This window comes from Kosakonia sp. 1610 (assembly GCF_050435845.1).
Classification (GTDB): Bacteria; Pseudomonadota; Gammaproteobacteria; order Enterobacterales; family Enterobacteriaceae; genus Kosakonia; species Kosakonia cowanii.
This window is the reverse complement of record NZ_JBNDKZ010000007.1, coordinates 169,652-221,180: the sequence shown is the minus strand read 5'-3', so window position 1 is coordinate 221,180 and position 51,529 is coordinate 169,652. Positions and strand designations below refer to the sequence as shown.

Here is a 51,529-nt window from a genome sequence, read left to right as displayed (position 1 = left end):
CTTCGCTTTTCGCAGCGGCGCGGGGTGTGCATATTACGCTTTCCCGCTGTGAAGTCAACTGATTATTTTCAGAATTCTTCACCTGACAGGCCGGTTTGTTTGCCGTTGTGCCGTGTCAGTGGAGGCGCATTATAGGGAGTTAATTCCTGCTGACAACCCTTAATTTGAAAAAAGTTACCGTTCGCTCACTTTCCAGGCAGAAACTGTGAAAAGCGTCTATTTCTGCTGTTTTATTAAACAAAAACGGGCCTCAAGAGGCCCGTTTTTCAGTTTTTTATCTTTTATTGAACGGCAACAATGCGGTCATCTTTCACCACAAGCTGCACTGGCTTGCCCGGAATCAGGGTGCCAGAGAGGATCTGCTGCGCCAGCGGGTTCTCTATCTGTTGCTGGATCGCACGTTTCAACGGCCGCGCACCGTAAACCGGGTCGTACCCATTGGCGCTAAGCAGTTTCAGCGCCTCGTCGGAAAGCGTCACGCTGTAGCCACGCTCCTCGAGACGTTTATACAACCGCTGCAGCTGGATCTGCGCAATAGAAGCAATGTGTTTTTCACCTAACGGATGGAACACAACCACTTCATCTATACGGTTGATGAATTCAGGACGGAAGCTCTGACTCACCACGCCCATCACCAGCTCTTTCATATGGCCGTAATCGAGATCGCCAAAACGCTCCTGAATCAGGTCGGACCCAAGGTTAGAGGTCATGATGACCACCGTATTACGGAAGTCCACCGTTCTGCCCTGCCCGTCCGTCAATCGACCGTCGTCAAGCACCTGCAACAGAATGTTGAAGACATCCGGATGCGCTTTCTCTACTTCATCAAGCAGAATGACAGAATAGGGACGGCGACGAACCGCTTCCGTCAGATAACCGCCCTCCTCATATCCGACATAGCCCGGAGGCGCGCCGACCAGCCGCGACACGGAGTGTTTCTCCATAAACTCGGACATGTCGATACGCACCATGGCGTCGTCGCTATCAAACATAAAGTTTGCCAGCGCCTTGCACAGCTCGGTTTTCCCGACCCCGGTCGGCCCAAGGAAGAGGAAGGAGCCAATCGGGCGGTTCGGGTCGGACAGCCCTGCGCGGCTGCGGCGAATGGCGTTAGAGACCGCATCGACAGCCTCATCCTGACCAATCACGCGGTGGTGAAGATCGTGTTCCATGCGCAGCAGTTTCTCACGCTCACCTTCCATCATTCGCGAGACGGGAATACCGGTCCAGCGCGCCAGCACTTCGGCGATCTCCGCATCGGTTACACGGTTACGCAGCAGGCGCATGGTTTTGCCTTCGCTCTGCGTAGCCGCCGCCAGCTGTTTCTCCAGCTCGGGGATTTTACCGTACTGCAACTCAGACATTCTGCCCAGGTCGCCATTACGACGTGCCTGCTCCATGGCGATTTTCGCCTGTTCAAGCTCAGCCTTAATCGTCTGCGTACCGGAAAGAGAGGCTTTTTCGGCCTTCCACTCCTCTTCAAGGGAGGAGTATTGACGCTCTTTCTCTTCCAGCTCCTCGTTCAGCATGTCGAGGCGTTTTTTACTCGCCTCATCAGACTCTTTCATCAACGCGCGCTGTTCCAGCTTGAGCTGGATAATGCGTCGGTCAAGCCGGTCGAGTTCTTCCGGTTTAGAGTCAATCTGCATACGGATGCTGGATGCCGCTTCATCGATCAGGTCGATGGCTTTATCCGGCAACTGACGATCGGAGATGTAGCGATGCGAGAGCGATGCCGCCGCAACAATCGCCGGGTCAGTAATTTGCACATGATGGTGCAACTCATAGCGCTCTTTCAGACCGCGCAGAATAGCGATGGTGTCTTCAACAGAGGGTTCAGCCACCAGCACTTTCTGGAAACGGCGCTCCAGCGCGGCATCTTTTTCGATGTACTGGCGATATTCATCGAGCGTCGTTGCGCCGACGCAGTGCAGTTCACCGCGCGCCAGCGCCGGTTTCAGCATGTTCCCCGCATCCATAGCGCCATCGGCTTTACCGGCACCGACCATGGTATGCAATTCGTCGATAAATAGGATGACGTTCCCTTCCTGTTTGGAGAGATCGTTGAGCACACCTTTCAGGCGCTCCTCAAACTCACCGCGATATTTTGCCCCGGCGACCAGTGAGCCCATATCCAGCGCCAGCACGCGGCGGCCTTTAAGCCCCTCCGGCACTTCGCCGTTCACAATGCGCTGCGCAAGCCCTTCAACGATGGCGGTTTTACCGACACCCGGCTCACCAATTAATACCGGGTTGTTTTTGGTACGGCGCTGCAGCACCTGGATGGTGCGGCGGATCTCTTCGTCACGGCCGATGACCGGGTCAAGTTTGCCCTGCTCGGCACGCTCGGTCAGATCGACGGTAAATTTTTTCAAGGCCTGACGTTGGTCTTCAGCCCCCTGATCGTTCACGTTCTCTCCCCCACGCATTTGCTCGATAGCCTGGGTCACGTTCGCGGTCGTTGCGCCAGCGGATTTCAGCAAATCCGTCAGCGTGCCGCGTGACTCCAGCGCAGCCAGAACAAACAGCTCTGACGATATAAAGTTATCACCCCGTTTTTGCGCCAGCTTGTCGCAAAGGTTAAGCACGCGCACCAAATCTTGCGAAGGCTGCACATCACCGCCGGTACCTTCTACCTGTGGTAAGCGGCTCAGCGCCTGTTCGATAGCAATACGTAACTGGCCAGCATTGACGCCGGCAGAGGTTAATAAAGGTTGAACCGAACCGCCTTCCTGGTTCAGTAAGGCGCTCATTAAATGAAGTGGTTCGATGAATTGGTTGTCGTGCCCCAGTGCGAGCGACTGGGCATCGGCAAGAGCAAGCTGGAATTTATTAGTAAGACGATCCAGACGCATAACCCCTCCCATAACAGGTCAAATTTGCTACTGGAGATTAAATGAGGTCATCCCTCAATTATTCAAGGTGATTGACCTGATTTATGTGAAGAAAACTCACGCGTACTGGATCGTCTTGATTCGTTAGGTTATATCAGCCAAATGAAACTTGCCATACGCCCGGTCGTCTTGTCCCGGCGGTATGAGAAAAAATCACTCTGCTGGCTGAAGGTGCAGTGCTCGCCGCCGTAGATATGCTCGACGCCGACGCTTGCCAGCCGCTGACGCGCCAGCTGATAAATATCAGCAAAATATTTATGACCCTGCGGGCGAAATGCGCGTTCGGCTTCAGCATCGTGAGCCATAAATGCCTCACGCACTTCCGGGCCCACTTCAAAGGCCTCCGGACCAATCGCCGGGCCAAGCCACGCCAGCAGATTTTCAGGTTTGTCGGCAAAACAGGCTACCGTCTCTTCCAGCACGCCGCCGCACAGTCCGCGCCAGCCAGCGTGCGCTGCCGCCACTTCACTGCCATCCCGGTTACAAAACAGCACCGGCAGGCAGTCGGCGGTCATCACCGCGCACACCGTGCCCGGCGTGTTGCTGTATGAGGCATCCGCGCGTTTTGAAGCATAGGGTTCGCCGTCGAGCTTCAATACCGCCGTGCCGTGCACCTGCTCAAGCCAGACCGGTTTAGAAGGCAAGCCCGCCGCCGCAAACAGGCGCGCGCGATTCTCTTCGACATGCTCGCTGTTGTCACCGCAGTGCGCGCCGAGGTTCATGGCATCATAGGGCGGCAGGCTTACACCGCCGATACGCGTTGAGCTGCAGGCCGCCACGCCTTTCGGCAGCGGCCAGTCCGGGACGATCAGTTTGGTCATAACCAAGCGACATCATCCTTATGGGTTTCAAAATCCGCGCGCATCGCGGCGATAAGATCGACCATATCCTGTGGAATTGGCGCATGCCACTCCATTTCAATACCGGTAATGGGATGGTAGAGACGCAGCATGGTCGCGTGCAGCGCCTGGCGGTCAAACTTGCGCAGCGCATCAATGAACTCATCCGATGCGCCTTTCGGCGGACGAGGACGACCGCCGTAGAGCTGATCGCCCACCAGCGGATGGGTAATATGCGCCATATGCACACGGATCTGGTGCGTACGGCCAGTTTCAAGACGCAGACGCAGGCGCGTATGGATACGGAAATGCTCCATAATGCGGTAGTGCGTGACGGCCGGTTTGCCCATCGGGTGAACGGACATATGGGTGCGTTTGGTCGGATGGCGGCTGATAGGCTCTTCCACCGTACCACCCGCGGTCATATGACCGATGGCAACCGCTTCATATTCACGGGTGATTTCACGCAGCTGCAAGGATTCAACCAGTCGGGTTTGCGCCGGAACGGTTTTCGCCACGACCATCAGACCAGTGGTGTCTTTATCCAGACGGTGCACAATACCAGCGCGCGGTACGTCGACAATCGGCGGATAGTAGTGAAGCAGCGCATTCAGCACGGTACCGTCAGGATTACCGGCGCCGGGATGTACGACAAAGTCGCGCGGCTTATTAATGACGAGAATATCGTCATCTTCATAGACGATATTGAGAGGAATATCCTGCGGCTCAAAGCGCGCTTCTTCTTCAATTTCCGCATTGATAGCAATGCGCTCACCGCCCAACACTTTCTCTTTCGGTTTGTCGCTAACGACATCATTGACCAGCACGCGCTGATCAAGAATCCATTCTTTTATACGCGAACGTGAATAATCAGGGAACAATTCGGCCAAAGCCTGATCTAAGCGTTGACCGAGTTGATTCTCGGATACCGTTGCGGTGAGTTGTACCAGTTGTGCCATATACAGCTTCTTCGTTAACGTTGGGTTTTACGGCTTCGCCGTTTAATATAGTGTGCTATTGTAGCTGGTCTTAGTCGGGAGCAGGAGTAAAGAATCTCCCGCATGAACATTCTGAGGAAAGTCTAAACGTTATGACGCGCTTGAAATATCTGGTGGCAGCCGCCACGTTAAGTCTGGCTTTGGCAGGTTGCTCCGGTTCTAAGGAAGAGGTACCTGATAATCCACCAAACGAAATCTACGCGACCGCCCAGCAAAAGCTGCAAGACGGTAACTGGAAGGCGGCAATAACGCAACTGGAAGCTCTGGATAATCGTTATCCGTTTGGTCCTTACTCCCAGCAAGTGCAGTTAGATCTTATCTACGCCTACTACAAAAACGCCGATCTGCCGCTGGCGCAGGCCGCCATCGATCGCTTTATTCGTCTTAACCCAACGCATCCAAACATCGACTACGTGATGTATATGCGCGGGTTGACCAACATGGCGCTTGATGACAGTGCGCTGCAGGGCTTCTTCGGCGTTGACCGTAGCGATCGCGATCCGGCTCATGCGCGTGATGCGTTCAATGACTTCTCACGTCTGGTGCGCGGTTATCCGCAAAGTCAGTATGCGACCGATGCCAACAAGCGTCTGGTCTACCTGAAAGATCGTCTGGCGAAGTATGAATACTCCGTCGCGCAGTACTACACCGATCGCGGTGCGTGGGTTGCGGTGACCAATCGCGTGGAAGGCATGCTGCGTGATTTCCCGGATACCAAAGCGACGCGCGATGCGCTGCCATTGATGGAGCACGCTTACCGCGAGCTGCAGCTCAATGCGCAGGCTGACAAAGTGGCGAAAATTATCGCTGCCAATAACAGCAACGCATAACGCCTGTAAACGCAAAACGGCAGCCCTTGGGCTGCCGTTTTTTTATCCGTTGAATGCCTGGCTGTCGTGCTTTCGCGCCAATGCAACCTATCAACTATGACCGCTAACTTCTCATCCGACAAGCTATATTTCCCCTCTTCCTGCCCTGCCTCACAAACCCCTCGCCTTTGACAAAAAGTGACAAAATTACGTGATTTTAATCACACATTTTGACATTAGGCGCGCTATGCTGAAGTGACTTAGACGGAAAGACAGAGAGGTAAGATGTATGACAATGAACATTACCAGTAAACAAATGGAAATTACTCCGGCAATCCGCCAGCATGTCACCGACCGTCTCGCCAAACTGGATAAATGGCAAACTCAGCTGATTAATCCCCATATCGTCCTCTCTAAAGAGCCACAGGGCTTTACCGCCGATGCGACCATCAGTACGCCTAACGGGCAGCTTGTCGCCAGCGCTAAACACGATGATATGTATATCGCCATCAACGATTTGATCAACAAGCTGGAACGGCAGCTCAATAAAGTGCAGCACAAAGGCGAAGCGCGTCGCGCCGCAACATCGGTGAAAGATGCCAACTTCGTTGAAGAAGAAGAGTAGTCTCTACATTGAGTTTCCAACGCGCCTGCGGGCGCGTTTTTTATTGACAGAGCGAAAAGAGAGCAGTTACTTTAACTCCCTCGCTCAACAGGAAAAATAATGAAAACCACCCCGTTTCTCTTCGCACTCTTTTTTACCTTCCCCAGTTAGGGAGGCGATTCGTTTTGTGAGAAAAAGTGCGAAGACGAACAATAAAGCCTCCCAAACCGGGAGGCTTTTTTATTGATAACAATGAAAGGCAACAACATGACGGCTGAAAACCCCTTACTGGATTTACGCGTGAAGATCAGCGCGCTCGACGAGCAGTTGCTGACGCTGCTGGCCGAGCGCCGCCAGCTCTCCGTTGAAGTTGGCAAAGCGAAACTCGCCTCCCACCGCCCGGTACGCGATATCGACAGAGAGCGGGCCCTGCTGGAACATTTAATCGAGCTTGGCAAAACGCATCATTTAGATGCCCATTACATCACCCGCCTGTTTCAGCTCATCATTGAAGACTCTGTTCTCACCCAGCAAGCCCTGCTCCAGCACCACCTCAACAACATCAACCCACGCTCTGCGCGTATCGCGTTTCTTGGGCCGAAAGGCTCCTATTCGCATCTTGCAGCGCGCCAGTATGCCGCGCGCCATTTCGAGCAGTTTATCGAGAGCGGCTGCGCACGTTTTCAGGATATTTTTAGTCAGGTTGAAACCGGCCAGGCGGATTACGCCGTCGTGCCGCTGGAGAACACCAGTTCGGGCGCGATTAACGATGTCTATGATCTGTTGCAGCACACCAGCCTGTCGATTGTCGGCGAGCTAACCGTTCCTATCGATCACTGCGTGCTGGTATCAGGTACCACCACTCTTGAGCAGATCCAGACGGTCTACAGCCATCCGCAACCGTTCCAGCAGTGCAGCCAGTTCCTGAACCGCTATCCGCACTGGAAGATTGAGTATTGCGAAAGCACCTCGGCGGCGATGGAGAAAGTCGCGCAACTGAACTCACCGCACGTCGCGGCGCTGGGCAATGAACCGGGTGGCGCGCTGTATGGTTTACAGGTGCTGGAGCGCAACCTGGCGAACCAGACACAGAACATTACCCGTTTTGTGGTGCTGGCGCGAAAAGCGATTGACGTATCCGAGCAGGTACCGGCGAAAACCACGCTGCTGATGGCGACCGGGCAACAGGCGGGTGCGCTGGTAGAAGCGCTGCTGGTGCTGCGCAACCACAACCTGATCATGACCAAGCTGGAGTCGCGCCCGATCCACGGCAACCCGTGGGAAGAGATGTTCTATCTGGATATTCAGGCCAACCTGCACGCCAGCGCGATGCAAAAAGCGCTGCGCGAGCTGGGCAGCATCACCCGCTCACTGAAAGTGCTGGGCTGCTACCCCAGCGAAAACGTCGTGCCGGTCGACCCGGTTTAACGCTCGATAAAGAGCGCTTTCTTCATCCCTGCCACCGACACCGGCAGGGTGAAGATCGCCCCCGAAAGCGGATAATCAGCAATCTCCTGCTCATCCATATTTTCGCGGGTAGTGGTAATAAACAGCGTCTGCATATCCGCCCCGCCAAAGCAGACCATCGTCGGGCAGCGCACCGGCAAACGGTACTCTTCCAGCTGCTCGCCCTGCGGTGAGAAACGCGCAATTCGCCAGCCGTCATACATCGCGCTCCAGTAGCACCCTTCGACATCCATTGCCGCACCGTCCGGAATACCTTCGCCCGGGTTAAAGCGACGGAACAGCTCGCGCCGCCCCGGCTCGCCCTGCTCATCCAGCGGCGTACGGTAAATTACGCCGTGTGGTGTATCAGAGGTGAACATCCACTGTTTGTCATGGCTGAAGGCCAGCCCGTTTGCGCCGTGAATATCACACTGCACCACTTTCGGCGTCAGATCGTTATCCACGCGCAGCAGCAGCGCGCCGTTATAATCTCCCGGCGCCCAGAAGGTGCCAGCATAAAAGCGGCCATGGTGATCGGTACCGCCATCGTTAAAACGCGCCAGCTGCGGGTTAGAGGGGTTATCGCACACTTTCTGTCGCAGTAGCCCGCGCTCGTCCGTCAGCCAGATAGCCTGCCGCATGGCGACGATAAAACCGCCCTTCTCACGCAGCGCGAAGCAGCCCACCTCTTCCGGGAACGAGAGCACCGTATGCTCGCCCGTCTCCAGCCGGTAACGGTGGATTTCACCTTCCAGAATATCAGCCCAGTAGAGCGCCTGTTCGGCTTCGCTCCAGGTCGGACACTCAGGTAAATGTCCGGTGTAATCAAACAGTCTCTGCAACTCAGCCATTGCGCATCCCTTAAATAAAAAAAGCCAGCGGGTGACCACTGGCTTTTCAGTATAAACGGCTTTTGAAGTTACGCCCGGCTGTCGTTGGCCTGGCGTAACAGGGTACGGCTCTCGCTCTGGAAACGCTGGGCATAATCACCGAACCAGTGCTCCACTTTGCGGAAGCTGTCGATAAATGCCTGCTTATCGCCCTGCTCCAGCAGGCCGATCGCTTCGCCGAAGCGCTGGTAGTAACGCTTGATCAGCGCCAGATTATCGGGCGAGGACATAATAATGTCGGCATAAAGCTGCGGATCCTGGGCGAACAGCCGCCCCACCATTGCCAGCTCAAGACGATAAATCGGTGATGAGAGCGACAGCAACTGCTCAAGCTGCACATTCTCTTCTGCCAGGTGCAGACCATAAGCGAAGGTGGCAAAGTGGCGCAGCGCCTGGATAAAGGCCATGTTCTGATCGTGCTCGACGGCACTGATACGGTGCAGCCGCGCGCCCCAGACCTGAATCTGTTCCAGGAACCACTGATACGCTTCTGGTTTGCGACCATCACACCACACGACTACCTGTTTGGCGAGGCTACCGCTGTCCGGGCCAAACATTGGGTGCAGACCAAGCACCGGGCCGTTATGCGCCGACAACATCGCCTGTAACGGGCCGCTTTTCACCGACGCCAGGTCGACCAGAATGCAGTCCTCCGGCAGCGGTGGCAGCTTCGCAATTACCGCTTCGGTGACGTGGATCGGTACGCTGACAATCACCATGCCCGCATCCGCCAGCAGCGTCTCTGCCTGCGCCCAATCCTCTTTCTCCAGCGTACGCACCTGGTAGCCAGAGAGCGTCAACATCTTGCTGAACAGTTTCCCCATCTGGCCGCCGCCGCCAACAATGACCACCGGACGCAGCGCAGGACAGAGCGTTTTAAACCCTTTGTCGTTTTCGCTGGAGTAGGATTCGCGCATCACGCGGCGCAGCACATCCTCAATTAGATCCGGCGGCACGCCCAGCGCCTCGGCCTCTTTACGCCGCGAGGCCAGCATTGAAGCCTCACGCTCGGGAACATAAATCGGCAGCCCGTAGTGGCTTTTGACTTCGCCCACCTGCGCCACCAGTTCCAGCCGGCGCGCCAGCAGCCCCAGCAGCGCCTTATCCACTTCATCAATTTGATCGCGCAGCGCGGTCAGTTCAGCAACCATAACACCCTCTTATGCAAAACGCGCCGCCAGACTATTGCGCAGATCGCTGTCGATTTCACGCAGCAGCGCTTCGGTCGCCTCCCAGCTGATGCAGGCATCGGTAACAGAAACACCGTACTTCATATCACAGCGCGGCTGCTCGGATGATTGATTGCCCTCGTGAATATTGCTCTCAATCATCAGGCCGGTAATCGAACGGTTGCCATCTTTGATCTGCGCGACAACGGATTCGGCAACGGCAGGCTGGCGACGGTAATCTTTATTGGAATTCCCGTGGCTGCAATCTACCATCAGCGACGGTTTCAGTCCCGCCTGCTGCATCTCTTTTTCACACTGCGCGACATCCGCCGGGCTGTAGTTCGGCGCTTTGCCACCGCGCAGGATCACATGGCCATCCGGGTTGCCCTGGGTTTGCAGCAAGCAGACCTGTCCGGCCTGGTTAATGCCAACGAAGCGGTGCGGCATCGCAGCCGCGCGCATCGCATTGATGGCGGTAGCCAGGCTGCCGTCGGTACCGTTTTTGAAGCCGACCGGCATCGACAAACCGGAGGCCATTTCACGGTGGGTTTGTGACTCCGTGGTGCGCGCGCCAATCGCCGACCAGCTAAAGAGATCGCCGAGGAACTGCGGGCTGTTCGGATCGAGCGCTTCGGTCGCCAGCGGCAGACCCATGCTGACTAACTCCACCAGCAGACGACGCGCAATCTTCAGGCCAGCTTCCACATCAAACGAGCCATCCATATGCGGATCGTTAATCAGCCCTTTCCAGCCAACGGTGGTACGGGGTTTTTCAAAATAGACGCGCATCACCAGGTAGAGGCTATCGCTGACCTCTGCGGCAAGGGTTTTAAACCGACGGGCGTACTCGAGCGCTGCTTCCGGGTCGTGAATGGAACAAGGACCGCAGACCACCAGCAGGCGCGGATCGCGCCCGGCAATGATGTTGGAGATGGTCTGGCGGGATTGCGCGATTTGCGCCTCTTGTTCGCTGGTCAGCGGGAATGCGGTTTTCAGCTGTTCCGGGGTGATCAGAACCTGCTCGTCGGTGATGTGTACGTTGTTCAGCGCGTCTTTTTGCATGATCAAATCCTGTATGGCTCGTGTGCGATAGGTTTCCTCAAGCGAGGGAGCTGACACCATATCACATCAGGTAAAGATTTCAATCCACAAATCGTACAGATATCGTTACACAACCAACTTTAATAGCGTTTATATGGCTGCCATCTGTAATATTTACTTTACAGACAGCAGCCTCTGGCACTTTACGCCGCGCGAACCTACTGCGTTTTCCGCTGCCAGCGCAGGGCATCGACCAGCATAAACAGCAGTAAGCTGCCGCCCATGACCGGCATTGCCAACCCCAGCAGCAGGGCGATGATCGGCACCACACAGCGGCCCACAACAGGCAGTTGCAGCCAGGCATGGAGCAGCGTCTCGCTCGCCGCCGGGCGGCGGATCCACCACAAACGATAGCCGACGATAATCATCACACACAGCGCGCTGCCAAAGGCGATCAGCACCAGCTGATTTAAGATGCCGAACAGCACGCCCATATGGAAATCGACGCCCCAGCGTGTCAGCTTCGCCATTAACGGGAAATCGGCGAAGTGCACGTGATCGATCACTGCCAGCGAACTCCCCGCTATGGCGACCGCATCTACCTGCGTCGGCCAGCGGCGATCAATCTCCGTAACCGTCCATGCGTGCTCCATATCGCGCGGCGGGCGGATTTCAATTTTCTTCGCCGCGATCCCGGCCGCCTGCGCGCGGGCAAGCACCGCGTCAAGTTGCGCCGGGTTAAGCGTCATGTCGGGCATCGCCATCCCTTCGTGATTCATATGGTGCTCAGCGTGTGGATCGGCCGTTGCGGCTTCGCCCTGAAGCTGAGTATTCACCTGCGGCGTCATCCAGTTAAATGCAGCGCGCAGTTTATCGACGTTGCCGCCCGCCCACTGCGACCAGGTCAGGCCGGTGGCGGAGAAGAGCAGCATCCCGGCCAGCAGCAGCCAGCCAAGCGTGACGTGCAGGCGGCGATGGTTCTGCACGCTGTTATTGATGCGCCGCTTCGGCCGGGTAAAAAACCACAGCGCAATGCCGCCGAGCGCGGCGATCCACATCCACGACGCCGCCAGCTCACTGTAGAGCCTGCCGGTATCACCCAGCAGCAGCGAGCGGTGCAGGTAATCAATCCACTGGCGCAGCGGCAAAATACCGCTGGTGCCGTAAACGGTCATATCCCCTTTCACCTGTAGCGTCACCGGATCGACAAAAATCGCCCGGCTCTCCGAGACGCCAAGCTGCGGGTCAGCAAACATCACCCGTGTCGTCTCGCTATCGCTCAGGCCAGGCCGCACGGCCTGCAAGCGTAGATGGCCGCCCGTCACCTGTTCGGCGACGCGAAGCTGGTCAGCCAGCGGTTGCCGCTCGCCGCTCTCCACGCCATACAGCGCATCGTGATAGAGCCAGTTCTCCAGTTGCGGCGTGGCAACGTAGAGCGTGCCGCTCAGCGCAGCGATAAAGATAAACGGGCCGACAAACAGACCAATATAGAAATGCAGGCGTCGCAGCAGATTAAGCCACGCCGCGCGAGGGGTGCAGGAAGTCATACTTTTCCTCAAAAAGCGCAAAGGTGTGCCATTCCGCGCAGGCGGAACACTATTTTGGGGTCAGGAAAAGCGTGAAGATGGCGGCGCGCGGGTGTCCGGCCAAAGCCAGGGGATAAAGTGCCACAGCCGAGGGCGCGTGCGGGCAGGCGGGCAGGTCACGCGCAGCACGCGTCCCAGCAGCAGCAGAACAAGCAGGAAAATCAGGCCGGGAACATGGGCCAGCAGCACACAGTAACCACACGCTTCAGCGTGATCGAGCGGCATGGCAGGCGGCGGGCTCTCTGGCTGCGACATCTCATGGTGTGAACGATCGTGGTGGGCATGATCGCTCTGCGCGGGCATCGGCATACTTATCTCATGATGCATACCGGGCATCGCGCTCATCGGATCTTTTTGCAGCGCGGTAGAGATAAGAGGAGCAACAAGGATCAGCAGGATCGCAAACAGCGCCAGCCACAGGGCTGAGCGTTGGGCTCTCGTATGATGAAAAACGTGCTTCACCGCGTCTCCTTCAGGTCGAAGCGGCATTGTAAATTAAACATCACCAGAAGGTTAATCATTTTACCCGAAGAGGCAAAACGGCGCGGCGTAAAAGGGCCAGATAAGTTAGTTAAGCCGCTTTTGCAGGCCCCACCACGCCATCTGCCCTGCGCCCTTATTTTTCGGGCACGCCAGGCAAGTTAAGTGCAGTGAAATGCAGGGTTATGCATCTTCTGCCGCCACGTTGCCGCCATTAAACGCCGCCAGCGGGTTGAGCGTCACCGCCTCTTCGAGGTGATCGGGAGCGAAGTGGGCATAACGCATAGTTTCACGAATATTGGCATGGCCAAGGATGCGTTGCAGCACGAGGATATTGCCGCCATTCATCATAAAGTGCGAGGCGAAGGTGTGGCGCAGAACGTGGGTTTTCTGCCCCTCGGCAAGGGCCAGGGAGGTGGTGGCCAGCATGCGGGTAAAGTCGGCATAACAGGGCTGAAAGAGCGCTCCCTCGAGCGGAGCCAGCTCGTCGAACAGCCACTGCGGGATCGGCACGGTGCGGTTCCTGCCGCCTTTGGTTTTAACAAAGGTGAGCTTATTGGGTGACAGTTGCGTGCGGGTGAGGGATTCGGCTTCGCGCCAGCGCGCGCCGGTGGCGAGACAAATTTTCACCACCCGCGTTAAATCGACATTGCCGAAACGAACACAGGCCGCCAGCAGTTCGGCGATCTGCGCCTGCGTCAGCCAGCTCATCTCGCGCTCTTTTTCGCGAAACGGCCGCACGCTCTCCAGCGGATTGGGCAGCGACCACTCGCCCAGCCGCGTGAGTTCATTAAACACCGCGCTAAGGTAGTGCTGCTCGCGGTTGACGGTGATGGGCTTCACTTTCCACTTTGCCGGGTCTGGCGTGTAGCCATTGTCGATCTCACCGCTCAGGCGCTTATCACGGTAGTGCGCCCAGGCTTTCGCCGTCAGCTGCGCGGCGATGGGATCGCCCAGCCCGCGGCAGACAATCTCCAGCTTCGCCAGCCGCGATTTGCTCGCCGCCAGCGACTGACCGTGCAGCTTGTACCACAGCGCAATCAGCTCGCTTAAGCGGCGGCGGTCAGCCTTCTCGCCGAGCCAGGGTTTCTCTTCCGCTTCCCGCTTCGCCCACGCCTCAAAGGCTTCCGCTTCGCCTTTGGTGGCGAACTGTTTGCGGATGCGCCGCCCGTCGCGCCCCTGCGGATAGACTTCGCAGAGCCACTTCCCGCTCTTCTGTTTGCTGACCGTCATTGCCGCTTACACATGCTTTTCCAGCGTAAAGAGCACCACGCCGAACGGCGCGATCTCCGCTACGCCACACTCAAAATCGACCGCGTTATTGCTCAGGCGCACTTTGCCGCCGGGCAAGCGCACGACATCAAAGACATCCAGCGCATCATCAATGGCAATCACCCAGCGCCCGTTACCAATCTTCTGCGCAGCGGTATCCACCAGCCAGCCGGCATGCAGCCCGTCAATAAAGCGCAGGCTATCGGTAGCGGCAGGTGCCAGCGACGGATCCAATACCCAGACGCCCGCCTCTTTCAGCTCGCCAGACTCATGGCGGAATTTCGGAATAGTAATAACTGCATCGTTCTGCGCAGCAGCCGGTGCCGGGTACATCTCTCCCTGCCCGGTTGCCAGCCACTTCAGGGAGACGCCGGTATCCAGCGCGCAGGTGACGACCACATCACCGGGGAAGAAGTCGCGGCGCACCCAGGTGCTGATGGTGCCTGAAGAGATATCGAGCAAATCGCCCAGATCCTTTTGCATCTGGAAGCCATAGGCATCAAGGATACGCCGCAGTACCGGGCGTCCGCCCGCCGAGAGGATCTCCTCATACAATGCCTTGCCTTTTACCTGCGGCTTCTCAACCAGATTCGCATTTGCAAACTCACCGTTTACCAGCCAGTGCAGATCCGCGCCGGTATCCAGCGCGCATTTGACCACCGCTTTATAGGGCACGCTTTCCCGCTGGATCCAGCTGCTGATATTGTTCGCCGGCACATCCAGCGCCTCGGCAAGCGCTTTCTGACTGGATACGGAGTAGGACGACGCAATGCGATCCACCACATCCTGAACACTCATCTTGTTTTCACTCATGGACACCAACATCGAAAAAGTGATTTACATAATCGCATTTGCGATTTATATTGCTGTTCATCGACCAAAATGCACAGCAGTGCACTACATTTCAAACAACAGGAGATAATGCGATATGTCAGATGCAAAATCAATGCCGTCGCATCCGTTATCCGGCTCTCAAATGCAATTCAGCACCTTTTCGCATGGACAGATGGATGAGCTGATGTCCGCCCTGCTACCGGCGCTGCAAACCCTGATCCGCTCGGCGATGTCCGATGCGATGACGGTGAAGGATTTTGCCGCAATGCGCGGTATCAGCGAGCGTCTGGTGTGGCAGTGGCTGGATGAAGGGGTGCTGCTGAAAGCGCCGACCCGCGAGCATACCGACGCCGGTAAACGCAGCCGCACGCTGATTAACGTTAAAGCCTGGCGCGATAAATTAACGCAGCAGGCTATCGACTGCCGTTACATCGACCGGCGCTCCGCCACCTCATTCGGTTAATTTTGCATTTGCGAGTTCACGCTCACGCAGGAGGATCTATGGCGATCACCTCACCTGCCGCCAGCGCACCGCTGAGTGCCGGCCAGCGGCTTACCGGGTTAAACCACATCAGCGAGCTTCGCGGTCGCCACTGGGGCGACAGCTGGAACGAGGTGGCGCGCTTTATCGACGATATGCGCGACAGACGCGACGAGCAGTATGAGGCAAATGCCCGGGCGCTGGCGGCGATCTTCTTTCTCGCCCGCGTCCCCACCGCTCGCCAGGCGCTTGACCCGCATCAACTCAATCTCGAGGAGAAGCGCGCGCTGATCGCCGCCATGAACCACTTTCGCGTCGTTGTCAGCCTGTTTCCGAAACGGCTAACCATGCCGCTTTAACCCCAACTTTCAACCCAGGACGTCAACCCGTCGGGCATCCCTTTGCCCAAAATCAGGAGAGTTACCATGAGAAAGACCGCAATCCCCTCCCCCGCCCGCAGCGGCGATGAAGTCACGCTGCTGCTGGCTGAAGCCCGCAATAACGAACGCCTGCGCTGCGCCGGTGCCGTTTCTGCCCGCCTTGCTACGCTGGCGAGCTTTATTGCCTCCCAGCGCCTCGACTGGAGCGACGCCGCTGAGCTGTTGCGCCAGGAGGCGACCCATATTGATAACCAGGCGCTGGAGCTGCACTGATGGCCGATGAAATGGATGGCGTTCAACAACGCGAAATGGAGGAGCGCGAGCGGCATATCCTGCACGCCCGCCGCCGTTTACTCCTCCCTTCCCGCTTAACCTGCGAATGCTGCGACATGCCGATCCCCGAGGCGCGTCGCATGGCGCTGCCGGGCGTGACCTGCTGCGTCAGCTGCCAGCAGATCGCCGAACTGAAAGATAAGCACTTCAGGAGAACATAAGTGGCTGTTAGCCTGGCTTATCCCTGGAACGCGCCGCGCTGTGCTATCGCCAGCCCCTACCTGACCCACGCCGAACAGCACCGCCGCAATCAGCATATTGCGGCGGTGCTGCAGGCGCGTCACGCACTGGCGCTCCAACCCACCTGCGTACGCCTCTCCATCAGCCGCACAGAGCAAGCGCTGGAAAAGGCGCATGGCGCGGCGCGGGCGCACGCCTTTCTGCTGCGCTTCGCCAGGCAAACGCTGCCACGTCTGAAAGCAGTGAATGCCCGCTACCAGATCGATGGTCTGCAATCACGCGTCTCAAAGGCGGTATTCACTGGCCATTTTGATACCGCTTTCCAGCAGGCGCTGGCTGGCCGGCTGGTCGATTTGGTTAACCGCTATAACCAGCTCGCGGACTGCAACCGGGCCAGCGTTGACCGGCTGGCGGAAGATATCGCCCACTTTATCCGCGGCGAGCTGGCGGATATTGATGCCGATGAGCAGACCGAGCTGAAAACCCTGCACCGCTGGTATCACCACGCTGCTCTTATCGCCTTGCAATTTAACGTCACCCCACCGCACTGGCAGCGCGTGACGCAACACCGCGTCTGCGCGGAGGATCTCGCCCCGGCGGTGATCCGTCTTTTCAGCGAGCAGTGGTGGCGTGGCCATCTTCGCCGTGCCGCCGCCCAGTGGCGCGAACATCTGCACATCGCGCTGGGCGTGGTGAGCCGTAAAACGCAGCCCTACGCCAGCCGGGACTGCATTACCACGTGGCGGGAGCAGAAGCGCCGCCACCGGGCCTTTCTCAAAAGTATGGAGCTGGAGGATGAAGAGGGAAACCGCATCAGCCTGATTGATAAGCATGACGGGTCGATAGCCAACCCGGCGATCCGCCGCTGCGAGCTGATGACGCGCATTCGCGGCTTTGAAACTATCTGTCAATCCCTTGGCTACGTCGGCGAGTTTTACACGCTGACCGCGCCTGCCGCCTTTCATGCCACCTCCCATACCGGGCATCGCAACCTGAAATGGAACGGCGCCAGCCCGGCGCAAACCCAGGGCTACTTCACTCGTCTGTGGGCGCGCATTCGCGCCAGGCTGCACCGCGATGGCCTGCGCATTTTTGGTATTCGCGTTGCGGAGCCGCATCACGATGGCACCCCACACTGGCATCTGCTGCTGTTTATGCAGCCGCAGGAGAGAGAGAAAGTGCGCGAAATCCTGCGTGATTTTGCCCACCAGCAAGATAGCGAGGAGCTGCGCAGCGACAAGGCGCGGAAAGCCCGTTTTCATGCCGAAGCGATCGATGCGCAAAAGGGGAGCGCGACGGGGTATGTGGCGAAGTATATCGCCAAGAATATCGACGGCTACGCGCTGGAGAATGAAACCGACCACGAAACGGACGCGCCGCTGAAAGAGAGCGCCTGCGCGGTCTCCGCCTGGGCGGCGCGCTGGCATATCCGCCAGTTTCAGTTTGTCGGCGGCGCGCCGGTCACCGTCTACCGGGAGTTACGCAAGATGGCCGACAGCGCCACGGCCAAAGGGCTGAGCGTTGAGTTCGCCGAGGTGCACGATGCCGCCGATAACGGCGACTGGGCTGGCTACGTTAATGCTCAGGGCGGCCCGTTCGTGCGCCGTGACGATCTGCAGGTACGCACCCTTTATCAGGCAGAGGAGGAGTTTAACCAGTACGGCGAACCGACCGTTCGTATTCGCGGCGTGTATGACACGGTAATCGGCAGCGGTTCGCCGGTGCTGACGCGTCTGAAGAAGTGGACCATTGTGCCGAAGCGCGCGGCGGCGGTTTTTCAGGGCGCGGCTGCGCCCGCTTGGAGTTCTGTCAATAACTGTACGCCCTGCGAGCCAGGTAAACCGCTAACGAATTATGAACGGCGGCAACTCACCCGCCGGCTGCGGGAAGGGATCCTCAGTGAACGAAACGGGAGGTTAAAAACCGATCTCAACATCATTAAGAATAATGACTTTTTGGCAAGCAATAGATGGTCAGAATATTTGTCACTTCACAATACTGTTTTTTTATCAGCGACATAGTGATTAGACAAAATAATCTTCGCTTCCCATAAATATCCAGCCTATGATACTGTATATACATACAGTAAGAGAATTCATGAGAGGAATTCATGGTCTTTGAACGACTAAATAAGACTCAGCACAAATGGGCATGCGTGCAATTCATTGCCGAGGTGTCGCTTATCGCCAACTGCAAGCCTTCCGACCTGAAGCTGGCCTTAAGCCTGATCGCGGATCTGGCAGAGAGCGAGAACACGACTCCCGATGATGAGGATATTTATTACAAAGCCGAATAGCCCGCCGAACGCCATTCCGGCCACTCTCTTTACCGTACTCTTACGCACCGGCTAGCGTTTCCCTCGCCCGGTGCGTCGCTTTTTCCTCCCCGTTGTTGTACCAGCCACGCGCCAGCACCAGGCCATAGCCCTTAGCCTCTCTGTTGCGGAAACTTAACCATGGAAAAAACCTTCCGGATGGTAAGAGACGCAAAACGATGAATGCGATAACACAACAGGGCGACACCCTCGATCTGATCTGTCTGCGCTACTACGGGCGAACGGCGGGCGTCGTCGAACGCGTGCTGGCCGCCAATCCTGGTCTTGCCGAGCTGGGGGTGGTTCTCCCGCATGGCACCGCCATCACCCTGCCCGATGTCGCGGTCCAGGCCATGCAGGAGACGGTAAATCTATGGGCATAAGTATCGAGAGAATCAGCTCGTCGCTGGCCTACTGGATTAGCGTCGCCCTGACCTTTTTTGGCGCCATGACGCCACAAGACTTTGCTGCTTACTTCGGCGCGCTCGGCGTCGCCATGACCGTCGGCGTGAACTGGTATTACCGCCGTAAAAGCTATCTGTTCCTCAAATCCTGCGCGGTGAGCCAGGAGGTGGTCAATGGGCTTACCCGTTAAACGCTGTAGCGCGGCGGCCGTGCTGGCGCTGGCGCTGCTGCTGCCCGATTTTCATCTGCTGCACACCTCGCAGGCGGGGCTGGCGCTGATTACCGATCTCGAAGGCTGCCGTCTGCGCCCCTATCAGTGCAGCGCGGGAGTCTGGACCTCGGGGATTGGCCACACGGCGAAAGTGATTCCCACGCGCGATATCAGCGAAAAAGAGGCCGCCGTCAACCTGGTTGCCGACGTGCTGAACGTTGAGCGCCGCCTGGCGCACTGCGTGCCGGTGGAGATGCCGCAACCGGTCTATGACGCGGTAGTCAGTTTTACCTTTAACGTCGGCAGCGGCGCGGCGTGCGCCTCAACGCTTGCCTGGCACCTGCGCCAGAAGGCGTGGAAGCAGGCCTGCGATCAGCTGCCGCGCTGGGTCTATGTCGATGGCGTACGCAACCGCGGGCTGGAAAACCGCCGCCAGCGCGAGCGCGACCGGTGCCTGCAGGGGGTGAAATGAGTGCCCGCCTGGTGGTGGTAATAGCGCTCCTGGCGACGCTGACCGGGCTGTGGTTGTTTGAGCAAAACCACGCTCTGCGTGCCTCTTTAGCCAACGCGCAGCAGCTGACGCGGGAGCAGAACGCCACGCTGACGCGCCTTAAAACCGCCCTCAACGCCACCGCCGAACTGGCGGCAAAGAACCAGCAGGCGCAGGTCACGCTGCGCCAGCAGATCGATGCCGCCAGCGCGCAGGCGCTGCAACGAGAAAACGCGATCGCGAGGTTATTAAATGAGAACGAGGCTTTTCGCCACTGGTATCGCACTGAGTTACCTGATGCTGTGCGCCGGGTGCACCAGCGCCCCGCCTGCCCCTCCGCCGCTCATTGTCTACAACAGCTGCCCGCAGGTCAGCCTCTGCCCGATGCCGGCAAGCGCGCCGCAAACTAACGGCGATTTGAGCGCCGATATCCGCCAGCTTGAGCACGCGCTGGTGCAGTGCGCGCTGCAAGTTGAAACCCTTAAACATTGCCAGGATGAGATCAATGCTAAAACCCAACTCTCTGCGCAGCGCCCTGATTAACGCCGTTCCGGCGCTGCACGATACCCCCTCGATGCTGCGCCTGTGGGTCGATAAAGGCAGCAATATCGCCACGCTCGCCAGCTCCTTATCGTTTGAAAAACAGTTCAGCCTCAACGTCACCATCACCGGTTTTGGCGGCGATATCGACACGCTGTTTGTGCCGGTGATGGCGTGGCTGCGCGATAACCAGCCCGACATTCTCTCCGTCGAGGCGGGGCAGAAAGGCGGCTTTAGCTGGACGCTGCTGACCAACGCCGACGGTACCCAGGATGTGACGATGGTGCTGCAACTGACCGAGCGCACCCAGGTGAAAGAGCTCAACGGGACGCTTATCGCCGAGACGCTGCCGGAGCCGCTGCCGCCGGCCTTCGTCACCCGCCCGAAAGAGCTCTATATCAACGGCGAGCTGGTGAGCCGCTGGCAGGCGTGATCGCCTGCACCCTACGCCACGGGCTGCGTTGTGCCAAAAGCCGGACAGCCTTGTTCAATTTTCAAAACCGGGGACGCATAGCATCATTTCGCTTATGAACAGACAACTTTCGCTTCACGAGCTGGCCCGCCAGCTTCGCAATATGATCCGCACCGGAATTATCGTTGAGGTCGACCTGAAAGCCGGGCGCTGCCGGGTGCAGACCGGCGGTATGGTGACCGACTGGCTGCAGTGGTTAACCCACCGCGCCGGGCGTTCGCGCAGCTGGTGGGCGCCCTCCGTCGATGAGCAGGTGTTGTTGCTCGCCGTCGGCGGCGAGCTGGAGACCGCCTTTGTGATGCCGGGGATTTATGCCAACGATTATCCGGCCCCCTCCGCTTCGGCGGACGCCTGGCACGTCACCTTCCCGGATGGCGCGGTGTTTGAATATGAACCGCAGACCAGCGCGCTGAAGGTGAGCGGCATTAAAACCGCCGATATCACCGCGTCCGAGTCGATTACCGCCAGCGTGCCGCAAGTGCTGGTGAAAGCGTCTACGCGCATCACCCTCGATACGCCGGAAGTGGTCTGCACCAATAAGCTGATCACCGCCACGCTGGAGGTGCAAAAAGGCGGCACCATGAGCGGCAATGTGACGCACAGCGGCGGCTCGCTCACCTCGAACGGCAAAGTGCTGCATAGCCACCAACACCCCGGCGACAGCGGCGGCACCACAGGAGCACCTTTATGACAGCACGTTATTTCGGCCTCGATCGCACCAGCGGGCGCAGCCTCACCGACGTCGACCATATTCGCCAGAGTATCAGCGATATTCTGCGCACGCCGGTGGGCTCGCGCGTGATGCGCCGCGATTACGGTTCGCTGCTGTTCGATATGCTCGATCAGCCGCAGACCCCGGCGCTGGCGCTGCAAATTCAGGTGGCCTGCTATATGGCGCTGCTGCAATGGGAGCCGCGCATCACCCTCAGCGCGGTGACGGCCGAACGTCAGTTCGACGGCAAGATGGTGGTCAATCTGACCGGTCAGCTTGCCAGCACCGGCGAGTCCCTCTCTTTAACCCTTCCTGTGAGTTGATACCATGCCGATTATCGATCTGAGCCAACTGCCCGCGCCCGATGTTGTCGAGGCGCTGGATTATGAGCGCATCCTGGATGAGCGCAAAACGACCCTTGTTTCACTCTTTCCCGCCGATCAGCAGGAGGCCATCGCCCGTACGCTGGCGCTGGAGTCCGAGCCGCTGACCAAGTTTCTCGAAGAGAATGCTTACCGCGAAGTGATCTGGCGCCAGCGCGTCAACGAAGCGGCCCGCGCGGTGATGCTGGCGTATGCCTCCCGCAGCGATCTCGATGCCATCGCGGCGAACAGCAACACCGCGCGGCTGGTGATCGCCCCTGCTGATGAGAGCACGATACCGCCCACGCCGGCAGTAATGGAGTCCGATACGGATTTACGCCTGCGCGCACAGCAGGCTTTTGAAGGGCTAAGCGTGGCCGGGCCGGTGGGTGCGTATGAGTATCACGGCCGCAGCGCCGATGGTCGCGTAGCGGATATCTCTGCCGTCAGCCCATCCCCCGCCTGCGTCACCATCTCTGTGCTCTCCCGCGAAGGCGACGGTACCGCCAGCCCTGAACTGCTGGCGATTATCGATAAAGCGCTTAACGCGGAGGATGTGCGCCCGGTCGGCGATCGCGTGACGGTACAGAGCGCTAAAATTGTGCCCTACCAGATTGATGCCACGCTTTTTCTCTATCCCGGACCTGAATCGGAGCCGATTCGCCAGGCGGCTGAGCAGAAGCTGAAAGCCTATATCACTGCCCAGCGCCGACTGGGGCGCGATATTCGCCTGTCGGCAATCTACGCAGCGCTCCACGTTGAGGGCGTGCAGCGGGTGGTGTTGAACGCACCGCAGCAAGATATTGTGCTCGATCAGAGCCAGGCCTCCTGGTGTACGGCGTGGAAAATCACCACCGGAGGTACCGATGAGTGACGACCGTCTGTTGCCTGTTGGCTCATCGGTTCTTGAGGTGGCGACAGCACACGCGGCGGCGCAGATTGAACGCGTACCGGTGCCGCTGCGCACGCTGTGGGATCCGCTAACCTGCCCGGCCGAGCTGCTGCCCTATCTCGCCTGGGCGCTCTCCGTTGACCGCTGGGATTTTAACTGGCCGGAAGCGACCAAACGTAAGGTGATCGCCTCCTCCTTTTTCGTCCATCAACATAAAGGGACGCGCAGCGCCATTCACCGGGTGGTTGAGCCGCTTGGCTTCCTGATTGAGCTGCGCGAGTGGTGGCAGGATAACGCCGAACCCGGCACCTTCCGGCTAGTGATCGGCGTCCAGGAGAACGGCATTACCGAGGAGACGTACCAGGAGCTGGAGCGGCTGATTAACGATGCCAAACCGGCAAGCCGCCATTTGACGGAGCTGAATATCAGCCTCAGCAGCCAGGGCGAGTGCTACGTTGGCGCGGCCTGCTACCTTGGCGAGGAGCTGACGGTCTACCCTTACAGCCCGGAAGAGATTGTTGTCGGCGGCGAAAGCTATGCGGCATCGGCGATCCACCTGATTGATAGCCTCACTATCACGGTTTAATCCTCCCCCTTCGGGCTACGGCCCGTTTTTTTTATCTACCCTGTTGTGTGCCCCTCAGACCAACGCCGCCGCGTGGCCTCCGCCAGGTGCTGAACGGAAAATATCCCTACCGTTCACTGCTCAACAAACCTGAGAGAATCCCATGTCTGTAAAATATTTCGCGATTTTAACCAATCAGGGCGCGGCAAAGCTGGCGAACGCCACCGCGCTCGGCACGACGCTTAACCTGACGCAGCTGGCCATCGGCGATGGTAACGGCACGCTGCCGGTACCGGACGCGGCGCAAACCCGGCTCATTAATCAGACGCGTATCGCACCGCTCAATACGCTGTCGGTCGACCCGGAGAACCCAAGCCAGATCGTTGCGGAGCAGATTATCCCGGAGAATGAGGGCGGGTACTGGATCCGCGAGCTGGGTCTGTTCGATGACGAAGGGGTCTTGATTGCGGTGGCGAACTGCCCGGAGACCTACAAACCGCAGTTGCAGGAAGGCAGTGGACGCACGCAGACCATTCGCATGGTGGTGGTCGTCTCCTCAACGGCAGCCGTAACGTTGAAAATCGATCCGTCGGTGGTGCTGGCGACGCGTAAATATGCCGACGATCTGCTGGCCGGGCATCTGAAGGCGGCGAATCCCCATCCGCAGTATCTACAGATTGCCGATATCGCCACCTTCACGCCAGTCGGTGTGCCGCTGCCCTACCCATCCGCCACTCCTCCCGCCGGCTGGCTTAAATGCAACGGCGCGGCCTTTAATAAAGGGCAGTATCCAAAGCTGGCGGCCCTCTTTCCTTCCGGCAATTTGCCCGATCTGCGCGGCGAGTTTATTCGCGGCTGGGATGATGGGCGCGCAGTGGATAGCGGGCGTGCCCTGTTAACCAGTCAGGCTGATGAGATAAAAAAATTCACGCTTAAATATCTGGGCCCAGGAGCGGGAACAGGTTCAACGACAGTTTTTGCATTGCAAAGCGGTATGAACCCGATCTATACCAGCGGGATTAGCCAGGCGGTAAATAGTCCTTCTGCAGATGCGTTTCAGATTCCGGGTGGGAATGAAACCCGACCGCGCAACGTCGCCTTTAACTACATCGTCAGAGCAGCGTAATCCTCTCTATATCCCAACGGGCATCGCCCGTTTTTTTTGCCCACCCTGTTGTGTGAGTTCGCAACCAACGCCCCTCAATGGTGTTTGTCTGCGGCTGAACGGAAAATATCGCCATCGTTCACTTCTCAACAAACAACCTGAGAGCGTATGCATGACCGCAAAATATTTCGCTATTTTGACTAACCTGGGGGCGGCAAAGCTTGCAAATGCTGCCGCGCTGGGCACGCAAATCAACCTGACGCAGATGGCCGTCGGCGATGCCAATGGCCAGCTACCTACGCCCGATCCGGCGCAAACCCAACTGATTAACCAGAAGCGTATCGCGCCGTTAAACCGGCTCTCGATTGACCAAAAAAATAGCAGCCAAATTGTTGCTGAACAGGTGATTCCGGAAACCGAAGGTGGCTTCTGGATCCGTGAAATTGGCCTCTATGACGATGCTGGCGTACTGATTGCGGTGGCGAACTGCCCGGAAACCTATAAACCGCAGTTGCAGGAGGGTAGCGGACGCACACAGACCATTCGTATGGTGGTGGTGGTCTCCTCAACGGCGGCGGTGACGCTGAAAATTGACCCGTCGGTGGTACTGGCTACCCGCCAATACGCTGATGAGCTACTTGATAACCACCTTAAGGCCGCCAATCCACACCCGCAATATGCGCCGCTCGCCAGCCCAACCTTTACAGGCATTCCGAAGGTTCCGGATATGCCGATCGGTAACTACGGTCAGCAAATTGCCAATAGCAAATATGTGCACGACGTTGTGGCAAGTGATGTCTACATTCTGCCGGTAGGCGCGCCGATCGCCTGGCCGCTCGCGGAGCCACCGTTAGGCTGGCTCATCTGCAACGGCGCCACGTTCGACAAAACAAAGTTTCCGCGCCTGGGTGCAGCTTACCCGGCCGGTTTAGTGCCGGATCTGCGCGGGGAGTTTATTCGCGGTTGGGACGCTGGGCGCGGAGTGGATCCTGCACGTGCGTTACTAAGCTGGCAGAAAGGGACCATTAATATCAACGATCCTTCACTCAGCTCGGTAAACCTGGCAAGCCCAATTCATGCCAATGACAACGTGGCCACTGCCAGGAGTGACTTCGGATTAGACCCTGTGATGAAAAGCGATTATGCAAATGTGATGAATGCGCTTTTTGTCACCCAGGATGCCGCAATTGATATGGATGCCGGCGGGTTTGCCGGAGGCTATGGCAGCACCCGTCCACGCAACATCGCCTTTAACTACATCGTGAGAGCCGCATAATGACCACCGCAATTTTGAACGAAAACCACCTGGCCAGCCAGGCGGGCACTGTCACCGTCTATAACTTTGACGCGTTGAGCCGCGAGTACCTTGGCAGCACCGTCGAGTATCTTGCCGTCGGCGTCGGTATTCCGGCGAACTCAGCGCTTGATGAGCCTTTAGCGGCGAAAGCGGGTTTTGCGGTGCGCCGCAACGCAGCGCTGGATGGCTGGGAGTATGCCCCCGACTACCGCGGCAGCGAGGTGTATGACAAAATCACTGGCGAGAAAAAGACGCTGGCGCAGCTGGGCGATTACCCGGATGATGTCACTCCGCTTGCCCCCGCCACACCCTATGATGTCTGGAATGGCAGCGGCTGGGTAACGGATGAGGTCGCACAGCAGGCCGCGCAAATCACGCTGGCAGAGCAGACTAAGACCCATCTGCTCAACAAGGCGAAAAATACCATCAGCCTGTGGCAGACCGAACTGCAACTCGGCATCATCAGCGATGATGATAAAGCGCAACTCATCGTCTGGATGCGTTATATTCAGGCGCTGCAGAAGGTCGACACGAAGACTGCGCCCGATATCGCCTGGCCTGAACAGCCGCAATAAAAGATGACGGGCTGCGGCCCGTTTTGCCGGGTGGCACTGCGTTTACCCGGCCTACAACATCCCCAGGCCTGATAAGGCGACGTCGCCATCAGGCCTTTTCCGTTGGGTTGTCCCGCCTGGCAGCCAACCGCATTCGATAGCACCTTCCCCAAACTGACCACGACAATAGCGTTTACTCAATCGCTAACTGAGAGTGAACGCCTGACTATGAAATATTTTGCCATTCTGACTAACCAGGGTGCCGCGAAGCTTGCCAACGCCACCGCGCTCGGCACGCAGCTGAAGCTGACCCATATGGCCACCGGCGACGGTAACGGCAGCCTGCCTACCCCTGATCCTGCACAAACGAAGCTGGTTAACCAGAAACGTATTGCGCCACTGAATATGCTCTTCGTCGACCCTGGTGACGCGAATCAGATTATCGCCGAACAGGTCATCCCCGAGAACGAAGGCGGTTTCTGGATCCGCGAAATCGGCCTTTATGACGCCGATGGCACGCTGATTGCTGTTGCCAACTGCCCGGAGACGTATAAACCGCTTCTGCTGGAGGGCAGCGCCCGCACGCAAACCCTGCGTATGGCGCTGGTGGTCTCCGCAACCTCGGCGGTAAGCCTGAAAATTGATCCGGCGGTGGTGCTCGCGACGCGCAAGTATGTCGACGACAAGGTTATTGAGGTAAAAGCCTACACCGATAACCAGATGAAAGAGCATATTGATGCGGCAAACCCACACAAGCAGTACCCGCTGATTGCCAACGCTCTGAGAGAGATGACTGAGGCGGGATTGCTTGCGGACGTTCTTAAGAATCTGGGATTGACGCTGGCTAAACGTATAGAGGGAAACAGTACTTATACCGGCATCACCGCTCCCGACTTAGGTAGTGCAATTTCCATTTTTAATGACCATACATGGGGTGCTTTTGCAGGCAATAATGTTATCCCTCTGGCCATTGCTGCTGGCGGAACGGGGGGTAAAACGGCCTCCGAAGCCCGTTCAAATTTAGAGCTACAAACTGCCGCAACTAAAGATGTAGGCACGGCTTCGGGACAGATTCCGGATATGAGTAGTTTCACCGCCTACCTGAACGATTTGGGCTATCAAAAATTGCCGGGAGGTTTGATGCTGCAGTGGGGAAAAACGGTCATCTCTGATGGGCAAAAAGTAAATTTACCGCTGGCGTTCCCCAGTAAATTTTGTACGGCACTGATTTCATCCGACCCAAACGATACATCCAGCGCCGAAATTGTGCAGGCCCATCCGGCAAGCTTATCCACTTTCACTGTGGGCGCTGCAAAAGTGCTCAGCGGTGTCACATCACCAACATCAAACATTCATTCAACATGGCTGGCCATAGGATTTTGATATGAATTATTTATATAGCCCAACGACTAACGCATTTTATCTGGCTGCGGATAGCGAGCGTTATAAGCAGTGCGGAACGTTGCCTGACGATGCGACAGGCGTGGAAGATGAGGCTTTTATCCTCTTCTCAAAAGAACCTACGGGCAAGCAGCGGGTCGCAGGCACGGACGGGCTGCCAGCCTGGGCAGATACGCCTCCCCTGACGGCGGAGCAAAAAGCTGCCATCTTTTCTGCAAACAAAAACCGCTTATTGGCAGAGGCCAGCCAGAGTATCGCCCCAATGAAAGATGCACTGGACGGCGGTTACATTGATGATGCTGATAAGCTCAGGCTTGTCGCATGGCAAAAATATCGCTATGACCTGAGCAAAGTGACGCAAGAGAATCAGGACTGGCCGGCAAAGCCAGCGTAAATCAAACGGGCTGCGGCCCGTTTTTTTAATTCCCGCTGTTGTATCAGCCTCTCTCCAACCCGGACAAATAGCGCGCCGCGACGCCACACTCGAAAATAGCACTCACCCCAACACCACGGAGTTAAACGGATGAGTGATTATCATCATGGCGTTCAGGTCGTCGAAATCAACGATGGCACGCGCGTCATTTCCACAGTCTCAACGGCCATTGTCGGCATGGTTTGTACCGCCAGCGATGCAGACGCGGGGATGTTCCCCCTCAATGAACCGGTTCTGATCACCAACGTGCAGAGCGCGATTGCCAAAGCGGGCAAACAAGGCACGCTGGCGGCTTCGCTGCAGGCGATTGCTGACCAGGCGAAACCGGTGATTATTGTTGTTCGCGTTGCCGAAGGCAGCGGTGAGGATGCCAAGGCGCAGACCCTCTCCAACATCATCGGCACCACCGACGAAAATGGTAAATATACCGGCCTGAAAGCGCTGCTGACCGCCGAAGCGGTGACCGGTGTGAAACCGCGCATTCTCGGCGTACCGGGTCTTGATAGCCTCGAAGTCGCTACCGCGCTGGCACCGATCTGCCAGAAGCTGCGCGCCTTCGGTTATGTCAGCGCCTGGGGCTGCAAAACCATTTCTGAAGCGATCAAGTATCGCGAGAACTTCAGCCAGCGCGAACTGATGGTCATCTGGCCAGATTTCCTCGCCTGGGATACCGCCAGCAACAGCTCTTCTGTCGCTTACTCGACGGCTCGCGCGCTGGGTCTGCGTGCGGCGATCGACCAGTCCGCCGGCTGGCATAAAACCCTCTCCAATGTCGGCGTCAATGGCGTTACCGGCATCAGCACCCCGGTGTTCTGGGATCTGCAGGAGTCGGGCACCGATGCCGATCTGCTGAACGAAGCGGGCGTCACCACGCTGATTCGCAAAGATGGCTTCCGTTTCTGGGGCAACCGCACCTGCTCCGACGATCCGCTGTTCCTGTTTGAAAACTACACCCGTACCGCGCAGGTGATTGCCGACACCATGGCTGATGCGCATATGTGGGCGGTGGACAAACCGATCACCGCATCGCTGATTCGCGACATCATCGACGGCATCAATGCTAAATTCCGCGAACTGAAAAGCAACGGCTACATCATCGATGCCACCTGCTGGTTCGATGAAGAGGCTAACGACGCCGTATCGCTGAAGGCGGGCAAGCTCTATATCAATTACGACTATACGCCGGTGCCGCCTCTGGAAAACCTGACCCTGCGCCAGCGCATCACGGATAAGTATCTGGCGAACCTGGTCTCCTCAGTTAACAGCAAGTAAGGAACAGATAGATGGCAATGCCGCGAAAACTTAAATATATGAACGTGTTCCTCAATGGCTTTAGCTATCAGGGGATCGCCAAATCCATCACGCTGCCGAAGCTGACCCGCAAGCTGGAGAACTACCGTGGCGCAGGCATGAACGGCGTGGCACCGATTGATATGGGTCTCGATGACGAAGCCCTGTCGATGGAGTGGTCGCTGGGCGGCTTCCCGGATGCTGCCATCTGGGAACTCTATGGTGCCACCACCGCAGATGCGGTTCCGATTCGCTTTGCCGGTTCCTACCAGCGCGACGACACCGGCGAGACGGTTGCCGTTGAAGTGGTGATGCGTGGTCGTCAGAAAGAGATCGACACCGGTGAGAACAAGCCGGGCGAAGATACCGAGTCCAAAATCTCCGTGGTCTGCAGCTACTTCAAGCTGACGATGGATGGCAAGGAGCTGGTGGAAATCGACACCGTCAACATGGTGGAGAAAGTGAACGGCGTCGATCGCCTTGAGCAGCACCGCCGTAACATCGGCCTGTAACAACCGCCCGGTCAGCCTGCTGGCCGGGTACCTTTTCCCGCGAAGAAGAGAGTGAGGATGCCATGAGCAACGAAACTGACAACGTGATTACCCTGGAAACGCCGATTAAGCGCGGTGAGCAGCTGATTAACAGCGTGACGCTGATGAAACCCAACGCCGGTACGCTGCGCGGATTGAGCCTGGCGTCGGTGGCGAACGCCGATGTCGACGCACTGATCAAAGTGCTGCCGCGCATCACCTCCCCGTCGCTGACGGAGCAGGAAGTAGGCGCTCTCGACCTGGTCGATATAGTTGCGCTGGCGGGCAAGGTGGTCGGTTTTTTGTCACCGGCTTCGGCACAGTAACTTTTCCGGCCTCTCTGTCGGTTGACGATCTGATGGCGGATATCGCGGTGATCTTTCACTGGCCGCCGTCAGAACTCTACCCCCTGAGCCTGACAGAACTCATCACCTGGCGCGAGAAAGCGCTACAGCGAAGCGGAAACAGATATGAGTAACAGCGCAAAATTAGAGGAATTGCTCACGGCTGTTGATCAGGCGACGCGCCCGTTTCAATCGTTGCAGACAGAGAGTCTCTCTCTGTCTGACAGCGTGAAAGGAACGGAGAAAAACCTGCGCGGCTTGTACACCCAGCTTGCGCAGGTCGACGACATCATGCGCGCGGAAAAAGCCCTTGCCTCCGTCAATGCGCAGCTGAGCGACATCAAACAGAACAGGCAAAATGCCGCCAACGGCACAGCAGCGCCAGCGATTATCGATCCCTGGAGCGGAAAACCTAAGTCGGAGAAAGCGCTCAAAAAGGAACGTCTTACCCTGCGCAGAACGATCAAAGCTAATAAGACATCCCTGAAGACGGCCGGTATTGAGGCAAGAACGCCGTTATCCGCGCGACTCCAGCTCAATAGCCGTATCAGCGATGAGTCGGCACAGTTGATCACCCAGCGCCAGGCGCTCAAACAGGAGCAGCATCAGAAGCGCCAGCTGCGTGCGGCAAAAATCCAGGCCGTGCAGCAGCGTATTCTGGGCGCAGGCGAAAAGATTTCGACCATTGGCGAGAAAAGCAAGTCGATTGCCACAACCGGGTTCGAGCTCGGCAAAAAAATCATGCAGCCGGGCTATGAAGCGTCGCTGAAAAACAGCCCGCTTGCGCCGGCTGCGGCCTCCGATAACGCAGAGCCCGGTGCACAGAACAGTACCCCCGCTTCAGGAACAGCGGTCGCTACGCTGCAAAATGGCTCGGGAACAGCCGTTGCTACCCTGCAAAACAGTACCGGAGCTCCGGGAACGGCGGTCGCAGCACTGCAGAATAGCGCTGCCGGCCCCGCCGCGGCGATGCAGAGCAGTGTCGGCAACCTGGGTACCGATCTTGAGGCGCTGCAGGCGGCTTATCAGTCCCTGAGCGTTGATATTTTCAGCACCCAGGAGTCATCTCTGCGCTCGCTGGTGCAGACGGCGACCCGCTATGTCGGGAAGCTGCAGGAGTGGGTGCAAAATAACCAGGGACTGGTGCAGAGCTTCGGGCTTATCGCCACGGTCGTGGTGGGCATTGCAGGCGCTGTCGGCACCGTGGCGGGCGTTATCGCTCCGGTGTTCACCGGCATCAGTACGCTAATCACCATCGCGACGACGCTCGGCAGCGTATTTACCACTATTTTCGGCGGGATAGCTGCACTATTTGGCTCACTCACCCTGCCGATTATCGCGGTTGTCGCCGCCGTTGTGTTTGCGATTTACAAATACTGGGAGCCGGTTAGCGCCTTCTTTGGCGGCGTTATTGAAGGTATCAAAACGGCGTTTGCCCCGATTGCCGAGTTGTTTGCGCCGTTCCAGCCGCTTTTCGACGGCATAGGTAAAGCAATCAGTAATATTGCCGGGTGGTTCGGCGATCTGCTCACCCCCGTCAAATCCAGCCAGCAAACCCTGGAGAACTGCGGTAACGCTGGAAAAATGTTCGGCCAGGTACTGGTTATGGCACTGACGTGGCCCCTTAAATCGCTAAAGCTGCTGAACGAGGGGGTGGCATGGTTGCTGGATAAGCTTGGCGTTATTAACAAACAGTCGGCTGATGCCAGCCCGGATAAGCAAACCCAACCGACCACTGGCGGTGCAGCGTTCGGCATGGTGCAACCTCCACGCTTAGACAATTATCAGGTAGCGCGCCCTGCGGCTGGTGGCTCCTATGTCGATCAAAGCAAGAGCGAATACAACATCACTCTGCAGGGAGATATGTCACCCGGCGGCGATGGCACGCGCCAGTTAAGAGATCTGCTGGCACAGCACGAGCAGGAGAAACGCACTAACTCCCTTTCACAATTCAGCGCGGCAGGAGGATTTGCCTCATGATGCTGGCACTTGGGCTTTTTGTTTTTATGCGCCAGACCCTCCCTTACCAGAGCATGAAAAGGGAGAGCAACTTTAGCTGGGCCAGCAACGCGCGGGTCGGTAAGCGCGATGCCTATCAATTCACCGGCCCCGGGAGCGAGACTATTGATATTACTGGTGAACTCTTCCCGGAGCTCACTGGCGGCACGCTGTCGCTCTCGGCGGTACGTCTGATGGCGGAACAGGGCAAGGCCTGGCCGCTGATTGATGGCACAGGCATGATTTACGGCATGTATGTCGTTAATAACGTTAGCGAAACCGGCACCCTTTTTTACCCGGACGGATCGCCACGCAAAATCAACTTCACCTTGAAGCTGACTCGCGTCGATGAGTCGCTGAAAGTGATGTTTGGCGATATTTATGACCAGGGTAAGCAGCTGGCGACCAACATGCTGGAGAGGTTCTGATGCTTAACGCATTCACAAACGGCTTAGCACGGGTAAAAACGCCGGCATTTTCATTAAAGCTCGGGGAGAAGGATATTACGGGCAATATTCAGTCCCGATTAATTGCCCTGACGGTGACGGATAACCGGGGGTTCGAAGCGGATACGCTTACGCTGACACTTGATGATGCTGACGGGCAAATCGAGATGCCCGAGCGGAGCAATGTCATCACGCTGGCCATCGGCTGGCAGGGTGCTGCGCTGACTGAAATGGGCACCTTTATTGTCGACCAGGTCAGCCACAAAGGCACACCGGATCAGGTTAGCGTCACCGCTAAAAGCGCAGATTTTCGCGGCAGCCTGAACAGCCCCCAGGATAGCTCCTGGCATGATACGACGCTCGGCGCCATCGTTGAGGAGATTGCTAAACGTAATAAGCTGGACACCAGTCTGCCACCCTCGCTGGCGCAGATTAAGATTGCGCATATCGATCAGTCGAATGAGTCCGACGCAAACTTTCTGACGCGCCTGGCGCGGCGTAACGGTGCCGAGATCGCCGTCAAATCGGGGAAACTGTTTTTCATCGTCCCGGGCATGTGCGTAGTAGGCGGCGAAACAATGCCCTCCGCCACGATAGCCCGTAGCGATGGCGACAGCCATGATTTCTCGATCGCCGATCGCATCAACTACTCTGGCGTTACGGCACATTGGCAAGATACCGCCACGCCAAAAAACCAGAATACAGTTCAGCTGCAGAGAAAATCATCGCAACAGAAGCCCACGCCCATTTCCCATCCGCAGGCGGTCAGTAGCCAGGCAGCCTCAAATGGGAAAAGCGAGCCGACAGACTACACGGCAGGCTCAAAAGATAACGTTCTGATTCTCTCCACCACGTTCGCGAATAAAGAGGAGGCGAAGCTGGCAGCTGAAGCCCAATGGAGCGAGATCCAGCGCAACGCGGCGAAATTTTCAATTACCCTTGCGCAGGGCAGAGCAGACCTGCGTCCCGAAACGCCGGTGATAGTGACTGGGTTCAAAAATGTGATTAACGCCAGAATGTGGGTCGTCAAAAAAGTGACCCATCCCATGAACACGCAGGGTTTTGTCAGCAGTGTGGAACTGGAGGTTCGCATTAATAATGTTGAGTATGATGCAAAATAAAAATCACAAATGCATTAATTAACTTGTATTTGCAAGATTGGAGGCTATCATAGCTAGCATAAACACGAAGGAGACCCCATTATGATGCATTGTCCGGTATGCCAGCAGGCCGCGCATGCGCGCTCCAGCCGCTACCTCAGTACCGAAACCAAAGAGCGTTATCACCAGTGCCAGAACGTCGAGTGCGGATGTACATTTGTCACCCATGAATCGCTGGCACGTTATATTGTCCGGCCTGTGGCAGCGCCCACCGCTTCGCCTGCCAGCCTGCGCTAACGTCGCCACCTCATTAAGCCTGCATCCGCAGGCTTTTTTTATGCCTGTAGATCGCCCGTTTTTCTGCCGCCACTCTGCCGCCACAGACAATAAAAAAGGGGTTAGCATTACGCTAACCCCTTGTTCTATAACACGCTTTGGATGTAGCGCGTGCGCTATCTTAGTTAAGACGCTCTTTAATACGAGCAGACTTACCGGTGCGCTCACGCAGGTAGTACAGTTTAGCTTTACGTACAGCACCACGACGTTTAACAGCAATGCTGTCAACTACCGGAGAGTGAGTCTGGAAGACACGCTCAACGCCTTCGCCGTTGGAGATTTTGCGAACAGTGAATGCAGAGTGCAGACCGCGGTTACGAATAGCGATAACCACGCCCTCGAATGCCTGCAGACGTTTTTTGGAACCTTCAACAACCCATACTTTCACTTCCACGGTGTCACCCGGACGGAAGGAAGGTACGTCCTGCTTCATCTGCTCTTGTTCAATTTGCTTAATGATGTTGCTCATAATTTAATCTCTTATCCTGGGTAAACTGATATTTGGAGGGCTTAAGCCATCCCATCATGTTTCTGTTGCTGCTGTTGTGCGTGTTCGCTTTTGAACTCCGCCAGCAACCTTGCTTGCTCTTCAGTCAGAGCCAGGTTTTCCAGAAGTTCAGGTCTTCTAAGCCAGGTTCGGCCCAGCGACTGCTTCAGACGCCAGCGACGTATCTCGGCATGATTTCCCGACAGTAAAACCGCCGGTACTTCCATCCCTTCTAACACTTCAGGACGAGTATAGTGCGGGCAGTCCAGCAATCCATCAGCAAAGGAGTCTTCCGTTGCTGAAGCTTCGTGGCCCAGTACCCCCGGAATAAACCGGGAAACCGAGTCAATCAGCGTCATTGCTGGCAGCTCACCGCCGCTGAGCACGTAATCACCAATAGACCACTCTTCATCAATCTCGGTCTGGATTACCCGCTCATCTATCCCTTCGTAGCGACCGCACACCAGAATCAGTTTCTGATTGGTAGCCAGTTCGCTCACGCCCGCTTGATCAAGCTTGCGTCCCTGAGGCGAAAGATAAATCACCTTCGCGCCTTCGCCCGCCGCGGCTTTCGCTGCGTGAATGGCGTCCCGTAAAGGGTTCACCATCATTAGCATTCCCGGTCCGCCGCCGTAAGGACGTTCGTCCACGGTACGGTGCCGGTCATGAGCGAAGTCACGTGGACTCCAGCTCTCAATGCTCAGCAGGCCTTTTTTTACTGCCCGGCCAGTTACCCCGTAGTCGGTAATCGCGCGGAACATTTCAGGAAACAGGCTAATTATGCCAATCCACATAGCGCCGTCTTTTACCGTATATCCGGAGGTTTAAAAACCAGGATCCCAATCTACTTCAATGGTTTGAGTAGCGAGATCGACTTTCTTGATAACCTGCCCATCGAGGAACGGAACCAACCGCTCCTTGATACCAAATGCATCTTTCAGGTTTGCCTTGATGACGAGAACGTCATTCGACCCGGTTTCCATCATATCGATGACTTTACCGAGGCTGTAACCTTCAGTAGTCACTACCTGGCAACCCATAAGGTCTTTCCAGTAGTAGTCACCCTCTTCCAGTTGCGGCAACTGCGCGGAATCAACGAGAATTTCGCAATTCGTCAGAAGATTCGCGGCATCGCGATCGTCAACGCCTTTCAGCTTGATGACGATATCCTGATTGTGGTAGCGCCAGCTTTCCAGCTCGATGCTCTGCCACTGACCCGCCTTCTGGATAAACCAGGGCTGATAGTCAAAAATGCTTTCGGCGTCTTCGGTGGAGGAAAACACTCTGAGCCAACCACGAATTCCGTAAGAAGATCCCAGTTTGCCAACAATAATTGGCTCAGCAGGGGCCGATGCGGTTTGTTGCTTGCTCATCATGACCACCGTGACAGATTAAGCTGCTTTCTTTGCTTCTTTGATCAGCGCGGAAACGCGATCGGAAACGGTAGCGCCCTGGCCAACCCAATGTGCGATACGATCCAGATCCAGGCGGGTGCCTTCTTCTTTATCAGACGCGATCGGGTTGAAGAAACCAACGCGCTCAATGAAGCGACCGTTGCGTGCATTACGGCTGTCAGTAACAACAACCTGGTAGAACGGACGCTTTTTAGCGCCGTGACGAGCTAAACGAATAGTTACCATAACATCCTCTTGTGTGAATAAAACACCCGGCCCCATCGAGGAACGGAGCCTGGTGTCATATTAAAAGCCCGAAAATTTTACTCATTTTTTGCTAAAAAGCAATCGGAACGTGCGGTTCAGTGAGAGTCGAGGCCGTCGGCGTTGCCGTCAGTTTGGTGCCGGCGTGCGCGCAGAAAGCGGAGCGTACACGTAGTACGTGAGCATTTCGAGCACACCCCGGTATCAAAATGACAAATAAGCCAGGCCGGAATCAGCGGCCAGGGAAACCAGGCGGCATCATCCCTTTCATCCCGCGCATCATCTTCGCCATCCCGCCTTTCTTCATCTTCTTCATCATGCGTTGCATGTCGTCGAACTGTTTGAGCAGACGGTTTACATCCTGCACCTGCATACCGCAGCCTGCAGCGATGCGGCGTTTGCGCGAGCCTTTGATGATGTCCGGGTTGGCGCGCTCTTTGAAGGTCATCGAGTTGATGATCGCTTCCATACGCACCAGCACTTTGTCATCCATCTGCGCTTTTACGTTATCAGGGATCTGGCCCATGCCCGGCAGCTTGCCCATCAGGCTCGCCATACCGCCCATGTTTTTCATCTGGCGCAGCTGCTCAAGGAAGTCGGTCAGATCGAAGCCGTCGCCTTTTTTCAGCTTGTTCGCCAGCTTCTCAGCCTGCGCACGGTCAACTTTGCTTTCGATATCTTCGATCAGCGACAGCACGTCGCCCATACCGAGAATACGCGACGCGATACGATCCGGGTGGAACGGCTCCAGCGCTTCGGTTTTCTCACCGACGCCGAGGAATTTGATCGGCTTACCGGTGATATGACGGATAGAGAGCGCCGCACCGCCGCGGGCATCACCGTCCACTTTGGTCAGCACGACACCGGTCAGCGGCAGCGCTTCATTAAAGGCTTTTGCCGTGTTGGCGGCATCCTGACCGGTCATGGCGTCGACAACAAACAGCGTCTCAACGGGCTTAATCGCCGCGTGAACCTGTTTGATCTCCTCCATCATCGCTTCATCAACGTGCAGACGACCGGCGGTATCCACCAGCAGCACGTCATAAAACTTCAGCTTCGCCTCTTTCAGCGCCGCGTTAACGATGTCGACCGGCTTTTGCGCGACGTCAGAGGGGAAGAAATCGACCTCGACCTGCTGCGCCAGCGTCTCCAGCTGTTTGATCGCCGCCGGGCGGTAAACGTCCGCGGAGACGACCATCACTTTCTTCTTGTGCTTCTCGCGCAGGAACTTACCGAGCTTACCAACGCTGGTGGTTTTACCCGCACCCTGCAGGCCCGCCATCAGCACTACTGCCGGTGGCTGCGCCGCCAGGTTGAGGCTCTGGTTCTCTTCGCCCATCGCGGCAACCAGTTCGTTGCGCACAATTTTGACGAACTCCTGGCCCGGGGTCAGACTCTTGTTGACTTCGTGTCCTACCGCTTTCTCTTTCACGCGGTTGATAAAGTCACGCACTACCGGTAGCGCAACGTCAGCTTCCAGCAGCGCCATGCGCACTTCGCGCAGGGTCTCTTTGATGTTGTCTTCAGTGAGGCGTCCACGGCCACTGATATTGCGCAGTGAGCGCGACAAACGATCGGTTAAATTATCAAACATTGTCTCTCGCCTGAGGTGATACGATTGGCCGCCAGCGCGACGCATAACAGAAATTCGCCGCAGTATAGCATGAAGACATCGCGGCTGTATGTGATGGAACTGTTGGAGGCTGGGTCACGTAACGTTATACTGCTTCTCTTTCTCTCTTAGTCAACTGTCGACACGCCTATGCCCGTTTTTGCCCTGATCGCTCTTGTTGCCTACTCAACCAGCATCGCGCTGATTGTTCCCAGCCTGTTACAAAAAAACAGCGGCTGGCGCAAAATGGCCATCTTTTCAGCGGTGCTTGCGCTTATATTCCACGGCTTCGCGCTGAAAGAGCGCATCTTCCCTGACGATGGCGGTCAAAATCTCAGCCTGCTGAACGTCGGTTCCCTGGTCAGCCTGATGATCTGTACGGTGATGACCATTGTCGCCTCGAAAAACCGCGGCTGGCTGCTGCTGCCGATTGTTTATACGTTCGCGTTAATCAATCTCGCTTTCGCCATTTTCATGCCGAATGAGTTCATCACGCATCTGGAAACCACGCCCGGCATGATGGTGCATATCGGTCTGTCGCTGTTCGCCTACGCGACCTTAATTATCGCGGCCATGTATGCGCTCCAGCTGGCGTGGATCGATTATCAGCTGAAGAATAAAAAGCTGGCTTTCAGCAATGAAATGCCGCCGCTGCTGGTGATTGAACGCAAGATGTTTCATATCACCCAGGTCGGTGTGGTGCTGCTGACGCTAACGCTCTGCACCGGCCTGTTCTACATGCAAAACCTGTTCAGCATGGAAAATATCGACAAAGCGGTGCTCTCGATCATCGCCTGGTTTGTCTATATTGTCCTGCTGTGGGGCCACTATCATGAAGGCTGGCGCGGTCGCCGCGTCGTCTGGTTCAACGTCGCAGGAGCCGGTATTTTAACGCTCGCCTATTTCGGCAGCCGCGTCCTGCAACATTTCGTAAGTTAAAGCAAAGGAGTTCCCCCTGGAACACATCTCCACCACGACGCTGATTATTACGCTTATCATCATGGTCGTGGTTTCAGCCTATTTCTCCGGTTCAGAAACCGGCATGATGACCCTCAACCGCTATCGCCTGCGCCATATGGCCAAGCAGGGCAACCGTGCGGCCAAACGCGTCGAAAAGCTGCTGCGTAAGCCCGATCGCCTGATTAGCCTGGTGCTGATCGGCAACAACCTGGTCAACATTCTCGCCTCGTCGCTGGCGACCATTGTTGGTATGCGCCTGTACGGCAACGCCGGGGTTGCCATCGCTACCGGTGTGCTGACCTTCGTGGTGCTGGTCTTTTCTGAAGTGCTGCCCAAAACCATCGCTGCCCTTTATCCGGAAAAGGTCGCCTTTCCCAGCAGCCTGCTGCTCGGCCCGCTGCAAATTATCATGCTGCCGCTGGTGTGGCTGCTGAACGGCGTGACGCGCATTTTGATGCGTATGATCGGCATTAAAGCCGATGTGGTGGTCAGCGGCGCGCTCAGCAAAGAGGAGCTGCGCACCATCGTTCACGAGTCGCGCTCGAAAATTTCCCGCCGCAATCAGGATATGCTGCTGTCGATTCTCGATCTGGAGAAGGTCAACGTTGATGACATCATGGTGCCGCGCAATGAGATCGTCGGTATCGATATCAATGATGACTGGAAATCGATTGTGCGGCAGCTGACACACTCGCCGCACGGCCGCATTGTGCTCTATCGCGACTCGCTGGATGACACCATCAGCATGCTACGCGTGCGTGAAGCCTATCGCCTGATGACCGAGAAAAAGGAGTTTACCAAAGAGGTGATGCTGCGCGCCGCCGATGAAATTTACTATGTGCCGGAAGGGACGCCGCTCAGCGTTCAGCTGGTGAAGTTTCAGCGTAATAAGAAGAAAGTCGGCCTGGTAGTGGATGAGTATGGCGACATTCAGGGGCTGGTGACGGTCGAAGATATTCTTGAAGAGATTGTCGGGGATTTCACCACGTCTATGTCGCCTGCGCTGGCGGATGAAGCGACGCCGCAGAATGACGGTTCGGTGATTATTGACGGCAGCGCCAGCGTGCGCGAGCTGAACAAAGCCTTTAACTGGCGACTACCGGAAGATGAAGCGCGGACCATTAACGGCATGGTGCTTGAAGAGTTAGAAGAGATCCCGGCAGCAGGAACGCGGGTGCGCATTGAGCAGTATGATATCGATATTCTCGATGTGCAGGAGAACATGATTAAGCAGGTAAAAGTGATCCCGGTTAAAGCGCTGCGGGAGAGCGTTACAGAGTAAAAAAAACCCTCTCATCATGAGAGGGTTTTCGTTTTACGCTGTCGCTTTGGCGACGGTAACCATCGCGGCGCGAATAGTGCGACCATTCAGGGTGAACCCTTTCTGCATCACACCCAGCACGTTGCCGGCGCTGACCTCTTCCGACTCGACCATCGCAATCGCCTGATGCACATTTGGATCCAGCGGAACGTTGGTGTCGGCAATCACCTCAACACCAAATTTCTTCACCACATCCAGCATGTTTTTCAGGGTCAGTTCGATACCTTCGACCATCGGCGCCATCTCGGCGTTCTCTTTGTCAGCCACTTCCAGCGCGCGATCCAGACTATCGATGACCGGCAGGAGTTCATTGATGAACTTCTCCAGCGCAAATTTGTGCGCTTTCTCGATATCCAGTTCGGTACGGCGACGCAGGTTTTCCATCTCCGCTTTGATACGCAGCACCGTCTCGCGCTCGCGGGTTTCCGCTGCTGCTAACTGCGCTTCCAGATTCGCAATTTTCTCATCGCGCGGATCCACCTGCTCAGCCGCTTCGTCAGGCTCAACTACCGCCTCAACGTCGTCGTGCTGTTCCTTGATAATTTCTTCCGGGGACTGCCCGTCAGGCGTTTTCTGTTCTTCACTACTCATGAATTTCTCCGCGTTTTTTTGCAATCATCTCGCTAACCTGCATTATTATGGGGATCCGTTTCCTGGATTCAAGGGAACAAGTCAGATTGTCATCATTCATTCGCCACAAGGACCCGCAGAAAATGACCCAACATTTCAAGTGTATTGGTATTGTCGGGCACCCGCGCCACCCTACCGCGCTCACCACACATGAAATGCTCTACCGCTGGCTGCATGCCAAAGGCTATGACGTGATGGTTGAACAGCGCATTGCCCATGAGCTGAAACTCTCGAATGTGAGAACCGGTACGCTGGCGGACATTGGGCAGCAGGCTGATCTGGCGGTGGTGGTCGGCGGCGATGGCAATATGCTTGGCGCGGCGCGCACGCTGGCGCGTTACGACATCAAAGTGATTGGTATTAACCGCGGCAATCTGGGCTTTCTGACCGATCTTGACCCCGATAATGCGCAGCAACAGCTGGCCGATGTGCTTGAGGGGCACTACATCGCTGAGAAACGGTTTTTGCTGGAAGTACAGGTGTGCCAGCAGGATTGCCAGAAGCGCATCAGCACTGCCATTAATGAAGTGGTGCTGCACCCTGGCAAAGTGGCGCACATGATTGAGTTTGAAGTCTATATAGATGAAGTCTTTGCCTTCTCCCAGCGCTCGGATGGCCTGATTATCTCCACGCCAACTGGCTCCACGGCCTACTCGCTCTCTGCGGGCGGCCCGATCCTCACTCCTTCGCTGGACGCTATTACGCTGGTGCCGATGTTTCCGCATACCCTCTCTGCGCGCCCACTGGTGATTAACAGCAGTAGCACCATTCGCCTGCGTTTTTCCCATCGCCGTAGCGACCTTGAAGTGAGCTGTGACAGCCAGATCGCGCTACCGATTCAGGAAGGTGAAGATGTGCTCATCCGCCGCTGTGACTATCATCTGAATCTGATTCACCCGAAAGATTACAGCTATTTCAACACGTTAAGCTCCAAGCTTGGCTGGTCGAAAAAATTGTTCTGAAAAGCGGCTGCGGGGCTTTACTGTATATAATTCCAGTTTATACTGTACGAAAACACAGTTATGGTTTTTCATACAGGAAAGCAACCATGTTGGCACAACTCACCATCAGTAATTTTGCTATCGTTCGTGAGCTTGAGATCGATTTTAATAGCGGGATGACGGCTATTACCGGCGAAACCGGCGCAGGTAAATCCATCGCGATTGATGCGCTCGGGCTCTGCCTTGGCGGTCGCGCTGAAGCTGACATGGTACGCGCCGGCGCACAGCGCGCCGATCTCTGCGCTCGCTTTGCCCTGAAAGATACCCCTGCCGCGCAGCGCTGGCTCGAAGAGAATCAGCTTGAAGATGGACGTGAGTGTTTACTTCGCCGCGTCATCAGTAGCGATGGCCGCTCCCGCGGCTTTATCAACGGCACTGCCGTTCCCCTTTCCCAGTTGCGCGAACTGGGTCAGCTGCTTATCCAGATCCACGGTCAGCATGCGCATCAGTTGCTGATTAAATCCGAACACCAAAAAACCCTGCTCGATGGCTATGCCGGTGAGTATGTGCTCACTCAGCAAATGGCTGAGCGCTACCGCGCCTGGCATCAAAGCTGTCGTGAGCTGGCACAGCACCAGCAGCAGAGCCAGGAGCGCGCCGCGCGCGCCGAGCTGCTGCACTATCAGCTGAAAGAGCTTAACGAGTTCAGCCCGCAGCCGGGCGAATTTGAACAGATCGATGAAGAGTACAAGCGTCTCGCTAATAGCGGACAGCTGCTCTCCACCAGCCAGCATGCGCTGAACGTGCTTGCGGATGGAGAAGACGTTAACCTGCAGAGCCAGCTCTACAGCGCCCGCCAGCTGCTTACAGAGCTGACCGGGATGGATACACGTCTCTCCAGCGTGCTGGAGATGCTGGAAGAGGCGGCAATCCAGATCAGTGAAGCCAGCGACGAGCTGCGCCACTACTGCGACCGTTTAGATCTCGATCCTAATCGCCTTTACGAACTGGAGCAGCGTATCTCCCGACAGATCTCGCTGGCGCGCAAGCACCATATCGCGCCGGAAGAGCTGCCGCAGTTCCACCAGTCTCTGCTGGATGAGCAGCAGCTGCTTGAAGATCAGGCGGATTCGCAGGAGACGCTGGCGCTGGCCGTTAGCCATCATCACCAGCTGGCGCTGGAGAGCGCGCAGCAGCTGCATGCGCAGCGCGTCAAGTATGCGCAGGAGCTCAGCCAGCTGATCACCGAAAGTATGCACTTACTCTCCATGCCGCACGGCGTGTTTGAGATCGATGTGGCGTTCAATGACCATAGCCTGACGGCAGACGGCGCGGATCGCATTGAGTTTCGTGTCACCACCAACCCAGGACAGCCGCTGCAGGCGATTGCCAAAGTCGCATCCGGCGGTGAGCTGTCGCGTATTGCGCTGGCGATTCAGGTGATTACCGCCCGTAAGATGGAAACCCCGGCGCTGATCTTCGATGAAGTAGACGTGGGTATCAGCGGCCCGACTGCCGCCGTTGTCGGTAAGATGCTGCGCCAGCTGGGCGAATCAACGCAGGTTATGTGCGTGACGCACCTGCCGCAGGTGGCCGGTTGCGGGCATCACCACTTCTATGTCAGCAAAGAGACCGATGGCGCCATGACAGAAACCCATATGCAGCCGCTGGATAAACGTGCGCGTCTGCAGGAGCTGGCTCGTCTGCTGGGCGGCAGCGAAGTGACGCGTAACGCGCTGGCGAATGCCAAAGAGCTGCTGGCAGCGTAAACTTTTCGGTAATATGACGGTCTGACTTCTCGACAAAACGACAACAGACCCGGCCACAAAGGTTTTAAACTGGCGAAAGGTCTATTATTATCGGCATATTACATATGAGCCACGTACTGTTCGGGCCCGAAAAGGAATCAAATCACTATGCGCTGTAAAATGCTGACTGCTGCCGCAGCGGTTCTTCTGATGTTGACCGCTGGTTGCTCCACTCTGGAACGCGTGGTTTACCGTCCGGATATCAACCAGGGGAACTACCTGACGCCCACCGACGTTGCCAAAATCCGTGTGGGTATGACGCAACAGCAGGTTGCGTATGCACTGGGAACCCCGATGATGAGCGATCCGTTTGGCACCAATACCTGGTTCTATATCTTCCGTCAGCAGCCAGGCCATGAAGATGTGACTCAGCAGACGCTGACTCTGACCTTCAACAGCAACGGCGTGTTAACCAATATCGACAACAAACCGGCACTGACCAACCAGCGCTAAGTTTGAAAAACGCGGTTAAACACCAGCTGGTTTAACCGCCTGTAAAAGAAAAAGGTGCTCAGTGAGCACCTTTTTTGTATGTCGCGCCAGGCTAAGCAGCTATGACTTGTTTGCCGCTTTCTCGTTCGCCGCTTTTTCAGCACGCTGGCGACGCAGCTCTTTCGGATCGGCAATCAGCGGGCGGTAGATCTCCACGCGATCGCCGTCATTGACGTTGTCGTGCAGCTTCACCGTCCGGCTGTAGATACCAACCTTGTTCACCTTTAGGTCGATATCTTCGCGCAGCTCCAGCAGCCCGGACGCGCGAATCGCCTCTTCGACGGTCGCGCCCACCTCCAGCTTCACCCGCAGCAGATATTGCTTCTCCGGCAATGCATAGGCCACTTCAACGGCGATTTTACCCGGCACGGTAAACCTCTTTCGCGCGATGGGTAAACGCCTGCACCATGTTCGCGGCCAGCTCTTTAAAGATGCGGCCGAAAGCCAGCTCAATCAGCTTATTGGTAAACTCGAAATTGAGCTGAAATTCCACACGGCAGGCATTCGAGCTAAGCGGGGAAAAGGTCCAGCCGCCGCTCAGCGACTTAAACGGGCCATCCACCAGGTGCATCAAAATGCTTTTGTTAGCTTCCAGCGTGTTGCGCGTGGTAAAGGTCTTGCTGATCCCCGCTTTCGACACGTCCACGGCCGCCGTCATCTCCGTCGGGCTGGAGTCGAGAATTCGGCTGCCGGTACACCCCGGCAGAAACTGCGGGTAGGAGTCCACATCGTTCACTAACTGATACATCTGCTCAGCGCTATAGGGCACCAGCGCAGTACGGCTAATCTGAGGCATAAGGTTTTCCGCGTTCACACAATCGTTAAATAATAACATCTCCCCCGGTTGAAAGGAAAACGCGTTGCCCTAACTCATGCTAAGATAACCCGTTCAGCCTCACAGGACGCAATGAGGTCAGTTTCAGATATCAGATTACCGGATGGCTCCACGATACTATGACGAAGAAAAAAGCATATAAACCAGGTTCAGCCACCATTGCGCTGAACAAGCGCGCCCGCCATGAATACTTCATTGAAGAGGAGTTTGAGGCCGGGCTTTCACTGCAGGGCTGGGAAGTAAAATCCTTACGTGCCGGTAAAGCCAACATTGGTGATAGCTACGTGATTCTTAAAGATGGCGAAGCCTATCTCTTTGGCGCTAACTTCACGCCGCTGACCGTCGCCTCTAGCCACTATGTTTGTGACCCGACGCGCACGCGCAAACTGCTGCTGAACCAGCGCGAACTCGATTCCCTCTACGGCCGCATCAACCGCGAAGGTTACACCGTGGTTGCGCTCTCTCTCTACTGGAAGAACGCCTGGTGTAAAGTGAAGATCGGCGTGGCGAAAGGTAAGAAACAGCACGACAAACGTACCGATGTGAAAGAGCGCGAATGGCAGCTCGATAAAGCACGCATCATGAAAAACGCGGGCCGCTAAGTGCTCGCCCGCGCTGCCCTCTCACCCCGGGAGAGGGCATCAACTCCCCGCCCTACCGCTCCCGCAGCGCTTCATTAAGTTTATTCAACGGTTTAATCAGATAATCCATCACCGATTTTTGCCCGGTTTTAATCTCAACGTTGGCGATCATCCCCGGCAGGATAGGGAAACTTTTGCCGCTGCGGTTCTTCAGCTCCGCGCTCTGCGTGCGGACATAAACACGGTAGTAAAACTGATCGCGCCGTACCTCATCCTGCAACGTATCCGGCGACACCACCTCTACTGTCCCTTTCAAATCGCCATAGATGGAAGAGTCATAGGCCGTCACCTTCACCGTCGCCGGTAAACCGGGGCGAATATAGGCGATATCGCGCGGGTTGATGCGCGTCTCCACCAGCAGTTGATCCTCCAGTGGTACAATCTCCATCAGCTTGCCACCCGGCTGCACCACACCGCCAACGGTATTGATCTGCACATCTTTCACGATCCCGCGCACTGGGGAGTTAAGCACCGCGCGATCCAGTTGATCCGCTTTGCCCGCCATCACCTGTAGCTGCGCATCGAGATCGGCATTATTTTTCACCTGCTCTTCGCGGGCGCGCACCGCAAACTGGTTACGCGCCTCGTCGATTTTTCCCTTCAGCTCCGTCGCCTGGCGTTGCAGGCGGATCACCTCGACATCGCTTGCTGCGCCCTTTGCCACCAGCGGCTGCGTCATGCGCAGCTCCGACATTACCAGCTGATGCGTTTTTTGCAGATTGGCCACCGTCTCGTTGAGGTTGCGCCGCCGCGACTCATACAACTGCCGCTCGCGGGCGACCAGATCCGGTTCACGCATCGACTCGGCGCTAAAACGCAGCGGCTCGCCGGTCAACTCCGAGCGCAGACGCTCGCTGGAGGCGCGCAGTGCCCGCACCCGCGCCGCCGCTTCGCCATAATTAGACTGAAAACGGGTCGGATCGAGCCGCGCCAGCATCTGCCCGCGCTCCACAATATCGCCCTCTTTCACCATCAGCGCGCTGACAATCCCGCCATCAAGGCTTTCAATCACCTGTGCATGAGTTGAGGGGGTGATTTTGCCGGTGCCGACCGTTACCTCATCAAGAATGGCAAACGTCGCCCACGCAATAAACACCACCAGGCCAAGCAGCGTCAGCCAGATCACCGACGAGTAGAAGCGCCCCTGACGCGCCAGCTCATCCTGCATTGAGAGTTGACTCATTTCCCGCTCCTCAGACGATGGACGCCACGTTACTGTTGCGCGCCGCCTGTTTCAGCAGCGTATCGCGCGGCCCATCGGCCACCACTTTGCCGTTCTCCATCACCACAATCCGATCCACCAGGTTGAGCAGCGCCGGGCGATGGGTTACCAGCACCAGCGTGCGCCCGGTGAGCCACTGTTGTAGCTGGCGGATCACCCACGCTTCCAGTTGCTCATCCATTGAGGCCGTTGGTTCATCCAGCAGCACAATTTGCGGATTGCGCACAATCAAACGGCTCAGCAGCACCATCTGCCGCTGCCCGCCGGAAAGCCCGCGTCCGCCCTCATTAATCAGCCGATCGAGGCTGGCGGCATCCTGCTGCACAAGGTTGATCGCCCCGCTGATGCGCAGCGCCTGAATAAGCTCCGCCTCGGTAGCATGCGGATGCCCAAGCATCAGGTTCTGGCGCAGCGTACCGAAGAAGAGGCGCGAATCCTGCGACAGATAACCCACCTGACGGCGCACGTCGGTCGGATCGATATGCGCCATATCGACGCCATCAATAATCACTTTCCCTTTGCTGGCCTGCGCCTGGCCGGAGAGCAGTTTTAACAGCGTTGATTTCCCGGCACCGGTCTTGCCGAGGATCGCCACCCGTTCGCCCGGTTTGATCTCCAGTTCGTTAATATTGATCGCCACATCGCCCTTCTCTTCGTCATAGGTGTACTGCATCTGCTGCAACTGAAAATGGCCGGCCAGCACCGGGCAGTGCGCCATCTTCTTATCTGCCTCTTTATCGAGCGGCTTTTTCAGCAAATCGTTGAGGCCGCTCATCGCCGATTTGGCATGCTGCCAGCGGGAGAAGACCATGGTGAGCTGCATCAGCGGCGCAATGGTGCGTGACGAGAGCAAACTACAGGCCACCAGCGTCCCGGTAGTAATGTCGCCATCGATCACCAGAAAGCAGCCAAACACCAGCATCCCGGCATAGGTGATCTGCTGCACCGTTGAGGCCCAGCCGCTCAGCCGTGCGCCCCACACGCGCTGCTTCATGCCAACATTGGCCCCCACGGCGTGAGTGTTCTCCCACTGCCGCTGGAAGTAGGGCTCTGCCTGTAATGCTTTAATGTCCTCCACCCCTTCGATGGACTCCACCAGCACCGCGTTGCGAATTGCACTTTCGCGCATCCCCGCTTTCGCCAGCTTGGCCATCGGCCACTGCACCAGCAGCCCTGGGATGATAATCAGCGGAATGGCAACCAGCGGGATGATCACCAGCGGACCGCCGACCAGCGCCATAATGCCGAGGAACAGCAGAACAAACGGGATATCCATCGCCGCGCCGACGGTGGTGGAGGTAAGCAGTTCGCGCACCTGATCAAGCTCGCGCAGTTGGGAGATAAACGATCCGGTCGATTTGGGCCGCGCATCGTTTTTGATCGCCATCGCGCGGGCGAAAAAGAGCGACGAGACATTGAGGTCGATATGTTTGCCCATAATGTCAGAGACATGGGTACGCGCGAGGCGGATAAAGAACTCCAGCGCTGCCGCCAGCAGGACGCCGAAAAACAGCACCCACAGTGTCGGCAGGGACTGTGCCGGGATCACCCGGTCATAAACCTGCATCGAGAAAAGAATACCTGCCAGCGCCAGCACGTTACCCACCACCGAGGCGAGCGCGATCTCAGTAAGCTTGCGTCCGCTATGGCGAAAGTGCTTCCAGAACCAGTGCGCCTCCCACGGGCGGGTAAAATCATCGATACGCGAATCGCGCCCGCGCGCGGCGATGCCCAGCATCACCACCTCAGGCTTCACGCGGGTGAGCAGCGTTTCCAGCGGCTCTTCGCGCACCAGATCGCCGCCGTTATCGAGCCAGTAGGTCGCCAGCCCGTCGGCATCCAGCGACTCAAGCAGCAGCAATTCCCCGCTCTCCAGTTGCACAATCACCGGCAGGTTTTGCCCATTCCAGCGCATGCGGGCGAGCGGCACACTGCGCACCTGCAACCCCATTAATCCACTCAGGCGCTCCAGCTTTGCGCTAAGCGGCAGCGCTTCAAACCAGCGCATCTGTTGGCGCACCGCGGGCGCATCGGCGGGCAGGCCAAAGCGCCCTGCCGCGCGCACCATCACATTAATCCAGCTTTCGGTATCCGGCTCTTGCATTACCACTCCTGTGTTGTGCGCTTACAGCGCGGGCAGGTCATCGCCCACGGTACGACTACGTTCAACCCCCAACATATCGAGCAGGTTGTCTGCCGCAGCGGCATAGCGCACGGCGGCATCCCAGGCGTCATAGCGCGCGGTAATCGACGCGGTATCTGCCTGGAAGACATCCTGTTCAATACTGAGCAGGTCGTTCAGGCTGCGCTTGCTCAGCCGGTACTCATCGCGGTAGACGCCGCGCGCCCGCCCGGCGCTGTTGGCCTGCGCCTCGCCCGCCTGCTGGCGCAGCTGCGCGCCGGTCAAATCGGCCCACGCCGTGGCCGCCCGCTGGTTAACATCCAGCTTGCTGGCCTCCACCGCCGCCTGCGCATTGGCGCGATCGCCCTGCGCGGCATCGACGCGGGCGCTCACCGCCCCGCCCTGATAGAGCGGGGCATCAACCACCAGCTGTACCTGGTCATCCCAGTAACTGCTTTGATCGTTCTGGTAACGCGTGCGCCCCGCCTGCACCGAGAGCGTCGGCCAGTGCTGCGCCTGCGCCTGGCGAATACGCTGCTCTGCTGCCTGCTGTTTTGCCTGCGCGCTGCGCACGCTGTTGTTGCGCTCATAAGGCAGCGCATCGAGGGTGATATTTTGTTTGAGGAGATCTTCAGGCAGGTCGGGCAGGTTATCGGCAACCACGCCGGTCAGCACGCTGAGCGCCGCCTGGGCGGATCGCATCTGCGCTTCATATTGCGCCAGCGTAGCGTTCATCCCGGCGATGCGCGACTGCGCCTGCAGGCCATCGGAAGCCGAGCTTAATCCAGCTTCGGAGCGCAGCGTCGCCATCTCCAGCACGCTCTCCAGCGAGTGGATATTGTTGCGTGCCGCGTCAGCCAGCGCCTGGTAGCGCTTGACCTGCAAATAGGCTTGCAGGGTCTGCATCCCTACCTCATTGAGCGTGCTGTAGAGATCGTAGCGCCAGGCATCAGAGAGATTGTGCTGCTCATCGATGCTGCCGCCGGTTTTGCCAAAATCGTAGAGCAACTGGCGTAAGGTGACGCCGCCGGAACCGTTGTTATTTAATGACCCCGACGAGTCGGTACGGCGCGAGCGCCCAAGGTTGCCCTGCAAAGAGAGCTGCGGGAACCAGGCGCTCTCCGCTTCGGTTAAATTGGCGTTGCCCACGCGGATCTGTGCGGCCGCCTGGGCAATTTTTGGATTACGGGCAAAGGCGCGCAAAATCGCGTCTTTGATCGTCAGCTGCGCCGCGCGCTGTTCGCTCGGCGCCCTCTGCCAGCGAAAATCCTGCTCTTCGCCGGGTGCTGCTAATAAACTCGTAACGGGCATAACCAATAACAACAACCCTACCGCTCTTTTCATTCATCCACCCCTGATGTGCCCGTAATGACCTCTTCCTTAATGCGCCTCATCCCTGAGGCGGCAGAACGTCAGACCATATTGACGTGCAGGCCATGCTGGATCAGCACATCGCTGAGGGTATTGGCCTGCGAACTGTTGTGATAAACGTCGAACTGAATGCCATCCACATCGCGCTGCCCGCTGATAGCCCAGGTATCGCTGGCGCCATGCTTGAGGTTGATCTCATCCCCGATGCTGCCTTTGATCAGCAGATCATCTTCCGGTTTATCGGTGATGCTCAGCGCTTCGTTGACATCCAGCGTGACGCTGTTGCTGCCCGATTTACCGAGATCAATTATCTCGATATTGCTGACTTTGCTCCCCAGTTCGATCAGGTTCAGCAACAGGTTGGCACCGTCAAGCATTAGCGTATCCGTCCCCGCGCCGCCGTCGATCTGCACAAAGCCGAGCGAAGAGAGGTGAATGGTGTCGTTGCCGCTGCTCCCCTCGACACTTTCGCCGCTTTCACTGGTGCCATCGGCAAGATCGATACTCAGCCCGCCAATGGTGTAGCTCTCGTCACTTGCCGTGGCGGCAGCCGCCGTCTCCGTCTCTGGCTGACGCGCCGTCTCCACCGTGGCCGTATGCTGCGCATTCAGGCTGTCACTGCTGGTGGAGTCCGACTCTTCGCTCGCACTCGCCGCCAGCAGTGAGAAGCTGTTGGCTTCTGCCATCAGCGACGCGCTGGTGCCCGCCGGTGGTGTGGTAGTCGGGTTGCTGCCGTTAAGGCCAACGTTGAGGTAGGCCAGGTTACCCGCCATATCCGCGGTGTAGAGGTTCACCACCGTATTGAGCGAGAGGATTTTCGCCAGATCGAGGCCGACATCAAGCTGCGTCGACCACTTGCCGTCCGCGCCAACAATCGCCGTCGCCATGGCGGCGTTGAGTAAATTAACGTGAACAATCGCCCCTTGATTGAGATTAGTTGACGCACCGCTGATCGTCAGTTTTGCCGACCCTACCAACCCTAGCAGGACGTTGCCGAGGACACTGGTCAGGTTGGTAATTGGGTTAGTGCTGAGCGTCGGCTGGGTCAGTTTCACCTGCACATCGGCTTCCGTGGCGGTGGTGTTGCCCACCCGGTCAGTCACCGAAATGCCCACTTTCGCCGCGCCGCTGCTCAGCCCCTGCAACAGGGTTTTATTCACCGTCGCCGTCCAGTTGCCGTTCGCATCGACGGTGGCGTTGATTGCCGTGCCGCCAACGGTCACCACCACTTTCGAGCCGCTGACCACCCCGCCAATTTTGCCGCCGATTACCTGACCGTTCGCCGCTTCACTGATGTTCAGATAGCCATCATTACCGAAGAGCGAAGAGAGAGAAATCGTCGGCAGATTATGGGTGATGACATCCAGCGGGCTGGTAATGTTCGCCACTTTACCGG

61 protein-coding genes and 1 other annotated feature (1 of these 62 only partly in view) are annotated in these 51,529 nt (G+C 57.0%); of the genes, 39 read left to right on the top strand and 22 right to left on the bottom strand.

Annotated features, from left to right (window positions below; all coding sequences use genetic code 11):
* Positions 1-281 precede the first annotated feature (281 nt).
* The 3 genes from clpB to rluD form a co-directional block, all read right to left on the bottom strand.
* Entirely contained in the window at positions 282-2,855 is a 2,574-nt protein-coding gene (gene clpB / locus ABIC80_RS18620) for an ATP-dependent chaperone ClpB (protein ID WP_429178147.1), read from the bottom strand.
* A gap of 128 nt (positions 2,856-2,983) precedes the next feature.
* Complete coding sequence (yfiH, locus tag ABIC80_RS18615) at positions 2,984-3,715, bottom strand: purine nucleoside phosphorylase YfiH (RefSeq protein WP_312606585.1); 732 nt, start codon at positions 3,713-3,715, stop codon at positions 2,984-2,986.
* Positions 3,712-4,692 carry a 23S rRNA pseudouridine(1911/1915/1917) synthase RluD gene (gene rluD / locus ABIC80_RS18610; protein ID WP_054804222.1) on the bottom strand — a complete coding sequence of 327 codons (981 nt, stop codon included), beginning with the start codon at positions 4,690-4,692 and terminating at the stop codon, positions 3,712-3,714. Before rluD ends, yfiH begins: the two co-directional genes overlap by 4 nt.
* A 131-nt stretch (positions 4,693-4,823) precedes the next feature.
* On the opposite strand from rluD, the gene bamD reads away from it, so the two are divergent.
* The 4 genes from bamD to pheA all read left to right on the top strand — a co-directional run bounded on the left by bamD (position 4,824) and on the right by pheA (position 7,572).
* Positions 4,824-5,561, top strand: coding sequence for an outer membrane protein assembly factor BamD (gene bamD / locus ABIC80_RS18605; RefSeq protein ID WP_023480633.1), 738 nt, complete (start codon positions 4,824-4,826; stop codon positions 5,559-5,561).
* 268 nt (positions 5,562-5,829) lie between these two features.
* Entirely contained in the window at positions 5,830-6,165 is a 336-nt protein-coding gene (gene raiA, locus ABIC80_RS18600; RefSeq protein WP_288883712.1) for a ribosome-associated translation inhibitor RaiA, read from the top strand.
* 98 nt (positions 6,166-6,263) lie between these two features.
* Positions 6,264-6,389: a sequence feature (Phe leader region), on the top strand.
* The gene (gene pheL, locus ABIC80_RS18595) at positions 6,265-6,315 is read left to right on the top strand and encodes a pheA operon leader peptide PheL (protein WP_200134660.1); all 51 of its coding nucleotides are present in this window, start codon (positions 6,265-6,267) and stop codon (positions 6,313-6,315) included. Its footprint overlaps the feature before it by 51 nt.
* Positions 6,390-6,411: 22 nt before the next feature.
* Positions 6,412-7,572, top strand: coding sequence for a bifunctional chorismate mutase/prephenate dehydratase (pheA, locus tag ABIC80_RS18590; protein ID WP_042718544.1), 1,161 nt, complete (start codon positions 6,412-6,414; stop codon positions 7,570-7,572).
* On the opposite strand, the gene ABIC80_RS18585 is transcribed toward pheA, so the two are convergent.
* The 7 genes from ABIC80_RS18585 to ABIC80_RS18555 form a co-directional block, all read right to left on the bottom strand.
* Positions 7,569-8,441, bottom strand: a complete 873-nt coding sequence (locus ABIC80_RS18585; protein ID WP_094421636.1) for an SMP-30/gluconolactonase/LRE family protein — start codon at positions 8,439-8,441, stop codon at positions 7,569-7,571. The genes pheA and ABIC80_RS18585 overlap by 4 nt on opposite strands.
* Positions 8,442-8,509: 68 nt before the next feature.
* Positions 8,510-9,631, bottom strand: a complete 1,122-nt coding sequence (tyrA, locus tag ABIC80_RS18580) for a bifunctional chorismate mutase/prephenate dehydrogenase (RefSeq protein WP_076769061.1) — start codon at positions 9,629-9,631, stop codon at positions 8,510-8,512.
* Positions 9,632-9,640: 9 nt separating this feature from the next.
* On the bottom strand, positions 9,641-10,711 hold the full coding sequence (gene aroF / locus ABIC80_RS18575) for a 3-deoxy-7-phosphoheptulonate synthase AroF (protein WP_023480662.1): 1,071 nt from the start codon (positions 10,709-10,711) through the stop codon (positions 9,641-9,643).
* A gap of 197 nt (positions 10,712-10,908) precedes the next feature.
* Positions 10,909-12,237: a PepSY-associated TM helix domain-containing protein gene (locus ABIC80_RS18570; protein WP_429178145.1), complete on the bottom strand. Its 1,329-nt coding sequence runs from the start codon at positions 12,235-12,237 to the stop codon at positions 10,909-10,911.
* Positions 12,238-12,297: 60 nt separating this feature from the next.
* The gene (locus ABIC80_RS18565) at positions 12,298-12,765 is read right to left on the bottom strand and encodes a DUF2946 domain-containing protein (RefSeq protein WP_429178144.1); all 468 of its coding nucleotides are present in this window, start codon (positions 12,763-12,765) and stop codon (positions 12,298-12,300) included.
* A gap of 174 nt (positions 12,766-12,939) precedes the next feature.
* A complete protein-coding gene (locus ABIC80_RS18560; RefSeq protein ID WP_346441328.1) occupies positions 12,940-13,989 on the bottom strand; it encodes a site-specific integrase in 1,050 nt (349 codons plus the stop codon).
* A gap of 6 nt (positions 13,990-13,995) precedes the next feature.
* On the bottom strand, positions 13,996-14,841 hold the full coding sequence (locus ABIC80_RS18555; protein ID WP_094421647.1) for a helix-turn-helix domain-containing protein: 846 nt from the start codon (positions 14,839-14,841) through the stop codon (positions 13,996-13,998).
* Positions 14,842-14,956: 115 nt separating this feature from the next.
* Here ABIC80_RS18555 and ABIC80_RS18550 point away from each other — a divergent pair, with 115 nt between their 5' ends.
* The 29 genes from ABIC80_RS18550 (at position 14,957) to ABIC80_RS18410 (ending at position 33,994) form a co-directional block, all read left to right on the top strand.
* On the top strand, positions 14,957-15,325 hold the full coding sequence (locus ABIC80_RS18550) for a hypothetical protein (protein ID WP_042713132.1): 369 nt from the start codon (positions 14,957-14,959) through the stop codon (positions 15,323-15,325).
* Between the two features lie 38 nt (positions 15,326-15,363).
* Positions 15,364-15,702 (top strand): DUF5347 domain-containing protein, encoded by a 339-nt coding sequence (locus ABIC80_RS18545; RefSeq protein WP_094421649.1) that lies wholly within the window; start codon positions 15,364-15,366, stop codon positions 15,700-15,702.
* Between the two features lie 66 nt (positions 15,703-15,768).
* Positions 15,769-15,996, top strand: coding sequence for a DUF2732 family protein (locus tag ABIC80_RS18540; RefSeq protein WP_042713134.1), 228 nt, complete (start codon positions 15,769-15,771; stop codon positions 15,994-15,996).
* On the top strand, positions 15,996-16,217 hold the full coding sequence (locus ABIC80_RS18535) for a TraR/DksA C4-type zinc finger protein (protein WP_023480592.1): 222 nt from the start codon (positions 15,996-15,998) through the stop codon (positions 16,215-16,217). The genes ABIC80_RS18540 and ABIC80_RS18535 overlap by 1 nt, the downstream gene beginning before the upstream one ends.
* On the top strand, positions 16,218-18,257 hold the full coding sequence (locus ABIC80_RS18530) for a replication endonuclease (RefSeq protein WP_429178143.1): 2,040 nt from the start codon (positions 16,218-16,220) through the stop codon (positions 18,255-18,257). It begins immediately after the preceding gene.
* Between the two features lie 89 nt (positions 18,258-18,346).
* The gene (locus ABIC80_RS18525; protein ID WP_023480627.1) at positions 18,347-18,532 is read left to right on the top strand and encodes a hypothetical protein; all 186 of its coding nucleotides are present in this window, start codon (positions 18,347-18,349) and stop codon (positions 18,530-18,532) included.
* Between the two features lie 197 nt (positions 18,533-18,729).
* Complete coding sequence (locus ABIC80_RS18520; protein WP_042713143.1) at positions 18,730-18,933, top strand: tail protein X; 204 nt, start codon at positions 18,730-18,732, stop codon at positions 18,931-18,933.
* Positions 18,924-19,145 carry an HP1 family phage holin gene (locus ABIC80_RS18515; protein WP_429178141.1) on the top strand — a complete coding sequence of 74 codons (222 nt, stop codon included), beginning with the start codon at positions 18,924-18,926 and terminating at the stop codon, positions 19,143-19,145. Before ABIC80_RS18520 ends, ABIC80_RS18515 begins: the two co-directional genes overlap by 10 nt.
* Positions 19,129-19,638, top strand: a complete 510-nt coding sequence (locus tag ABIC80_RS18510; protein WP_042713136.1) for a lysozyme — start codon at positions 19,129-19,131, stop codon at positions 19,636-19,638. The genes ABIC80_RS18515 and ABIC80_RS18510 overlap by 17 nt, the downstream gene beginning before the upstream one ends.
* Entirely contained in the window at positions 19,635-20,066 is a 432-nt protein-coding gene (gene lysB / locus ABIC80_RS18505; protein WP_429178139.1) for an Rz-like lysis system protein LysB, read from the top strand. Before ABIC80_RS18510 ends, lysB begins: the two co-directional genes overlap by 4 nt.
* Complete coding sequence (lysC, locus tag ABIC80_RS18500) at positions 19,954-20,199, top strand: Rz1-like lysis system protein LysC (protein WP_232045289.1); 246 nt, start codon at positions 19,954-19,956, stop codon at positions 20,197-20,199. Before lysB ends, lysC begins: the two co-directional genes overlap by 113 nt.
* Positions 20,162-20,629, top strand: a complete 468-nt coding sequence (locus ABIC80_RS18495; protein WP_288876933.1) for a phage tail protein — start codon at positions 20,162-20,164, stop codon at positions 20,627-20,629. The genes lysC and ABIC80_RS18495 overlap by 38 nt, the downstream gene beginning before the upstream one ends.
* Before the next feature lie 94 nt (positions 20,630-20,723).
* The gene (locus tag ABIC80_RS18490) at positions 20,724-21,359 is read left to right on the top strand and encodes a phage baseplate assembly protein V (protein ID WP_312605035.1); all 636 of its coding nucleotides are present in this window, start codon (positions 20,724-20,726) and stop codon (positions 21,357-21,359) included.
* A complete protein-coding gene (locus ABIC80_RS18485) occupies positions 21,356-21,703 on the top strand; it encodes a GPW/gp25 family protein (protein WP_023480652.1) in 348 nt (115 codons plus the stop codon). Before ABIC80_RS18490 ends, ABIC80_RS18485 begins: the two co-directional genes overlap by 4 nt.
* A gap of 4 nt (positions 21,704-21,707) precedes the next feature.
* Entirely contained in the window at positions 21,708-22,616 is a 909-nt protein-coding gene (locus ABIC80_RS18480; RefSeq protein WP_076769064.1) for a baseplate assembly protein, read from the top strand.
* A complete protein-coding gene (locus ABIC80_RS18475; protein WP_042713141.1) occupies positions 22,609-23,220 on the top strand; it encodes a phage tail protein I in 612 nt (203 codons plus the stop codon). The genes ABIC80_RS18480 and ABIC80_RS18475 overlap by 8 nt, the downstream gene beginning before the upstream one ends.
* Before the next feature lie 142 nt (positions 23,221-23,362).
* On the top strand, positions 23,363-24,325 hold the full coding sequence (locus tag ABIC80_RS18470) for a phage tail protein (RefSeq protein ID WP_429178137.1): 963 nt from the start codon (positions 23,363-23,365) through the stop codon (positions 24,323-24,325).
* A 151-nt stretch (positions 24,326-24,476) separates the two neighbouring features.
* Positions 24,477-25,580, top strand: a complete 1,104-nt coding sequence (locus ABIC80_RS18465) for a phage tail protein (RefSeq protein ID WP_429178135.1) — start codon at positions 24,477-24,479, stop codon at positions 25,578-25,580.
* Positions 25,580-26,176, top strand: a complete 597-nt coding sequence (locus ABIC80_RS18460) for a tail fiber assembly protein (protein WP_429178133.1) — start codon at positions 25,580-25,582, stop codon at positions 26,174-26,176. The genes ABIC80_RS18465 and ABIC80_RS18460 overlap by 1 nt, the downstream gene beginning before the upstream one ends.
* Positions 26,177-26,377: 201 nt before the next feature.
* Positions 26,378-27,538: a phage tail protein gene (locus tag ABIC80_RS18455; RefSeq protein WP_429178160.1), complete on the top strand. Its 1,161-nt coding sequence runs from the start codon at positions 26,378-26,380 to the stop codon at positions 27,536-27,538.
* 1 nt (position 27,539) lies between these two features.
* Positions 27,540-27,950, top strand: a complete 411-nt coding sequence (locus ABIC80_RS18450; protein WP_429178131.1) for a tail fiber assembly protein — start codon at positions 27,540-27,542, stop codon at positions 27,948-27,950.
* Between the two features lie 129 nt (positions 27,951-28,079).
* On the top strand, positions 28,080-29,261 hold the full coding sequence (locus ABIC80_RS18445) for a phage tail sheath protein (protein ID WP_429178129.1): 1,182 nt from the start codon (positions 28,080-28,082) through the stop codon (positions 29,259-29,261).
* 11 nt (positions 29,262-29,272) lie between these two features.
* Positions 29,273-29,791 carry a phage major tail tube protein gene (locus ABIC80_RS18440; RefSeq protein ID WP_023480575.1) on the top strand — a complete coding sequence of 173 codons (519 nt, stop codon included), beginning with the start codon at positions 29,273-29,275 and terminating at the stop codon, positions 29,789-29,791.
* Positions 29,792-29,853: 62 nt separating this feature from the next.
* Positions 29,854-30,135: a phage tail assembly protein gene (locus tag ABIC80_RS18435; RefSeq protein WP_429178128.1), complete on the top strand. Its 282-nt coding sequence runs from the start codon at positions 29,854-29,856 to the stop codon at positions 30,133-30,135.
* A 32-nt stretch (positions 30,136-30,167) separates the two neighbouring features.
* Entirely contained in the window at positions 30,168-30,287 is a 120-nt protein-coding gene (locus ABIC80_RS18430; protein ID WP_034813568.1) for a GpE family phage tail protein, read from the top strand.
* Positions 30,280-32,133: a phage tail tape measure protein gene (locus ABIC80_RS18425; protein ID WP_429178127.1), complete on the top strand. Its 1,854-nt coding sequence runs from the start codon at positions 30,280-30,282 to the stop codon at positions 32,131-32,133. Before ABIC80_RS18430 ends, ABIC80_RS18425 begins: the two co-directional genes overlap by 8 nt.
* Positions 32,130-32,579 carry a phage tail protein gene (locus ABIC80_RS18420; RefSeq protein WP_139568123.1) on the top strand — a complete coding sequence of 150 codons (450 nt, stop codon included), beginning with the start codon at positions 32,130-32,132 and terminating at the stop codon, positions 32,577-32,579. The genes ABIC80_RS18425 and ABIC80_RS18420 overlap by 4 nt, the downstream gene beginning before the upstream one ends.
* Complete coding sequence (locus ABIC80_RS18415; RefSeq protein WP_429178126.1) at positions 32,579-33,718, top strand: phage late control D family protein; 1,140 nt, start codon at positions 32,579-32,581, stop codon at positions 33,716-33,718. Before ABIC80_RS18420 ends, ABIC80_RS18415 begins: the two co-directional genes overlap by 1 nt.
* An 81-nt stretch (positions 33,719-33,799) precedes the next feature.
* Positions 33,800-33,994, top strand: a complete 195-nt coding sequence (locus ABIC80_RS18410; RefSeq protein ID WP_054804241.1) for an ogr/Delta-like zinc finger family protein — start codon at positions 33,800-33,802, stop codon at positions 33,992-33,994.
* A gap of 160 nt (positions 33,995-34,154) precedes the next feature.
* Here the strand turns inward: ABIC80_RS18410 and rplS are convergent, their stop codons facing one another.
* The 5 genes from rplS to ffh all read right to left on the bottom strand — a co-directional run bounded on the left by rplS (position 34,155) and on the right by ffh (position 37,772).
* Positions 34,155-34,502, bottom strand: a complete 348-nt coding sequence (gene rplS, locus ABIC80_RS18405; protein ID WP_006178051.1) for a 50S ribosomal protein L19 — start codon at positions 34,500-34,502, stop codon at positions 34,155-34,157.
* 41 nt (positions 34,503-34,543) lie between these two features.
* Positions 34,544-35,314 carry a tRNA (guanosine(37)-N1)-methyltransferase TrmD gene (gene trmD / locus ABIC80_RS18400; protein WP_023480607.1) on the bottom strand — a complete coding sequence of 257 codons (771 nt, stop codon included), beginning with the start codon at positions 35,312-35,314 and terminating at the stop codon, positions 34,544-34,546.
* Between the two features lie 30 nt (positions 35,315-35,344).
* Positions 35,345-35,893 carry a ribosome maturation factor RimM gene (rimM, locus tag ABIC80_RS18395; RefSeq protein ID WP_023480523.1) on the bottom strand — a complete coding sequence of 183 codons (549 nt, stop codon included), beginning with the start codon at positions 35,891-35,893 and terminating at the stop codon, positions 35,345-35,347.
* Positions 35,894-35,911: 18 nt separating this feature from the next.
* A complete protein-coding gene (gene rpsP, locus ABIC80_RS18390; protein ID WP_023480584.1) occupies positions 35,912-36,160 on the bottom strand; it encodes a 30S ribosomal protein S16 in 249 nt (82 codons plus the stop codon).
* Between the two features lie 250 nt (positions 36,161-36,410).
* The gene (gene ffh / locus ABIC80_RS18385; protein ID WP_023480583.1) at positions 36,411-37,772 is read right to left on the bottom strand and encodes a signal recognition particle protein; all 1,362 of its coding nucleotides are present in this window, start codon (positions 37,770-37,772) and stop codon (positions 36,411-36,413) included.
* A 168-nt stretch (positions 37,773-37,940) separates the two neighbouring features.
* Between ffh and ABIC80_RS18380 the strand changes: the two genes are divergently transcribed.
* On the top strand, positions 37,941-38,729 hold the full coding sequence (locus ABIC80_RS18380) for a cytochrome C assembly family protein (protein ID WP_023480617.1): 789 nt from the start codon (positions 37,941-37,943) through the stop codon (positions 38,727-38,729).
* A 16-nt stretch (positions 38,730-38,745) separates the two neighbouring features.
* A complete protein-coding gene (locus ABIC80_RS18375) occupies positions 38,746-40,032 on the top strand; it encodes an HlyC/CorC family transporter (protein WP_094421679.1) in 1,287 nt (428 codons plus the stop codon).
* Positions 40,033-40,065: 33 nt separating this feature from the next.
* Here ABIC80_RS18375 and grpE read toward each other — a convergent pair whose 3' ends face one another.
* A complete protein-coding gene (gene grpE / locus ABIC80_RS18370) occupies positions 40,066-40,662 on the bottom strand; it encodes a nucleotide exchange factor GrpE (RefSeq protein WP_429178124.1) in 597 nt (198 codons plus the stop codon).
* Positions 40,663-40,784: 122 nt separating this feature from the next.
* On the opposite strand from grpE, the gene nadK reads away from it, so the two are divergent.
* The 3 genes from nadK to bamE all read left to right on the top strand — a co-directional run bounded on the left by nadK (position 40,785) and on the right by bamE (position 43,903).
* The gene (gene nadK, locus ABIC80_RS18365) at positions 40,785-41,663 is read left to right on the top strand and encodes an NAD(+) kinase (protein WP_042712406.1); all 879 of its coding nucleotides are present in this window, start codon (positions 40,785-40,787) and stop codon (positions 41,661-41,663) included.
* A gap of 86 nt (positions 41,664-41,749) precedes the next feature.
* Positions 41,750-43,411, top strand: coding sequence for a DNA repair protein RecN (gene recN / locus ABIC80_RS18360; RefSeq protein ID WP_429178122.1), 1,662 nt, complete (start codon positions 41,750-41,752; stop codon positions 43,409-43,411).
* A 147-nt stretch (positions 43,412-43,558) separates the two neighbouring features.
* Positions 43,559-43,903 (top strand): outer membrane protein assembly factor BamE, encoded by a 345-nt coding sequence (gene bamE, locus ABIC80_RS18355; protein ID WP_023480683.1) that lies wholly within the window; start codon positions 43,559-43,561, stop codon positions 43,901-43,903.
* 99 nt (positions 43,904-44,002) lie between these two features.
* Here bamE and ABIC80_RS18350 read toward each other — a convergent pair whose 3' ends face one another.
* Together ABIC80_RS18350 and ABIC80_RS18345 are read right to left on the bottom strand one after the other, a co-directional pair.
* On the bottom strand, positions 44,003-44,311 hold the full coding sequence (locus tag ABIC80_RS18350; RefSeq protein WP_042712412.1) for an RnfH family protein: 309 nt from the start codon (positions 44,309-44,311) through the stop codon (positions 44,003-44,005).
* Complete coding sequence (locus ABIC80_RS18345) at positions 44,301-44,738, bottom strand: type II toxin-antitoxin system RatA family toxin (protein WP_429178120.1); 438 nt, start codon at positions 44,736-44,738, stop codon at positions 44,301-44,303. The genes ABIC80_RS18350 and ABIC80_RS18345 overlap by 11 nt, the downstream gene beginning before the upstream one ends.
* A gap of 158 nt (positions 44,739-44,896) precedes the next feature.
* On the opposite strand from ABIC80_RS18345, the gene smpB reads away from it, so the two are divergent.
* The gene (gene smpB, locus ABIC80_RS18340) at positions 44,897-45,379 is read left to right on the top strand and encodes an SsrA-binding protein SmpB (RefSeq protein ID WP_023480573.1); all 483 of its coding nucleotides are present in this window, start codon (positions 44,897-44,899) and stop codon (positions 45,377-45,379) included.
* Positions 45,380-45,431: 52 nt separating this feature from the next.
* Here the strand turns inward: smpB and ABIC80_RS18335 are convergent, their stop codons facing one another.
* From ABIC80_RS18335 to ABIC80_RS18320, 4 genes are all read right to left on the bottom strand, one after another.
* The gene (locus tag ABIC80_RS18335; protein WP_042712414.1) at positions 45,432-46,601 is read right to left on the bottom strand and encodes an HlyD family efflux transporter periplasmic adaptor subunit; all 1,170 of its coding nucleotides are present in this window, start codon (positions 46,599-46,601) and stop codon (positions 45,432-45,434) included.
* Positions 46,602-46,611: 10 nt separating this feature from the next.
* Positions 46,612-48,744, bottom strand: a complete 2,133-nt coding sequence (locus ABIC80_RS18330; protein ID WP_429178118.1) for a type I secretion system permease/ATPase — start codon at positions 48,742-48,744, stop codon at positions 46,612-46,614.
* Between the two features lie 21 nt (positions 48,745-48,765).
* Positions 48,766-50,073, bottom strand: coding sequence for a TolC family outer membrane protein (locus ABIC80_RS18325; protein WP_429178159.1), 1,308 nt, complete (start codon positions 50,071-50,073; stop codon positions 48,766-48,768).
* A 101-nt stretch (positions 50,074-50,174) separates the two neighbouring features.
* A protein-coding gene (locus ABIC80_RS18320) for an Ig-like domain-containing protein (RefSeq protein ID WP_429178116.1) crosses the window boundary here: on the bottom strand, positions 50,175-51,529 show its 3' end. Its footprint extends 10,861 nt past the window's final position; 1,355 of the gene's 12,216 nt are visible here — the last part of the coding sequence; the start codon falls outside the window, past its right edge — the gene reads right to left on this strand; it ends in the stop codon at positions 50,175-50,177.

Coding starts and splice junctions, on each gene's coding strand:
- ABIC80_RS18475 (WP_042713141.1), top strand. CDS start 22,609: ATGAGTGACGACCGTCTGTTGCCTGTTGGCTCATCGGTTCTTGAGGTG.
- ABIC80_RS18585 (WP_094421636.1), bottom strand. CDS start 8,441: ATGGCTGAGTTGCAGAGACTGTTTGATTACACCGGACATTTACCTGAG.
- ABIC80_RS18560 (WP_346441328.1), bottom strand. CDS start 13,989: ATGACGGTCAGCAAACAGAAGAGCGGGAAGTGGCTCTGCGAAGTCTAT.
- ABIC80_RS18485 (WP_023480652.1), top strand. CDS start 21,356: ATGACAGCACGTTATTTCGGCCTCGATCGCACCAGCGGGCGCAGCCTC.
- ABIC80_RS18435 (WP_429178128.1), top strand. CDS start 29,854: ATGAGCAACGAAACTGACAACGTGATTACCCTGGAAACGCCGATTAAG.
- nadK (WP_042712406.1), top strand. CDS start 40,785: ATGACCCAACATTTCAAGTGTATTGGTATTGTCGGGCACCCGCGCCAC.
- ABIC80_RS18545 (WP_094421649.1), top strand. CDS start 15,364: ATGGCGATCACCTCACCTGCCGCCAGCGCACCGCTGAGTGCCGGCCAG.
- clpB (WP_429178147.1), bottom strand. CDS start 2,855: ATGCGTCTGGATCGTCTTACTAATAAATTCCAGCTTGCTCTTGCCGAT.
- pheA (WP_042718544.1), top strand. CDS start 6,412: ATGACGGCTGAAAACCCCTTACTGGATTTACGCGTGAAGATCAGCGCG.
- ffh (WP_023480583.1), bottom strand. CDS start 37,772: ATGTTTGATAATTTAACCGATCGTTTGTCGCGCTCACTGCGCAATATC.
- bamD (WP_023480633.1), top strand. CDS start 4,824: ATGACGCGCTTGAAATATCTGGTGGCAGCCGCCACGTTAAGTCTGGCT.
- lysC (WP_232045289.1), top strand. CDS start 19,954: ATGCTGTGCGCCGGGTGCACCAGCGCCCCGCCTGCCCCTCCGCCGCTC.
- ABIC80_RS18555 (WP_094421647.1), bottom strand. CDS start 14,841: ATGAGTGAAAACAAGATGAGTGTTCAGGATGTGGTGGATCGCATTGCG.
- bamE (WP_023480683.1), top strand. CDS start 43,559: ATGCGCTGTAAAATGCTGACTGCTGCCGCAGCGGTTCTTCTGATGTTG.
- ABIC80_RS18335 (WP_042712414.1), bottom strand. CDS start 46,601: ATGAGTCAACTCTCAATGCAGGATGAGCTGGCGCGTCAGGGGCGCTTC.
- ABIC80_RS18525 (WP_023480627.1), top strand. CDS start 18,347: ATGGTCTTTGAACGACTAAATAAGACTCAGCACAAATGGGCATGCGTG.
- lysB (WP_429178139.1), top strand. CDS start 19,635: ATGAGTGCCCGCCTGGTGGTGGTAATAGCGCTCCTGGCGACGCTGACC.
- ABIC80_RS18460 (WP_429178133.1), top strand. CDS start 25,580: ATGACCACCGCAATTTTGAACGAAAACCACCTGGCCAGCCAGGCGGGC.
- smpB (WP_023480573.1), top strand. CDS start 44,897: ATGACGAAGAAAAAAGCATATAAACCAGGTTCAGCCACCATTGCGCTG.
- ABIC80_RS18325 (WP_429178159.1), bottom strand. CDS start 50,073: ATGCCCGTTACGAGTTTATTAGCAGCACCCGGCGAAGAGCAGGATTTT.
- ABIC80_RS18565 (WP_429178144.1), bottom strand. CDS start 12,765: ATGCCGCTTCGACCTGAAGGAGACGCGGTGAAGCACGTTTTTCATCAT.
- rluD (WP_054804222.1), bottom strand. CDS start 4,692: ATGGCACAACTGGTACAACTCACCGCAACGGTATCCGAGAATCAACTC.
- recN (WP_429178122.1), top strand. CDS start 41,750: ATGTTGGCACAACTCACCATCAGTAATTTTGCTATCGTTCGTGAGCTT.
- ABIC80_RS18550 (WP_042713132.1), top strand. CDS start 14,957: ATGTCAGATGCAAAATCAATGCCGTCGCATCCGTTATCCGGCTCTCAA.
- ABIC80_RS18445 (WP_429178129.1), top strand. CDS start 28,080: ATGAGTGATTATCATCATGGCGTTCAGGTCGTCGAAATCAACGATGGC.
- ABIC80_RS18480 (WP_076769064.1), top strand. CDS start 21,708: ATGCCGATTATCGATCTGAGCCAACTGCCCGCGCCCGATGTTGTCGAG.
- ABIC80_RS18570 (WP_429178145.1), bottom strand. CDS start 12,237: ATGACTTCCTGCACCCCTCGCGCGGCGTGGCTTAATCTGCTGCGACGC.
- rplS (WP_006178051.1), bottom strand. CDS start 34,502: ATGAGCAACATCATTAAGCAAATTGAACAAGAGCAGATGAAGCAGGAC.
- trmD (WP_023480607.1), bottom strand. CDS start 35,314: ATGTGGATTGGCATAATTAGCCTGTTTCCTGAAATGTTCCGCGCGATT.
- ABIC80_RS18330 (WP_429178118.1), bottom strand. CDS start 48,744: ATGCAAGAGCCGGATACCGAAAGCTGGATTAATGTGATGGTGCGCGCG.
- ABIC80_RS18440 (WP_023480575.1), top strand. CDS start 29,273: ATGGCAATGCCGCGAAAACTTAAATATATGAACGTGTTCCTCAATGGC.
- ABIC80_RS18515 (WP_429178141.1), top strand. CDS start 18,924: ATGGGCATAAGTATCGAGAGAATCAGCTCGTCGCTGGCCTACTGGATT.
- tyrA (WP_076769061.1), bottom strand. CDS start 9,631: ATGGTTGCTGAACTGACCGCGCTGCGCGATCAAATTGATGAAGTGGAT.
- ABIC80_RS18420 (WP_139568123.1), top strand. CDS start 32,130: ATGATGCTGGCACTTGGGCTTTTTGTTTTTATGCGCCAGACCCTCCCT.
- ABIC80_RS18495 (WP_288876933.1), top strand. CDS start 20,162: ATGCTAAAACCCAACTCTCTGCGCAGCGCCCTGATTAACGCCGTTCCG.
- aroF (WP_023480662.1), bottom strand. CDS start 10,711: ATGCAAAAAGACGCGCTGAACAACGTACACATCACCGACGAGCAGGTT.
- ABIC80_RS18470 (WP_429178137.1), top strand. CDS start 23,363: ATGTCTGTAAAATATTTCGCGATTTTAACCAATCAGGGCGCGGCAAAG.
- ABIC80_RS18425 (WP_429178127.1), top strand. CDS start 30,280: ATGAGTAACAGCGCAAAATTAGAGGAATTGCTCACGGCTGTTGATCAG.
- grpE (WP_429178124.1), bottom strand. CDS start 40,662: ATGAGTAGTGAAGAACAGAAAACGCCTGACGGGCAGTCCCCGGAAGAA.
- ABIC80_RS18380 (WP_023480617.1), top strand. CDS start 37,941: ATGCCCGTTTTTGCCCTGATCGCTCTTGTTGCCTACTCAACCAGCATC.
- ABIC80_RS18345 (WP_429178120.1), bottom strand. CDS start 44,738: ATGCCTCAGATTAGCCGTACTGCGCTGGTGCCCTATAGCGCTGAGCAG.
- rimM (WP_023480523.1), bottom strand. CDS start 35,893: ATGAGCAAGCAACAAACCGCATCGGCCCCTGCTGAGCCAATTATTGTT.
- ABIC80_RS18430 (WP_034813568.1), top strand. CDS start 30,168: ATGGCGGATATCGCGGTGATCTTTCACTGGCCGCCGTCAGAACTCTAC.
- ABIC80_RS18520 (WP_042713143.1), top strand. CDS start 18,730: ATGAATGCGATAACACAACAGGGCGACACCCTCGATCTGATCTGTCTG.
- ABIC80_RS18510 (WP_042713136.1), top strand. CDS start 19,129: ATGGGCTTACCCGTTAAACGCTGTAGCGCGGCGGCCGTGCTGGCGCTG.
- ABIC80_RS18450 (WP_429178131.1), top strand. CDS start 27,540: ATGAATTATTTATATAGCCCAACGACTAACGCATTTTATCTGGCTGCG.
- raiA (WP_288883712.1), top strand. CDS start 5,830: ATGACAATGAACATTACCAGTAAACAAATGGAAATTACTCCGGCAATC.
- ABIC80_RS18410 (WP_054804241.1), top strand. CDS start 33,800: ATGATGCATTGTCCGGTATGCCAGCAGGCCGCGCATGCGCGCTCCAGC.
- yfiH (WP_312606585.1), bottom strand. CDS start 3,715: ATGACCAAACTGATCGTCCCGGACTGGCCGCTGCCGAAAGGCGTGGCG.
- ABIC80_RS18490 (WP_312605035.1), top strand. CDS start 20,724: ATGAACAGACAACTTTCGCTTCACGAGCTGGCCCGCCAGCTTCGCAAT.
- ABIC80_RS18415 (WP_429178126.1), top strand. CDS start 32,579: ATGCTTAACGCATTCACAAACGGCTTAGCACGGGTAAAAACGCCGGCA.
- rpsP (WP_023480584.1), bottom strand. CDS start 36,160: ATGGTAACTATTCGTTTAGCTCGTCACGGCGCTAAAAAGCGTCCGTTC.
- ABIC80_RS18465 (WP_429178135.1), top strand. CDS start 24,477: ATGACCGCAAAATATTTCGCTATTTTGACTAACCTGGGGGCGGCAAAG.
- ABIC80_RS18540 (WP_042713134.1), top strand. CDS start 15,769: ATGAGAAAGACCGCAATCCCCTCCCCCGCCCGCAGCGGCGATGAAGTC.
- ABIC80_RS18535 (WP_023480592.1), top strand. CDS start 15,996: ATGGCCGATGAAATGGATGGCGTTCAACAACGCGAAATGGAGGAGCGC.